The following is a 57,671-nucleotide window of genomic DNA, read 5'->3' as shown; positions in this document are numbered from 1 at the left end:
ACATCTCCTGATAGGCCACGGTAAAAGCCATGGATGTATCTTTCACCAGGGTCACGATCTCGTTGGTCACCGAGGGCAGGATCCGTTTGATCACCTGGGGCAGGATGATCCGCATGAAACACTGGAACTTTGTATAGCCCAGCACCTCCGCCGCCTCATACTGTCCCTGGCTCATGGACTCAATGCCGCCGCGGTAGATCTCGGCAAAATAGGCCGCGTAGTTCAGGGAAAAGGCAATCACCACCGGAATCAGTTTATTCCGGGAAACGCTAAGTCCGAACAGGTAGTAGGGTCCGTAGGTTACAGCCAGCAGCTGCAGCATCAGCGGAGTACCCCGCAGGATGGATATATATACTTTTGCAATAGAGGATATGATTTTGTTCTTGCTTATCCGCAGCAGCGACACAATCAGTCCCAGCGGAAGACTGAACAGGAGAGTCAGGAAAAAAATGTAACAGGTTTTTTCCAGGCCTTCTCCCATCTTGGTGATCATGGTTATCAGCGGCATGGTTGATCCCCTTCTCTGTCAGAAAATGAAAGTCCCCGGGAGCGCTGAACACTTCCGGGGAATAAATGCCTGATTTGCTTATTCAGCGTTCTTGAGGAAAATCAGGTTATCCACAATGTTGGGATACTCCGCGGCGATCTCCGCGTATTTTCCGCTGGCGACCAGTTCAGCCACGGCGTCTTCGATCTTCTTGCACAGTTCCGTGTCGTCCTTGCGGAAGCATATGCCGTATTCTTCGAAGCCCAGTTTCTCATCAAGAATCTTCAGTTCAGGATGCTCCGCCACGTACTTCTCTGCCACGGGGAAGTCCACGAACACCGCGTCCGCAGCATTGCCTTCCAGTTCCTTGAAGCACAGGTTGAAGCTGCTCAGGGTGGTCAGTGCGCTGAAGGTGGAAGACAGATCCGTCAGGTCTCCTTCCAGCAGATCCTGGCCGGAGGTGCCCAGCTGAACGGCAACCACCTTGCCCGCCAGATCCGCGGAAGTTTCAATTCCGCTGTCCGCGCGAACCACCAGAACCTGCCAGCTCTCATAGTAGGGAGCGGAAAGTACGTATCCGGCGTCGATCATGGACTGCTTAATAGTCATACCGGACCATACGCAGTCAACATCCTTCGCGTCCAGCATCTGCAGTTTGAAGTCCCAGTCCACCGGGACGGCTTCCCATTCAAGACCGGCCAGTTCGCAGGCAGCCTTGCATACAGCAACATCAAAGCCGGTGTAATCACCGTCATTTCCCATATAGCTGAAGGGATCATATTCAGGGTCGATACCCATTTTAAACGTTTCCGCGGAAGCCAGAGAAACACCGAGGGCCAGGCACAGGGTCAGCACCAGAGCAAGCAGTTTTTTCATGAGTGATATCCTCCTCAGATAATCAGATACGGATCCGCTTTTCGGATCACATCAGTACATTATCACTTTACCGAGCTAAAGTCAAGCTCTTTTTTTCGGTTTTCTTGCATAATTTCTCCTTTTCCCGTATACTTTCACAGGAACAACGGAAAGCGTTTCCGCCGTTTCTGCCGTTTCGATTTGGAGGCTGATCAATCATGGCTGAAATACTGGTCATCGGTGGCGGCGCAGCCGGCATGATGGCTGCTGTTTTTGCCGCCCGCGCAGGCGCAGAAGTGACCCTGCTGGAAAAGAACGAAAAACTCGGAAAGAAAGTCTATATTACAGGCAAAGGCCGCTGCAACCTGACCAACGACTGCGATCTGGACGAATTCCTCGCCCAGGTTCCCCGCAATCCGAGGTTCCTGTACAGCGCGCTGAGTTTTTTTTCGTCCCGGGATATGATGGCCCTGATGGAGGAAAACGGATGTCCTGTCACCGTTCAGCGCGGCCGTCGGGTCTTCCCCTCCTCCGAAAAAGCAAGCGATGTCACCAAAGCCCTCACAGGGCTCCTTCGGAAATGGAATGTCCGAATCCGCCTGAACTGTGATGTCCGCTGCCTGAAAACCGAAAACGGACTGATCACCGGCGCCGAGCTGACAGACGGAACCTTTCTTTCCGCGGACGCGGTCATCCTGGCCTGCGGCGGACTGAGCTACCCCTCCACCGGTTCCACCGGAGACGGTTTCCGTTTTGCCGAAGCCCTCGGACATACCGTCACTCCTCCTTCTCCTGTCCTTGTGGGACTGGAAACAGAGGAAACCTGGCCTCGTTCCCTGCAGGGGCTTAGCCTGAGGAATGTGACCCTGTCCCTGGTTTCCGGGAAAAAAACACTGTATTCGGAACTGGGCGAAATGCTCTTCACCCACTTCGGGATCTCCGGTCCCCTGGTCCTGGAGGCAAGCTGTCACCTGCCCCAGCCCGCCAAGGGAGGCCGGCTGTTCATTGACCTGAAACCCGGACTTACCCGGGAACAGCTGGACGCCCGTCTTCGCCGGGACTTCACAGAAGCCGGAAAAAAGCAGCTGAAAAGCGTCCTGCCCGGCCTGCTGCCCGCCAGCTTTGCCTCGATCTTTTCCGGGCTGTGCGGTATTTCCCCGGATCTGCCCTGCAACCAGATCACTGCCGCCCAGCGGGAGCAGCTGCTTGCGGCGCTCAAGGCCCTTCCCCTGACCATCAAAGCGCCGCGCCCCATCGATGAGGCGGTGGTTACCCGCGGCGGTGTCAGCGTGAAAGAGATTGAGCCCGGCACCATGCGCAGCAAACTGATCCCCAACCTGTATTTCGCCGGCGAAATGATCGACGTCGACGCCCATACCGGCGGGTATAATCTTCAGATTTCCTGGAGCACAGGGGCGTTAGCCGGACAAAGCGCGTCCGCATGTGATCACACTCTGTAATTATGAATTATGAATTGTGAATTATGAATTGAGGAAACTATGACCTACATCATCCTTGACCTGGAATGGAACCAGCCCATCTCCTACCAGAGCCGTACCTATCGTGAGGTGGGCGACAAACTGATTTTTGAAATGATCCAGATCGGTGCCGTAAAGCTCGACACGGACCTGAATCCCGCCGATTCCATTTCCATTCCCATCGCCCCGACCCACTACCTGCGTATCCATCCCAGAATCCGCCGGATGACCGGACTGGACTCGGAAACCCTGGCCGGAGCCCCGGCTTTCCGGGAAGCGCTAGAGCAGTTCGCCGCCTGGTGCGGGGACGATTATACCCTGCTCACCTGGGGAATTGATGACGTCAGCGTCCTGTACCAGAATATTCATTTCTTCCACTGTGAAGATATCCCCCTTCCCTCCCTGTGCGACATCCAGCAGCTTTTCAGCCAGGAGCACAAACTGAAGGACCGTGCCGGCCTGAAAGCCGCCATGGAAATGATGAACATCGAGCCGGATGAAAGCATGGCTTTCCACAACGCGCTGAACGATGCCTGGTATACCGCGCTGGTATTCCGCACCCTGCCGGATCCTTCCGCGGTACTGAATTATGCCCGCCAGCCGAAAGAACTGATCCACGGCCGCCGTTCCGCCCGTGAAAAGACCCCCGGTGAAGTCTTTGTCTCCGTCAGGGAAGCACTTGCGAGTGATTCCGCCATTCATCCCACCTGTCCCCGGTGCGGAAGGGTTCTGGCCCTGGATGGCGAATATATTAAACAGAGTGCCGACAAATATATCGCTGTTGCCAAATGCAAAAGCCACGGCCGGATCCTGATCCGCCTCCGTTTCCGTATTGATGATGACGGCAAGAAGATCATGACCCGCACCACCGCGCCGGCAACTCACGCCAACGTAGCTTATGTCCATACCAAGCAGCTGCAGATGCAGCAGCGCCTGGAGCATTACCTGGCGGAGCACGGTTCCCTTCCCGACCCGGATGAGGAACTGCTGAACGCGGAAGTTTCCAGTATGCCTTTTGATTAAATCTCCATCATTCATAACCCCAACCCTTTGCCCGGCTCATTTGGCACGATAATGGCGCAATAGTCCCCCAAGATTATTGACAGGAGGGTTACCATATGATTATCCGTTCAATGAACAACGAAAAAGAATTCCCGGAAGGCACCACTGTCAAGGCTTGCCTGGAAGCGCTTGGCGCGTTTCCCCGCGGCACCCTGGCAGCCCAGTCCGGCGGCGTGGTCTGCGAGCTCAATGACGTGCTTCGCCAGGACTGTACTCTGACTCCCCTGACGCTGGAAAACGAGGAAGGCCGCCGCATTTACGAGCGTTCCCTGCGCTTTGTGATGCTGCTGGCCCTTCGTCATCTTTATCCTTATCAGCGGGTTCGCATTGAGTATTCCGTGGGCTACGGCGTGTTTGTCCGCCTGCCCGGCATCGAGCTGCACCGCCAGGATATTGTCCGGATCGAGAACGAGATGCGCCGCATCGCGGAACTGGACCTGGTCTTTGAAAAGAAGCGCTGGACCCAGGAAGAAGCCATCCGGTATTTTGAGGAAGAGCAGATGCCGGACAAGGTCAACCTGCTGAAGCATCGTACCGTTCCCTATTTCAATATGTACTGCATCGACGGAATGTGGGAATATTTCTACGGCGCCATGACCGTATCCACCGGCTACGTGAAAGTCTTCACCATGTTTGAGCTCCGGGGCGGTTTCGTCCTGCAGCTTCCTGCCGGAGCGGACTTCGATCACGCCGCGCCTTATGTCTACCGCCCGAAACACCTGGAAATTTTCAATCAGAGTGCTGAATGGTGCGAGATCCTGGGCGTCACCAATGTTTCCGATCTTTCCGGAATGATCGAGCATAAAAAGCTGCGGAACTTCATCCGTGTGAACGAAGCGCTTCATGAAGCCGCCATTCATAAGATCGCCAAAAACATCCATGAGCAGAATAAACACATCGTGCTTGTGGCCGGTCCCTCTTCCAGCGGCAAGACCACCTTTTCCGGACGCCTCGGTGTGCACCTGCAGATGTACGGCCACGCCTGCCGCCGGATCTCCATGGATGACTTCTTTATCAACCGTGATGAGATGCCCCTGCAGGTAGACGGAACCAAGGACTATGATTCCATAGACGCCCTGGATCTGAAGCTGCTCTCCGACACCCTGACCGGGCTGCTGAACGGCGAGGAAGTCTTCATGCCCAACTTCGACTTCGCCTCCGGTACCAAGGATTACATGACGCCTCCCACCTCCCTTGCTCCCGGTGAGATCATCATCATGGAGGGAATCCACGGCCTGAATCCGCAGGTATGCGAGATGCTGCCCGCGGACGAGATCTACAAGATCTTCGCCAGTGCGCTGACCGTCCTGAACCTGGATGACCATAACCGGATCCGAACCACAGACGTCCGCCTGCTGCGCCGGATTGTCCGGGACAACCAGTTCCGCGGCTATCCGCCGGAAACCACGCTGGAGATGTGGCCCCGGGTTCGCAGTGCGGAAGAGAAATACATCTTCACCTATCAGGAGAACGCGGACAGCATGTTCAACACTGCCCTCCAGTATGAACTGCCCATCCTGAAGCTGTTCGCCTATAAACTGCTGATGGATGTGCCGTCCTCTTCCCCCAACTACCTGCTCTCCCGCCGCCTGATCAAGGTACTGAACTACCTGCCGGATGTGGACGAGGAGGTCCTGAATGAGATTCCGCCGCTGTCCCTGCTGCGGGAATTCATCGGCGGCTGCACGATGGAGGAAGTCTGATGACCGCATCATCAGACAACTCTAAACTATTAACTCTTAAATCTAAACTCATCACTTTCCCCCAAAGGAGACTTCCCCTTATGAAACGCTTTCTTTCCCTGCTCCTCGCCCTCCTGATCTGCCTGATTCCCCTCGCTGTTCCGGCCGAGGAAGCCGGCACCGTATCCGATGACTATGATCCTCTCTGGAAACTGGCAGAACCCTACGGCTTTAAGCTGGGCGGTGCTTTCGGTGCCCAGGACATGAACAACAAGACCTTCCTTTCCTTCCTGTCCCGGCATTTCAACTCCCTCACCTGCTGCAACGAAACCAAGGCTTACTCCCTGCTGGACCAGCGGAAATCCCAGAAGGCAGAGGACGGCATGCCCCGCATGAATTACTCCCAGGCGGATTATATGATCTCCTGGGCACAGAAGCAGGGCATCAGCATCCGGGGCCACGTGCTGGTCTGGGATGCCTACATGACCCAGTGGTTCTTCCATGAAGACTATGACGTGACCAAGCCCATTGCGGACCGGGAAACCATGCGTGCCCGCCTGGCCAGCTATATTGACCAGGTTATGACCCACTTTGAGGAAAAGTTCCCCGGCGTTATCTACTGCTGGGATGTGGTCAATGAAGCCATCGGCGATAACGGCGGCGAGTACAAGGCCTCCGATCCGTGCCATATCCGCACAAAGCGCAGCGGTGAAAGCAACTGCTTCCTGGACTATGTCGGACCGGATTACGTTGAATATGCCTTCCTCTGCGCCCGGAACACCCAGGAAAAGCTTGGCGCGGATATCAAGCTCTTCTATAACGACTATAACCTGTTCTTCCCGGACAAGCGCGGCGCTGCCTGTGCGCTGGTCAAGCGCATCCAGTCCTACGCCACCGACGAGGAGGGCAATCCCCGTTCTCTCATCGATGGTATCGGCATGCAGGGATATATGGGCGGCTACGGTACACAGAGCGGCTGCCTGGATCCTTCCATCATCACCAATGTGAAGAAATCCATCCAGACCTACGCGGCCCTCGGTGTGGACGTCCAGCTGACGGAAATGGCTGTCCGCAACTTTGACAAAACCAAAGTCGCGGAACATGATGCCTTCTATTCCAAGCTGTTCAGTGACGTCTTCATGAAGGCCAACACAGAAGAAAGCGCTCCGCTGACCGCTGTGTGTATCTGGGGCCTTGTGGATGCCTATGAGGGCATGAAGGGCAATTATGTCTATAACCTGAACAGCCCCTACGGCTGCCTCCTGACCACGAAGTACAAGATCAAAACCTGCTTCGACGCCATCTACCACACCCTCAAGGGAGACCAGTGAATTCATAATTCACAATTCATAATTCATAATGGATAATTGGATATATCCCGGCAGTAAACCATATATAATTCTGCATTCTGCATTGAAATAAAGAAGATCAGGCTTCTAAAAGCCTGATCTTCTTTATTTCTTCCTCTTCCGGTGTCATATACGCTGTTTTCTGGTGCGTATAGATCACCTTTCCGGGTGCAGCTCCGGAAGGTTTTTTGACGTATTTGCGCAGGGTATAGTCAACCGGCACCAGGGAACTCCGCTGTCCTTTGCTGTACCAGGCAGCCAGCAGGGCGGCCTGCTTCATTGTGGTCAGGGGGATTTCTCCCTCCCGGCAGATGATCACGTGACTTCCCGGCATATCCTTGGCGTGAAGCCAGGTCTCCTCCGGCTTTGCTCCCAGGGTGATCCGGTCATTCTGAGCCGCGTTCTTTCCCACAAGGATCTCAATTCCGTCATCAGACTGATAACGGTACGGCTTGCTGCCCGGCAGCTGGCGCTGCTGGCGGCGGTTGGCTGTTTTTTTCATGTAGCCCGTGCGTACAAGCTCCTGCCGGATTTCCTCCAGTTCGCTTTCCCCGACGCACTTGTCCACGTCCAGCAGCATGCCCTCGAGATAATCCATCTCCTCCAGGGTCTTATCCCGCTGCTGTGCGGCAACTTCCCGGGCCGAGCGGGCCTTCTGGTATTTTTTGAAATACTTCTGGGCGTTCTGGCTCGGCGTCAGTCTGATATCCATCGGCACGGTGATCGTTCCGCCGTCCGGATCGTTCCAGTCCGGCAGCACCGCTTCCGTCATACCCTTCTTCAGCTGGTACAGGTTGGCGTTGATCACCTCCCCCATCCGGCGGTATTCCTCCATCCGTTCCGCGGAGGAAAGCTCTTCCTCCTGGAGCGCCAGCTTCCGCTGGCAGCGGTCCATCTGCCCCTTCAGCATCCGAACCATGGAAGCGCTTTTCTGGTTCAGCCGGTCCCGGGCATCCCGGGTTCCGAAATACACTTCCAGCGCCTCGCTCAGGGTCTTGTACGGCCGCTGACTGTCCGTCCGTCTGGACAGATACGGGAAAGGAAAAACGTCTTCTGTTTCCCCGTTCTCCCCGAAAAGCACCCGCGGATCCGCCATTTGGGGAAGTCTTCCCAGAAAATCTGCCAGCCGTTCACAGGCATCCCGCAGGTTCCCCGGCCATTCCTCGCCGGGCTGCAGTACACGGCATGCCAGTTCCTCCGCCGCAGCGCGGCTGAGTCCGGTCACGGTATCCGCCAGGCTGCGGCTCAGTTTTCCTTCCGGAAGGCTGACCAGCCGGGCGTATAATTCGTCCGCTGTCACCGTCTGCGGATTCAGTTTGTCCTGGGCAGGCGGCGGCAGGTAGGTCATGCCGGGCTGGATCTGCCTCACACGGCTCATTTCCGGATTCACATGACGGGTTGCTTCCAGGATGCGGTCATTCTCATCCAGCAGAAGCAGGTTGGAATGCCGGCCCATGATCTCCAGCACAAGGCGGCGGAGCACATGATCCCCCAGTTCGTTGACCGCGTCCATGTCCACATGAACGATCCGATCCCCCTCCACCTGGCGGACACCTGTGATCCTGGCACCGGCGATCTGCTTGCGCATCAGCATGCACATAGCCGGCGGTTCAAGGGGGTTGGAATAGCTGTTCATGGTCAGGTGGCACCGGGCATTGTTCGGCGAGGCACATAAAAGAAGCCTGTGGTTCGCGCCTCCCGCGCGGATCACCAGCACAACCGTATCACGCTCCGGCTGGGTGATCTTGTCGATCCGTCCGTCCCGGAGGATATCATCCAGTTCCCTGGCGGCAAATCCTACCGTCAGTCCGTCCATCGGCATCGTTTTTTCTTTCCCTTCTCCGTCAGTCCCTGACCGCGTCTTCCGGGCGTCAGGTTATACGGATTATACCATGAACGCCGTGAAAAAGCATGAAAAAAAGAGGGCTGAGAGGGATTTCTCCCAACTCAGCCCTCAAGGAAGAGGCTGTTTAACGGATCTTGCCGTGCAGGATCGGGGACAGGGGCTTGTAGATCAGCCCGGCCACAATGCTCAGCACAACGCCCTTCAGCAGATTGAAGGGGCCGGTGATCAGGAGCAGCAGTTTCCATTCGCTGTCAACGAAGGCCACCTTGGCGAACCGGATGATGCCTTCCATATCCATATGATACGCGCCCATGTAGAAGGGGATCAGCACATACTTGTTCATCAGGATGCCGGCAATGATCATGCACACGGTGCCGACGGCCATACCGATGATCGCGTTCTTACGGGTCTTGTTCCGGTGATAGATCAGCGAAGCCGGAATCACCAGAGCCGCACCCATAATGAAGTCCGCCAGTTCGCCGACGCCGGCGCTGGAGGAATGCAGCAGGCCGATAGCGCTCTTGATGCCCAGGATGATCAGTCCGGGAACAGTTCCCATGGAGAAGGCGCCCAGCAGGACCGGAATGTTGGAAAGGTCCAGCTTATAGAAAGCCACCACAGGAATCTCAAGCAGGAACAGGATGGATGCCGCCGCCGCCAGAATGGCAATGCGGGTCATCACGCCGACAGAAAAACGGGTTTGTGTGGTACTGGTCATGGAAAAGCCCTCCTCAAATAAGCGCGCCCCTCAAAGCAACTTCTCGGTTTGCTTCAAGGGGCGGAGAGCTTTAAAAGCGCGCAGGCGCATATTTAACTCTGTTCCGTTCTTCTCTCATCCAGACTTTACTGTCGGCTCCGGAATCTGACCGGATCGGCTGAGCAGGGCTCAGTTCGCGGGCTTTACCGCCGGTAGGGAATTTCACCCATCCCCGAAGAAGCTTTAAGCGGTACGCAATGTACGGGTACATTATAGGGACTTCTGTCCTGTTCGTCAATCCCCTTCTGTGTCTTCCCTTGCATAAATCAGTTCAATGAACGCCTTGATCTGCTGATCCCAGAATCCCCACTCATGAATGGCATCCGGTTCCTCATAGCTCATCACGTCCCAGCCGTTCTTTCTCAGGTTCGGGACGAACGCCTTGTGCTGGTCGAAAAGGAAATCCTTTGTGCCGCAGCTGACATACAGCCAGGGCTTGTGTGCGGCCTTCGCGTTCTTTTCTGTCAGGTAAAACAGATCGTATTCCGTGCCTTTGATCTGCTTCTGGTCTCCGAACACGCGGTCAATCTCAGTTCCGATGTGCCGCTGGTAGAAGATCGTCTCCAGGTCCACCGCGCCGCTGAAGGAAGCCGCGCCGGCAAAGTGCTCCGGATAGGTCAGGGCCAGCCGCATGGCGCCGTAGCCGCCCATGCTCAGACCGGCCACATAGGTATCCTCCGGCTTGTTGCTCAGCCGGAAAAAGCGGTGCATGGTCCTGGGCAGCTCATCGCTCACATAATCCCAGTATTTCTCCCCGTAAGTCTCATTGCAGTAAAAGCTGTGATTGACTGCCGGCATGATAATAGCCAGGTTGTGATTCGCCGCGTACCGTTCCACAGAGGTTCTGCGCATCCAGATGGAATGATCGTCGCTGTATCCGTGGAGCAGGTAAAGCACCTTCGGCAGCCTTTCATCCCTGGACGCGCCCATTCCGATTCCCTGGTTTGCCTCGGGAAGGATCACATTGACGGTGGACGCGACGTTCAGTGCCGCGGAGAAAAACTGAACCTGTAAAAATGCCATGGGGATTCCCCTTTCCGTTTCGGATCTCTGTTCTTTCATTATACGTTGTTCCTGCCGTTCCCGGCAACACCTTTTCACGAAATCCCGACATTGACTTTTTGACCGGTTTCCTGTATCGTTTATAGGGTTAGACATCTCCCGTTCCGCCCTTGGCGGAAAGGGATTCCAATTATCTTCAACAGGAGGAATATCCGAAATGAAAAAGCCCGTTGTACTGGTCGTCATGGACGGTGTGGGTGAATCATCCGACGCGCTCGGAAACATGGTCATGCAGGCCACCACTCCCACGCTGGATAAACTGAAAGCCAATGATCCCTTCCGGATCATCAAAGCCCACGGAACGGCTGTCGGCCTTCCCTCAGATGATGATATGGGCAACAGTGAAGTCGGCCACAACGCGCTGGGCTGCGGCCAGATCTATTCCCAGGGTGCCAAGCTGGTCAACGAATCCATCGAAAGCGGAAACATCTACGCTTCCGAAACCTGGAAGACCCTGGTTGCCGGTGTGAAAGCTTCCGGCGGAGCCCTTCATTTTATTGGCCTGCTGAGCGACGGTAACGTCCACAGCAATATCGGACACCTGCTCGCCATGCTGAAGGAAGCCAAGGCTGAAGGCGTCAGCAAGGCCCGCGTTCACATCCTGCTGGACGGCCGTGACGTTCCCGCCACCTCCGCCCTGGAATATGTGGATCAGCTGGAAAACACCATCGCCGAGCTGAAGGATGCCTCCTATGACGTCCGCATCGCTTCCGGCGGCGGCCGTATGCAGATCACCATGGACCGCTACCAGGCCAACTGGAGCATGGTTGAAAAGGGATGGAACATCCACGTGCACGGTGAAGGCCGCGCCTTTGCCTCCGCGAAGGAAGCCATCGAAACCTTCCGCGCTGAACAGCCCGGTGTCATCGACCAGGATCTGCCCGGCTTCGTGATCGCTGAAAACGGAACCCCCGTCGGTGCCATGAAGGACGGCGACAGCGTCATCCTCTTCAACTTCCGCGGCGACCGCGCCCTGGAGCTCTCCATGGCCTTTGACGGCGATGCCTCCTTCGACAAGTTTGACCGCGGCGCAGTGCCGAACGTGCTCTACGCCGGCATGCTGGAGTATGACGGAGACCTGCACATTCCGCACAAGTACCTGGTGAATCCGCCCCAAATCCGCAACACACTGACCGAGCTGCTGGTGGAAAACGGCATCAACGAGTACGCCTGCTCCGAAACCCAGAAATACGGTCATGTGACCTACTTCTGGAACGGCAACCGCAGTGAAAAATTCAGCGAAGAGCTGGAAACCTGGCAGGAAGTTCCTTCCGATGTCCGCTCCTTTGATGAATGCCCCTGGATGAAGGGCACCGAGATCACCGACCTGGTGATTGAAGCGATCGAAAGCGGCAAATACGGCTTTATCCGCTGCAATTTCCCCAACGGAGATATGGTCGGCCACACCGGTAACCTGGAAGCCACGGAAATCGCCGTGGAGACCGTGGACCTCTGCCTGACCCGGATCCTCAAAGCCTGCGATGAGCACGGCTGCATCCTGGTGGTAACCGCTGACCACGGCAACAGTGACCAGATGCTCGAAAAGAACAAGAAGGGCGTTGTTTCCGTCCGTACCGCCCACAGTCTGCGTCCCGTTCCCTTCATCATCCATGATGCGGACGAACGGCATGAAATGGACACCGAAAGTCCTTTCGGCCTGGCCAACGTGGCTCCCACAGTGGTGGAGCTGCTGGGGCTGAAGCCTTATGACTGCTGGGAAAAGTCAATGCTGAAATGACATAAAAGGCAGCCGGGCTCATCGCCCGGCTGTCTGTCTGTCATCCCGAACCCTTGGACCTGTTCTGCATCATACACAATCTGTCACCGGGGAGGGAATCCATTGAACCTGTTCACATCCCCTGTTCCGCACAGGGAAAGATCCATCTTTGACCGCACCCTGCTGCGCACCGACAGTCCTGTCTATGTCATCGGTGCGGTGAATATGGATATGTCCGGCACGCCTGCCGGTCCGCTCCGTCCGGGAGATTCCAATCCCGGCCGGGTCATGCTTTCACCGGGCGGTGTCGGCCGTAACATTGCGGAAAACCTTCGCCTGCTGGGCAGGCCGGTTTCCCTGATCACCATTATGGGTGATGATCCTTATGCCAGCGTGATCCGCGAGCACTGCCTGAATGTCGGGATCGACCTGCAGTACAGTTTCATTGAACCCGCCGGCCGGACCTCTGTCTACCTGTGCGTCAATGAACAGAACGGAGACCTGAACGCGGCTGTTTCCGACATGGACATCTGTGACGAACTGACCCCCGCAAAACTGGAGCCTCTCCTGCCGGTTCTGAACCATGGGGCCATGGTTGTCGCAGACGCAAACCTGCCGGAGGAAACCCTTGCGTGGATCGCGAAAAACATTACCGTTCCCATAGCTGCGGATCCGGTTTCCGTTTCCAAAGCATCCAGGCTCAGGCCGCTGCTGTCCCGCCTGACCCTGCTCAAGCCCAACATTCCGGAAGCGGAACTGCTGACCGGCATGACCATCCAGGGTGACCTGAACCTGAGCCGTGCGGCGGATGCGCTGCACCGTCTGGGTGTACGCCGGGTTTATCTGTCTCTGGGAGACCGGGGCGTCTGGGCGGATGACATGCGGGATGGCGGAGCGCTTCTCCCCTGTATTCCGGGAGTCATTGTCAACACCACCGGCTGCGGAGATGCCTTTGTGGCCGCCGCCGCCGATGCCTACCTGACCGGCCTGAATACCATGGAAGGAGCAAGGCGCGCCCTGGCTGCCGCCGCCATCTGTGCCGAGGATTCTTCCGCGGTCAGCCCCCGTCTTTCCCCGGAAGCCATTGACCTGAAACTGAGTTTCCAGATGTGATCACATCAGACATTCCTTCCGCCCTGACACAGCGGAGGGACACGATAAAAAAGGAGTGTCATCATGAATAACCTGAGCAAATACCTTTCCGTCTCCCCTGAGGTGCAGGAAGCCCTGGCCGCCAACAAACCCGTTGTGGCCCTGGAATCCACCATCATCTCCCACGGCATGCCCTATCCCCAGAATGTGGAGACCGCGCTGAACGTGGAAAAGATCATCCGTGAAAACGGTGCTGTGCCCGCCACCATTGCCATTATCCAGGGAAAGATCACTGTCGGCTGCACGCCGGAACAGATCGAATACCTGGGCAAAAAGGGCCTGGCGGTGACCAAGGCCAGCCGCCGCGATCTGCCCGTACTGCTGATGCGCGGTGAGGACGGTGCCACCACCGTAACCACTACCATGATCGGCGCCGCACTGGCAGGCATCCGTGTCTTCGCCACCGGCGGCATCGGCGGTGTCCATCGCGGAGCCGAAACCACCATGGATATCTCTGCCGATCTGGAAGAACTGGCACAGACCCCTGTGATGGTCATCTGTGCCGGTGCCAAGAGCATCCTGGACCTGGGCCTGACTCTGGAATATCTTGAGACCCATGGTGTGCCGGTGATCGGCTACGGAACCGAAGAGCTTCCTGCCTTCTACACCCGCTCTTCCGGTTTCAAAGTGGATTACCGTCTCGACACGCCCAAAGAGATTGCGGAAGCTTTCCGGGTCAAGCTGGAATGCGGCCTGCAGGGCGGTATGCTGGTCACAAACCCGATTCCTGAAGAATATTCCATGGATCCTGACTACATCAACGCCAATATCAATGAAGCCATTGCCGAATGTGAACGTCTCGGCATCCATGGCAAGCAAACGACTCCCTACCTTCTGGACAAGATCCAGAAGCTGACCGGCGGTGATTCCCTGAAGGCGAACATCCAGCTGGTTTACAACAATGCAAGGCTCGGCGCGCAGGTCGCTGCTGCGCTGTGCAAATAAGCGTCAGAACAGAATAACAGCCCGCGGCTGAACGCCGCGGGCTGTTGCTTTACAGGGTTTATTTGACCGCTTCCGCGCCTTTCTCCATCGCCTGCCGGTTGATAGGCAGCAGATGTTCCTTCTTCGGTCCAAAGGTGGCTTTCAGGGCTTCCATGGCGGAATCGATGCTGATCACGCCGGTTTTGGCGATGATCGCACCGAGCATAACCATGTTGGCGGTACGGCTGTTCCCCAGTTGTTCCGCGATACCGTTGCAGTCCACGGGGATCGCGGTGATATCGTCCCGGTCCGGGGTGATATCGATCAGGGAGGAGTTATACAGCATGATGCCGCCCTTTTCCATAGCGGGAGTGAACTTGATCATGCTGGGCTTATTCATGATAACAGCGATCGGGATTTCCGTCACCAGCGGGGAACCGATGGGTTCATCGGAAATAACCACAGCGCAGTTGGCTTCGCCGCCGCGCATCTCCGGGCCGTAGGACGGCATCCAGGAGACGTTCATCCCTTCATGCATGGCAGCCTTGGCAAGCAGCTGGCCGATCAGCAGCACGCCCTGTCCGCCGAATCCGGCAATGAGGAATTGAGCTTCCATGGATCACTCAACCTCCTTTTTCACACCCAGCGGATACTGGGGAATCATGTTGCTTTCCACCCACTTAAGCGCTTCCTGGGGAGTCATGCCCCAGTTGGTGGGGCAGGCGGACAGCACTTCAACCAGCGAGAAGCCCTTGCCGGCAATCTGCATTTCGAAAGCCTTTTTGATGGCCTTCTTCGCTTCCATGATGTGCTTCACGTCGTGCACGGACACCCGGGAAATATAAGCCGGTCCGTCCAGGGTTGCCAGCATTTCGCTGACCCGGATGGGATAGCCGCACAGTTTGGGATCCCGGCCGTAGGGAGAGGTGGTGGTCACCTGTCCGGGCAGGGTCGTGGGAGCCATCTGGCCGCCGGTCATGCCGTAAATGGCGTTGTTCACAAAGATAACCGTGATGTTCTCACCGCGGGTCGCCGCATGGGTGATCTCCGCCGCGCCGATGGAGGCCAGGTCGCCGTCGCCCTGGTAGGTGAAAACGATATTGTTCGGATTCACCCGCTTGCAGCCGGTCGCCACCGCCGGAGCACGGCCGTGGGCAGCTTCCATCATGTCACAGTTGAAATAGTCATAGGCAAACACGGCGCAGCCAACCGGCGCGATACCGATGGTCTTTCCCTGGATGCCCAGTTCGTCAATGGCTTCCGCCACCAGGCGGTGAATAATGCCGTGTGTGCAGCCGGGGCAGTAATGCAGCGGCTTGTCTGTCAGCAGCTTTGTTTTTTCATATACAACAGCCATGCTCATTTGCCCCCTTTCGCAAGTTCTTCCACCTGGGTGATGATCTCCCGGACCGTCGGCACAATACCGCCGGTGCGGCCAAAGAAGTGTACGGGCTTTTTGCCGTCCACAGCCAGCTTCACGTCGTCCACCATCTGGCCCATGCTCATTTCCACGGTCAGGAAAGCCTTCGCGTGCTCAGCAGCCTTCGCGATGGGAGCCGCCGGGAAGGGCCACAGGGTGATGGGACGGATCAGGCCGGCCTTGATGCCTTCTTCGCGCAGCTTGCGCATGGCGCTGCGGGCAATACGGGCAGTGGTGCCGTAGGCTACGATCACATAGTCCGCGTCCTCGGTCATTTCTTCCTGCCAGCGGCATTCCTGCTCTTCCATCACAGCGTACTTGGCGTACAGCTTGTTCACATGCTTTTCCAGCACAGCGGGATCGATGTACAGGGAATTGATGATCGCCCGTTCGCGGCCGCAGTCGGGAGTCCAGCCGGTGGCTGCCCAGGTCTTTGCGGGCAGGTCGGTCCGTTCCTTGCGTTCCGGCATTTCCACAGGCTCCATCATCTGGCCGATCAGACCGTCACCCATGATCAGCACAGGGTTCCGGTACTTGTCAGCCAGGTCAAAAGCTTCCTGGGTCAGCTCTACCGCTTCCTGTACGGAAGAGGGTGCCAGCACCAGCATGCGGTAATCGCCGTGTCCGCCGCCGCGGGTGGACTGATAGTAGTCGCTCTGGGCAGGCTGGATGGATCCCAGTCCGGGGCCTCCGCGCACCATGTTCACGATAACGCAGGGCAGTTCCGCGCCGACGATATAGCTGATGCCTTCCTGCTTCAGGGAGATTCCCGGGCTGGAGGAGGATGTCATAACCCTCGCGCCGGCACCGGCAGCGCCGTATACCATATTGATGGCGGCAACTTCACTTTCCGCCTGCAGGAAACAGCCGCCTTCCATCTTGGGCAGCCGCTTGGACATGTATTCCGGGATCTGGTTCTGGGGGGTAATGGGATAGCCGAAGAAGAAGCGGCATCCTGCCTGGATCGCGGCTTCGGCGATGGCTTCATTCCCCTTCATGAGCATTTTTTCACCCATGGACTCGCTTCCTCCTTTATTTTTCTACCTTGATTACGGCATCCGGGCACATCCGTGCGCAGAACGCGCAGCCGATGCAGGCTCCCTGGTCCGTAATTCCGATGGGATGATAACCTTTGGTGTTGATCTCCTTGCTCAGGGCAAGCAGATGCTTGGGACAGACATCGGCGCAGAGGCCGCAGCCCTTGCAGGTCTCACGGTCGATGGTCAGTTTGGCCATGACTTCCGCCTCCTTAAAAATGATTAAGCCTATTATAGGTTTCTGACTGTTGAGAGTCAACGAAGGTACAGGAAAAATACCGAACAGCATTCCGAAACCGGAATGCTGAAAGAGAAACGTTTTCCGGTGGATTCTTCCATTAATTCTGAATTCTGAATTCTTAATTCTGAATTTGTTTCAGGAACTCTCCCAGCAGCTTCCCTGCCCTCCGGTTGTATTCCGCGTTCGGATGCCACCGGGCTCCCATATCTTCCGGGCCGTAGTCCGGGAGTACAAAGGAGCAGACATCCTTCATACCCTCAGCCTGCACCTGTTTCACAGCCTCTGCGGCCAGTTCCGGATGGCAGTCCGTGCCTGGCAGGATCCACACAATCTTCGCCCCGGGGTTGTATTTCCGCGCCTTCCGGATCATGTCCGCCGCGCCGCGTATGACCGTCTCCCGATCCTTCTCAAAGGACTGCTTCTCGTTCATTCCGTTGTTGTCGTTTGTCAGCAGGCGGATGCAGACAATATCCGGCTGCCAGGAACTGAAATCCCACAGTTTCCGGCATCCCCGCGCTTCCGCATCCGGCCCGTGCAGTACACCCACGGTGTATTCATAAGCCTCATACAGATTATTGGCTTCCGTGTGCTGCCAGTCCCAGCAGACACCCCAGCCGCTCTGGGAAAGGATGCTCCGCTCCGCGTTCAGTGCCTCGCAGGCATACCAGGAATAGTTCCCACGGGCGGTGAACCAGGGGGTCACCCATTCCATGTTGTCCCTGGCAGCCAGTGCGCCTTCCCCGCTGGTCAGGCTGTCGCCGATAAACTCGATTTTCAGATCCCGCTTCGGCAGTTCCGTCAGTTCCCCGTCAATCCTCAGGCTGTGAAGCAGCACCGTGGATGCGGGACTGTCCGGCATGCACTGGGTTTCTTTCATCAGGGTCACAGTCCGCTCCTGTTCCGCTTCCAGGCCCAGCAGCAGCGGGTACATGCGGATTCCCGGTTCCACAGGGAAACGGGTAACCGGTTGTCCGTCCGCCAGTACAATCATCCACATAATAGGTGCCGCAGCCGGCGCCTCAAGCTTTGCCCAGGCGTCCGTTCCCCTGAACCGGAACTCTATGCCGCTTCCGGTCCAGTCCATGGCTAAAGGATCCTGTGCGGGATCCATCCTGCCCATCAGGCGAATACCCGGCGTGGACGCTGTGATCTTCATGTTCACAAAACTCATAAGAAGCCCTCACTTTTCCAGATATGTAAAACAGCCCTGTTCTCTCTCTCGCGCGGCGGATTCATTATGCATTATCCATTGTTTATTGACTTACGCATAACTGTGAATTCCCGGCAGGAATGTATTCACACCGATATAGGTAAAGATGACGCAGATAAATCCAATCACGGCAAACCAGGCAGCTGTCTTCCCCTTCCAGCCCCTGCGCAGCCGCAGATGCAGGTACACCGCGTAAATGATCCAGGTTACCAGCGACCAGGTCTCCTTTGGATCCCAGGACCAGTAGCTGCCCCAGGCCTGTTCAGCCCAGATAGCACCAGTCAGGATGGTCAGGGACAGGAACAGCATGCCGAGGCATACGCTTCTGTAGCTGATCAGGTCCACCTTCTCAGGCTTCGGAATATGCTGCCCCCAGAAACTGTCTTCCTTCATTTTCCCGCGGAACAGGAATATCAGGGACAGGACAAACGCCACGCCAAATGCTCCGTAGCCAATAATCGCAGTGGATACATGAAAAGCCAGCCAACTGGAACGCAGGGAAGGCATCAGATCCCTTACCTCCCTGCTTTGCATGGCAGCATAACCGATCATCAGCAGGATCAGAGGAGAGGAAAAAGCACCCAGTACCGGAAAATGGTACTTCCGGATAAAGATCAGGCTCACCAGGCATAATGCCCAGGCAAAGCTGGTCGCAAACTCATACTGGTTTGTCATCGGCCAGCGTCCCGCGCCGATTCCCCTGAGAACAAGAGCCGCCGTATGAAGCACAAGCAATCCTGCCTGCAGGAAGAACGCTGCGGAAGCCAGTTTTTCCTTTTTCAGTGCCACAAAAACAAAATTCAGGATTGTCAGCACAAAGTATCCAATAACCACGATCGTAAACAGCGTGTTTTCTGCCTGCAGCATCAATCAATTCCTCCCCTGTCTGTGTCTTCAGTAATAAATCCCGCCGCGGAGGCTGCTTTGCTGAACTCTTCCCGGAACAGCGCCCCGCCTTTCCTGTTCGTTCCGTAAATATGCCAGCCTGTTTCCTCCCTGACCGCCCACACAGCGCGGGGCTGCATCCAGAAAGCCAAAATAAGTCCGGCCAGAGTGATCAGGCCTCCCAGCAGCACCAGGAAGGTAAACCGGTCCCGTTTGACTGCCAGAAGCGTATAATTCCGGGGATTATCAAAACGCACCGTATACTCATCGATAGTCACTTCTTCCCCGGGCATCAGGACATTCATGCCAAGAAGTTCTCCCCTGTAATAGATCCTGTACAGATATGCCGGATTGTTCAGTTCTTCTGAAGCGGTCATCGGGCTCATTCCCGCCATCTGAACATAATCCGGATAGAAGGCCTGGAGGTAAACCACCAGTTCCTGCTTGTCCTTCACCGGAATGTATTCACCGGCACACAGGGAATCCTCCTGAAGCACTTCACCGTTCTTCAGTACCGTCACATCAGCGCCCCAGCCAACTGAATTCTGGAAGAATTTATAACCGAAGAGACCGGCCGGAGCGTTCACGCTGGCGGATCCGCTTTCAACCGTATGTGCTTCCGGATCCGCGACAGTCAGCATCGCTGTATACTGCTGAACCGTTCCGTTTTCTGTCCGTTCTGTCCGGAAATCGTCCACCCGCACCGTGAGACCTGTGTTATCCAGCGGTTTTGTCTGTCCCGGAAGTGCGTATACCGTATAGTTTTCCGCGGTCATCTGACCCAGGGCAAATCCGAGGATCAGCAGCAGGATCCCCAGGTGGCAGATCCATGCGCCCCAGAATCCGGCCTTGTTCCCGGCAGAAAAGAGCAGTTCCCGGCCGGTACCGGTTTCCCTGTTCACCGGTTTTCTCATCCGCAGTGTGGTAAACACCTGGTGCGGATCTCCTGTTCCCTTCGCTTCGGCGTTCGCTTTGGCAGCTGTCATCTTTTCCGGATCTCCGAATGCCTTGATCCTCTTCAGCAGCGAAGGCAGCCGGATCAGGTTGCAGCACAGGAGATTCAGGCACAGAAAGGCGCTCAACCCGATAAACCACCAGCTGTGAAAAGCGTCATCCAGCCGCAGTCCCAGGATCCATCCGGCAATCCGTTCACCGTATTGTGCGGCATACTGTTCCCAGGTTGCTCCCTGCGGGATTGTCGAGCTCAGTGCGCACGCTCCGGCAAGCAAAACAAGCAGCGTGATCGCAAAAGGCATGGAAGAGAGAAACTTCCCGATTCTTTTCATTTTAAACGATCCCATATACAAGGGAGACCGCAGATGCATTCCGTCCGCGGTCTCCGTAATGATTCACCCATATCTGGATATCATTTCCCGTTTATTTTGTCAAGAATTTCTGTCATGGCCTCCTGAACTGAGCCGGCGGAGAATGTCAGCGTAGCGCCGGTAACGGCATCCGGAGCGGCGCTGCCGCTTTCCAGGATGGCTTTGGCCCATTCATCGCGGATCGTGTCCGTCAGCAGGTCTTTGCCCTCTTCTCCTTCGGAAGTGATCTTCACGTCGGTCAGGGTTCCGTTCTTCGCGTACGCGATGACCGTCACCTTGCTGAAGGCATTCTCCTTTTCAGCCCGGTAGCCTGCATAAAGCGGCGGTTTTTTCGGAGTCTCCTCTTCCGCCGCAGCAGGAGCAGATCCGGTTACATCGGATTTGCCGGCAGAAGCAAGCAGTCCCTTTGCTTCGTTGATTTTGGATTCCGAAGTATCCAGGCAGTTATATGCCAGTGCGGAATTATGAGCACCTTCCGAATTCTCCACATAGCAGAAATCGAAGAACCACTGGGCTTCCCGATGCAGTTTCCGCACCGCGTCCAGTTCTTCCTCGCTCATTGCGCCGGCAGTAACTGCCGCTGTCAGTTCATCCTTCAGTTCAGACAGCTTGTTTCCCACATCTGTTTCCCTGGCTGTCACTTTTTCCTGGATTCCCTTCACCAGTGCGGTCGTGTTGTCCGCACTTCCGTGACAGGAAGCGCATTTTGCCAGCAGGGTTTCGTTTTCCAGCGGACTGACCAGGTGGTGATCATGATACTGGGCGCCGCTTTCCGTTGTTTCAACCGGCATATGGCAGTCCGCGCAGCTCAGCATAGCCGCATGCTTGCCGTAAGCCCAGGTCTCCAGTTCCGGATGCTGCGCCTTGAGCATCTTTGTTCCGGTGCCAGGCTGTTCCCAGTCATAGAAGCCCAGCGCATCGTAGTATGCCAGGATCGCTTCGGGAGTCATCTCAGCCTTGCTGTGATACGGCATCATGGCTTCGCTGTCTTCCGGCGTGAAATAGTACTCAATATGGCACTGGCCGCAGGACAGGGAAGCCGCCTTGATCTCGCTGACGTTTTCACCCAACGCTTCATTCACGTACTGATGGGTCACAACCATCTTTCCGTCGTTCCCATCATCTGCTCCGTGGCAGGTATAGCAGCTGATGGCATTGGTCGTCTGCGCCATCATTTCATCAAAAGGCATGGAATAAACGCTCACACCCTGTTCTGCAATCAGCTTATGCATATCCGGCGTCTTGCAGGTCAGGCAGTTAGCCTTTGCATGCGGCCGCTGGGTTTTCTGCACGTCTTCCAGTGTATAGGCATGACCCCTGGCGCTGCCGTAATCCTTGGCAAAGCCGTATCCTTCATAAATATTGACCAGATAAGGATCCTGCTCCAGATAGTCAGTCACATAGCTGTTATCCTTTTCTTTTCCCATGGAGACAGCGATCGCTGACAGAATATCGTTTCCGTTTCCGGACGTCTTTTCCGCGGCAGGTTCTTCGGCCGCGGGCTCCTCCGAGGGAGCTGCAGCGGCTTCCCCGTTCATCCGGGCCAGGATCTCTTCCATAGCTTCCTGCACGGAACCGGCGGAGAATTTCAGTGTGGCGCCGGTAATGGCATCCGGTGCGGCGCTGCCGCTTTCCAGGATGGCCTTGGCCCATTCTTCGCGGATCGCGTCCGTCAGCAGGTCTTTGCCTTCTTCTCCTTCGGAAGTGATCTTCACATCGGTCAGGGTTCCGTTCTTCGCGGAAGCAGTGACTGTCACCTTGCTGAAGGTGTTTTCTTTTGTCACGCGGTAAACGCCGTAGGCCTGTCCGTCAGAAGCGGCTTCCTTATTTGTTTCAGCCTTCTCTGCGGGCGCTTCCGTCTCTTCCGCAGCGGGTTCCGCTGTTGCTTCCGGAGCAGGTTCCTCTGTTGCGGCGGCTTCTTCCTTCTGTTCACCGGCAGGCACAACGCTGTTGATCGCCTTCAGCACAGCGTTGGAGGTCACCGTTGCGCCGGCCAGGGCGTCAATCCCGTTTTCGCCGTAGGTGAAGGGGCCGCTCTTTCCGATAAACTGGTCAGTAAACGCCGTTTCGGAAGCCCGCTGACCCAGGCCCGCGGTTTCGTTCGGCGTGTCAATGGTCAGCGCCTGGATCCTGTTTTCTCCGTCGAGGGTCACATGCACTGTCACGTCTCCGCCGAAGCCCTGTTCAGCAGCAGTGATGGCATTGTCATCCGCGGCAGGCTCAGCGGCGGGTTCAGCCGCAGGTTCCTCCGTGGCTTCAGCCGCGGGTTCTTCCGCTTTTTCCGCGGCGGGCACAGCGCTGTTGATGGCCTTCAGCACAGCGTTGGAGGTCACTGTCGCGCCGGCCAGGGCGTCAATCCCGTCTTCACCATAGGTGAAAGGGCCGCTCTTGCCGATAAACTGCTCGGTAAACGCCGCTTCGGATGCCCGCTGGCCCAGGCCCGCGGTTTCGTTCGGCGTGTCAATGGTCAGCGCCTGGATTCTGTTTTCTCCGTCCAGGGTCACATGCACCGTCACGTCTCCGCCGAAGCCCTGTTCGGCGGCAGTGATGGCACTGTCATCCACGGCAGGTTCGGCAGCGGTTTCAGCCGCAGGTTCTTCCGTGGCTTCAGGCGCGGGTTCTTCCGCCGCGTCCTCGCCCGTGATCGCCTTGTTGATCGCCTTCAGGGCAGCAGTGGAGGTCACTGTCGCGCCGGACAGCGCTTCAATTCCGTTTTCACCGAAGGTGAAGGGGCCTTCCTTGCCGATAAACTGCTCGGTAAATTCCGCGTCAGATGCCCGTTTGCCCAGGCCTTCGGTTTCGTTCGGCGTATCAATGGTCAGTTCCTGGACCGTATTCCCGTTCAGCACAACATGAGCCGTCACGTCGCCGCCGAAGCCCTGCTCCGTCACTTCCGCTTCGGAAGCGCCGGCAGGCAGATTCTTTGCGGACGGATCATATTTCAGTGAACCGGTTCCGCTGAACACGCCGGTCATACCCAGGACAATTGCCCCCACCAGTACGGCGCAGACCGCGATCCGGATCCATTGTTTCTTAGCAAAATAGTCCATTTTCTTCCCTCCATCAATTCGGAGTGGTCATGATTACTTTGGCAGGGCACTTCTCAGCGCACTTGCCGCACAGGGTACACTTATCCGGATTGATCCGGGCCAGGGAGCCGTCAAACTCGATGGCTTCAAACTCGCACTGCTTTACGCACAGACCGCAGCCGATGCAGCCTGCGGTGCACATCTTCCGGACAACAGGTCCCTTGTCCTTGTTGGAACACTGCACCCGGATGATCCGGCTTTCCGGAACCAGGGAGATCAGACCCCTCGGGCAGGTCTTGGCGCACAGGCCGCAGCTGACGCAGCGGTTCCGGTTTACAACGGCAACACCGTTCTGAATCGTGATCGCCTGTTCCGGGCACACCTCGGCACAGGAGCCGAAACCCAGGCACCCGTAAGTGCACTCCGTGATATTCATGCCGGAAAGCACAGCGGTCCGGCAGTCCTTGATGCCCACATAGTTGCCCTGGTTCTTCGTCACGTTGCAGGTGCCTTTGCAGGCCACAAACGCGACTTTCCGTTCCATGGCACCGGCGGAAGTACCCATGATGTCACCGATCTCCTGGGCAACAGGAGCACCGCCCACGGGGCAGGCATTGACAGGAGCCTCGCCTTTGGCGATGGCAGCAGCCAGCGCGTCACAGCCGGCAAAGCCGCAGGCACCGCAGTTGTTGCCGGGCAGCTTTTCACGCACAGCCACTTCACGCTCATCCACTTCAACAGCGAACTTCTTGCCTGTGAATACAAGGCCCGCACCGACGCATACGCCGATAACCGCGATAACCAGGGTCGTGATCAGGATAATATTCATCTGTCCGCCCCTCCTCTCACAGTACCAGGCCGCCGAAGCCCATAAACGCGATGGACATCAGCGCCGCGGCGATCATGACAATAGGCGCGCCGCGCAGCGGACGGGGCAGATCCTTCTCGTTGATCCGGGAACGGATGCCCGCCAGCAGCACAATAGCGATGGTATAGCCCACCGCGGTGCCGAAGCCGCTCGTCACACACTGGATGAAATTGTAACCGTCCTGCACGTTGGTCAGGGCAACACCCAGCACCGCGCAGTTGGTGGTGATCAGGGGAAGATAGATACCCAGGGCCTTGTAGACCGCAGGGGACTTTTTCTTCAGGAACATTTCCACGATCTGCACCAGGGCAGCGATGACCAGGATGAAGATGATCGTCTTCATGAAGTCCATGCCCAGGGGCTTGAGAACGTAGTCATACAGCAGGCTTGCCACAGCGGAGGCGATGGTGATAACGAAGATCACAGCGCCGCCCAGGCTGATGGAGGCTTTCATCTGTTTGCTGACGCCCAGGAAAGAGCAGATGCCCAGGAACTGGTTCAGCACGACGTTGTGTACCAGCGCGCTGGTCACGATGATCATAATCAGGCTCGTGTTGTTCATGCGTCCGCGCCTCCCTTCTCTTCAGCTTTGGCTTCCGGTTCGGTATCCCGGGTTTCGCAGGCAGCGCTGCACAGGGAGCAGTTACCGTCGCAGCCGCTCTCAACCAGCTTGCGCTGGCGCGTCTTGATGCCGATGGCATTCATCACGGCGATGATCAGCGCAAAGACCAGGAAGGCTCCCGGAGGCTGGATGAAGATGGTCATTCCGAAGCCTTCCGGCAGCAGGCGGAGTCCGAAGACAGATCCGGCGCCCAGAAGCTCACGGATCATACCCGCCAGGGTCAGGGCAATCGTGAAGCCCAGGCCCATGCCGATACCGTCCATCACGGACAGCAGCGGAGTATGCTTGTTGGCATAGGCTTCCGCGCGGCCCAGGATGATGCAGTTCACAACGATCAGGGGGATATAAATGCCCAGCGCCTCATAAAGGCTGGGAAGGTAGGCTTCAATCAGCAGTTCCGTCACCGTCACCAGGCTGGCAACGATCACGATGTAGGCAGGAAGCCGGATCTGGTCCGGGATGACCTTGCGCAGGCAGCTGATCACAAAGTTGCTCAGCACCAGCACGGCAAGTGTGCTCAGGCCCATGCCGATACCGTTGGATGCCTGGGTGGAGACCGCCAGGGCGGGACACATGCCCAGCATCAGCACCAGTACCGGGTTTTCCTTAACCAGGCCGTTCCAGAGGCGTTCGATATACTTTTTCATCTTAGTTGCCTCCTTTCAGCACAGTCTCATAGAAGTTCAGACCGGCATTCAGGGCGTTGGTAACCGCGGTGGAGGTCACGGTGGCGCCGGTGATGGCGCTGATCTCATTCTCCCCCGCGGCGCCCTTGACCAGGGCCACGCTGCCGCTCTTGCCGGGGAACTGATCCTTGAAGGAATCCTCGTCCGCCCGCATACCCAGGCCGGCGGTTTCGTTCAGCTCCGTAAAGGAGATCTTGTTGACCTTGCCGTCCGGCGTCAGGCCGAGGGCCATGGTCACGTCGCCGCCGAAGCCCTTGGAGGAAACGCTCAGGGCGTAGCCCGTCACGTTGCCGTCAGCGTCTTTGCCGACAAAGGCCTCATTGATGCGGGTGGAGCCGTATTCCGTGCCCCAGTTTCCGCCGGCCAGTTCTTCCAGTTTCGCCTTTGCGGCTTCGGAAGTTTCGAACTTATCCGTTCCGGGACACACTTCATTATAGGAAGCGCGTTCCGCCATCGCTTTCTGTTCTTCGATGGTGTCTTTCGTCATGGAATACACGCCGCTGAGCGCCACGCCAGCCAGGGCAGCGATCAGGGTCAGGGCGATCACAGGCTTCGGGATCCGGAAGGGTTCCTTGCTGGTCTTCCGGGTCTTGCCGATCTTCCGGTAGGCGAAAGGCTTCTGGACGATATAGGTATCGATCAGCGGAGAACATACGTTTCCGATGATGATCGCGTAGCTGAAGGAGTCGGCTGTGTTGCCCTTCAGGCGGAACAGGCCTCCCAGCACGCCGATCAGGCATCCGTAGATGAACTGACCCAGGCGGCTGACGGGGCTGGTCACATAGTCCGTGGCCATGAAGAAGGCGCCCATCACAACACCGCCGCCGCACAGGTGCGCCAGCAGGTAGGCGGGATCAAATCCCTTGCCGCCGAACAGGCCCAGGAACACGGTGAAGCCGATCAGCACAGAGAAGCAGATCTGGCCGTGGATGATGTCCATGCTCCACAGCAGGAGACCGCCGGCAAGCAGCGCCAGGATGGAGCTGCCGATAACGCCGTCCGCGGTACCCAGGAACATCTTTGTGATGTCCACAACCTCACCGGCTTTCATGGCGCCTACCGGTGTCGCTGTCGCTACAGCGTCCACCACCGGCTTGATCGCCATCGCGTTGGCGAAGGAGATCAGCAGGAAGCACCGCGCGGCCAGCGCGGGGTTGATGAAGTTCTTGCCCAGTCCGCCGAAGCAGCCCTTGCAGACCACGATGGCGAACACGGAACCGATCACCGGGATATACAGGGGTGTCTGCGGTCCCAGGGACAGGGCAAGCAGCAGTCCCGTGACCACCGCGCTGCCGTCCCAGATCGTGCTCGGTTTTTTACATACTTTGCAGAAAAGCCATTCAGACGCCACCGCGGAAACGATTGCCAGCGCTACAATCCCGAAGGCATTCCAGCCGTAAACCAGGATACCGACGATTGTGGCAGGCAGCAGGCTCAGGGTGACCATCCGCATGATAAAGGGAGTTGTCCATTTATCCCTTGCGTGAGGAGCCGCGGAAAGATTCAGCATCGTATTCACTTCTTAGCGCCTCCTTCCCGTTTTCTCTTCTCAAGGATCTCGGCTTTGGCCTGCTTGAAGGTCGGCGTCAGCGGGCGCTTGGCCGGGCAGGCAAAGCTGCAGCTGCCGCACTGGATGCAGTCCATGCCGTACAGCTTCTTTTCATACCGTTCCAGGTCTCCGGCGATCGCCGCGTCCGCCATCAGCTGGGGCGTCAGGCCCATCGGGCAGACGGTGGTGCACCGGCCGCAGCGCAGGCAGCTGGTCATCACGGCTTCCGCCGCTTCCACCGGATCTTCGGCAAGCAGCGTCAGGCCGTTGTTCTGCTTCTGGATCGGGATGTTCAGGGAGCCGATGGCGATACCCATCATGGGTCCGCCGGAAAGCGCTTTCCGGATCTCCATGCCTTCCTTGACTCCGCCGGCCGCTTCCAGCAGCTCGGCATAGCTGGTGCCCACCCGGACGAAATAGTTACCGGGTTCGGCAACGGCTTCGCCGGTGATGGTGAAGCACTGGCTGAACAGCGGTTCTCCGTAAAGCACCGCCCGCTGGATCGCGTAGAGCGTACCAACGTTCTGCACCACGCAGCCAACGTCCGCAGGCAGCTTGCTGGTGGGGAAATCAACACCCGCCACAGCCTGGATCAGGCTGCGTTCACCGCCCTGGGGATATTTGGTGATCATGGTCTTAACGCTGATCCTGGGTTTGTCGGAAACCGCGATGCTCATGGCCGCGATCGCTTCGGGCTTGTTGTCCTCAATGCAGATCACGCCCTCCGCGTTCGGGAACAGACGGAGCACCAGCTCCAGTCCCTCCGCGATTTCATTGGAATGGATCCTCATCAGCTGGTCGTTACAGGTCAGGTACGGTTCGCACTCCGCACCGTTGGCAATAACATACTCGATCGCGTCAGGATCTTTGGGCTGAAGTTTCACCGCTGTCGGGAAGCCCGCGCCGCCAAGTCCGACAATACCTGCCGCCTGAACCCGCTGGATGATTTCACTGTTGGACAGCTTGGCCGCGTCAATCTTCTGCGTATAGTCCGCATAGGGCGTGAACTGGCCGTCATTGTCAATGATAATGCATTCGGCCATTCCGCCGCCAAGCACACGGCGCTTTTCGATTGCCTTAACCTTGCCCGAGCAGCTGGAATGAATCGGTGCTGAAACAAAGCCGTCCGCTTCGGCGAGCAATTGTCCCACCTTTACCTCATCATTCTTTTGTACCACCGGTTTCGCGGGTTTTCCAATGTGCATGGAAAGCGGGAAAACCATCTCTCCCTTCGGATCGAAGAGACGCAGACGGCTTTCCCGGCTCAGGTCCTTATGGCCTGCGGGATGTACGCCGCCGCGAAATGTGTTTTTCACTGCAGTGCCGACTCCTTTCGTCTTATACTTTCTCGCTCAGCCGGAACAGAGCAGGTACGGAATGCGTTCTTCCGCAGCCAGCTCTCCGGTCGAATCTCATGGAATTGTGTCCGGGATCTTCATCACCCCGGAATGCGCAATTTGCCAATTTTTATTTTATCAGACTCACTACTGATTGTAAAGAAGAAACCCCGTTCCGGAAGACGCTTTCAGGTTGACACTTTTCCTATTATTTCATAGAATATAATATCTGGGTTTATACATACCGGAGATACTGTAAAGCAAGGAGGGAGAAACGCCGTGAGCCATGGTTTGCACCGCTCTTTTCTCCTTCGTCTGATGCTTCTTTTCCTCTGTATTATGACCGTCATTCCCGCCTGTGTTTCCGCCGAGACAGCGCTTCGCGGATACACCCAGGAGGACGGATATGTCTACGTTTCCCTGGGGCAGTATCCCCAGACGGCAGACGGGCAGGTCCAGCCGGTCCTCTGGCGTGTGCTGGCCGCGGATGATGAGAAGTGCATCCTGCTGAGCGAATATATCCTCTTTGCCCGCTGCATGAACGCAAGCCTGACCGCCTACCGGGATGAGTTCAAAGGGGATTTCAGCCGCACAGACCTGTGCACCTACCTCAACACCGTTTTCCTCCAGGACACTTTCACCGAAGATGAAGCCGCCATGCTGCTTCCCCTGGAAGGTGTCGGGAAGGTCTTCCTGCCCAGTGTGGACGAGCTCAAAAACAAAAGCTACGGCCTGGGCGAAACGCTGGTGGGTTCGGAAAATGTCAAAAAGATCCTGGCCAATCCCGGCCTTCGTGCCTGGGGTACCGAATGGGCCATCCGGAACAACGGATATGACCCGGCCGAATATACGGACCTGAAAAAGAAATACGAAGGTTCTTCCAGAAAGGAAATGCCGCTGAAGGAACTGCGCCTGTTTGAATACAGCAACGGCAAAGGCAAACACAGCCCCTACTGGACCCGCGATGCTTCCGCGTCCGACGGCCGCCAGGCACGCTGCACCAAAGCCACCGGCGGCATCGGCCGCCTGGAGGTCGGCCGGGACAATCTCGGCGCAAGGCCGATGATTTACCTGGCCCAGGGTTCCTATACTGTCACCTCCGGCACCGGCTCCATGGATGACCCCTGTATCATTGTCAGAAAGGGCGAATAAAATGCTTCGTAAAACGCTTCCCTGTTTCCTGGTGCTGCTTCTGCTGCTGCTTGCCTTATCCGGCTGTGCCCTGGCGGAAACCGCGCCCGCGGCGGACACCACCGCTGAATTCAACGGGATGTCCTTCCCCCTGGATGCTGAGTACATCAGCCTTGGGGATACCGTCGTACAGGATTTTGACGCGTTCGAAGCCTTCCTGGACCGTTTTACCGGACTGAAGCAGGTTGATATGTGGGAAACCAAAATGCCTGCTGCCATGTGCGACCGCCTGGCTGCCCGCTACCCCGGCATGAAATGGGGCTGGACCATGGTACTGCAGGGCAAAGACCACCAGCACCTGATCCGCACCGACTATACATCCTGGTCCACACTGCATAACAACACCACTTCCCACCATAACAGCGAAGACTTCTCCATCCTCCGCTACTGCTGGAACCTGATGGCCCTGGACGTGGGCCACAACAGCGTCACAGATCTGGAGTTCCTCCGGGATCTTCCGAACCTCCGTGTGCTGATCGTTGCCTGCAACCAGGTTACGGACATTTCTCCCCTTGCGGACCTGAAAAACCTGGAATACGCGGAACTGTTCAAGAATAAGATCAAGGACCTGAGCCCCCTGTCCGGGCTGGATCATCTCCTGGACCTGAACATCTGCTTCAATTTTGTGGAGGATTATGATCCCCTGCAGAACCTGAAGAGCCTGAAGCGCCTCTGGATCTATTCCAGCCGCGTTCCGAACCAGTCCCCGCCGGACAACATCGTCCGTTTCCTGAAGGAATCCCTGCCCGATACGCAGGTGGACTCCACCCATTATTCCACCGCAGGAACCTGGAGGTTCCTTTACGGCAATACCCGCCATCCGCATTACGATGCCATTGTTCGGATGTTCGGAGAGGATCATCTCCATCCGCATTATGAATACATTCCTTTCGAGGACAGCTTCCCTCTGACGGAAGAAGCGCCTGCCGCCGCACCGGAAGCATCCGCTGAGGAACCGGCTGAAACGCCCGTTCCCGAACCGGAAGCGACCCCTGCTCCGGCTGATGAACCCACTCCCGTGCCGGCCGAACCCAGGACGGATTACCTGCTCCCCATTGACTTCACACCCGGTAAGGATCCTTCTCCCGAAGGCTATACCGAAAACGGCTACTCCGACTCCACCATCCAGGTGACAGTTGATTCCGGGCTCTTTGAAGACTGTGTTTACTGGGTCGCGGATATCCATATTAAGGACGCCTCCCAGCTGCGCACCATGTCCGCCACGGATAACGGTTCTTTTGAAAGAAATGCCCAGCGCCGTCCGGAAGCGCTCGCCGAGCGTTCCAAAGCCGTTGTCGCGCTGAACGGCGATTACTATGACAGCACAGAGCGGAAATCCCGCGGCTTTATCCTCCGGCAGGGCACCCTGTTCCGGAATAACCTGGATGAGCCCGGCCCCTGGGATGCCCGCTTCATGGATGTACTTCTCATCGACAGCAACGGTGATTTCCATATCGTCTACCAGCCCGTGAAAGACGCGGTTATCACCGTACCGGATAACGGAACCATCCTGAACTCCTTCTCCTTCGGTCCCGCCCTGGTTGACAACGGCGAACTGATTGAGGATTTCCAGGGAGCCGACCGCTGGATCAACATGGCCGCGGATGAATACCGTCAGCGGATCTGCATCTGCCAGGCCGGGCCGCTCCACTACAAAGTCATCTGCTGTGCCGGTCCCTACAAAGGCAACACCGGCATGACCATTGCCCAGTTTGCCCGCCTCGTCAAAACCCAGGATGTCCTCGTCGCCTATAACCTGGACGGCGGAGATTCCACCTGGCTCTATTTCAAGGGTGCCAAGGTCAATGACCTGGGAAGCACAGGCCGCAAGCTGATGGATATCATCTATTTCGCCTCGGCGGAATAACAGAAACGGACATGATGCCATGATGACAGACACTTTATACCCCATTCTGATCGCCGCGGGCTGTATGGCCGCGGTGATCCTGTTTGCCCGCGGCCTGAAGCGCAGGGATATTGCTCCTGTATACGCGCTTCCTTTCACAGCCGCAGGCCTCCTGCTGGCCTTTATCCTCGGCAAGGCCTTCTTCCTGCTTTTTAACAGCTATCAGCTGTCTTTTGCCGGCCTGTTCAGTTTCGCGCCCTCAGAGTTTTCCTTCACCGGCTGCCTTGTTGGCCTGGTGCTGGGGGTGGCACTGTCAGCCCTTGCCGCCAGACGTCCGGTACCTTCGGTACTGGACAGTTTTGCTTTACCCTGCTGTATCCTGGCCGCCTTTGTGCGGTTTGCGGAAGCCTTTGCCGGTGATCTGGGCCTGGCTGAAATGGCAACCTTTGGTCTGGATGAGATCTCCGACGGTTCCGCCCTGGCGTTTTTCCCGTTCGCCGTCCGGGATCAGTGGGGACAGTGGCTGCTGGCCCTTTCCACCCTGGAAACAATCGGTGCGGTGATCGCCGCGATCCTCGTGATCCGCCATGACACCGCCGGAAAGCGCGTCCTTTCTGTGCCCCGCAAAGGCACCCTCATTGAGCCCGCCCTTTTCATGCTCTGCGCCTTTGGCCTTTTCTTTGAAACCGCCAAGATCTCCGGCGTTGTATTCTACTATGTGCATATTGAACAGCTGCTCAGCGCCCTGGTGATGCTCGGCCTGCTGATCCGCCTTTGCTCCCGGCTTTCCCGCGCGGGCAGGCGGCTTCCCTGGCTTCCGGCCGGTCTTTTTCTCCTGTGTGTCGCGCTGAACGGTTTCAGCCAGTACTTCCTGGATAAAGCCTGGCGTTTTTCCGGTCTTTTCTCCGAAACGGTTTTCAGCTGGCTGAGCAGCCACCTGGAGCAGGTCTGCTATGGCGTCATGCTGCTGACCGCTGTCTGCATGCTGGTTCTGTACCATCTTTCTTTCCGGAAAGACCGGGCGGATACCGATCCCAAAGCGAAAGCTGGTGAATCCGATGAAGCTTAAACGGATCACCGCGGCATTTCTTGCTTTTATCCTGACGCTGGCTGCCCTGCCGGTCCTGGGAGAGAATACCGTCGATTCCCGTTTTTCCATGTCTCCCCTTTCCTTCCTGCGCGCCGGCCAGGCGAAAAAGAAGAGCGGGGATACACCTGTATACGCTTCCCCGGCCAAAGGCGCGGCTGAACTGGTCCGCGTTCCTTCCGGAGACAGCCTGGAGGTCATCGATGAGAACGGGAAATACTATCGGGTCCGCCTGCCCGAAAACGGCGGCTTCGGTTATGTTCCCAAAAGCCAGCTGACCGTTGATTCCCGTGTCGCGGAACCCGCGCTCCGGGACGCCCTGTGCGATGATCTTTCGCTGACGGAGCCGGCTCCCTTCCGCAAAGAGGAATACCTGACCCTGTCAGGTACGATCCGCACCGAAGAACCGGTGGATGCCCTGATCCTGTATGTTTGGGACGAAACGCTCCGCAAGGTCGAGCGAACCTATGTCAAACAGCTGGAAAAGCCCGCCTCTGAGCTGGCTGCGGGGATCCTGGACCGGGCCGTTCCCCTCAACAAGATTTCCGGCGGCCGCAAGCAGATTGTCGTGGAAGGCTGCGGCGAAAAAGATACCTTTGTCCTGTTCCGCTCCCCCGCGTATATCAGCAGGGAGCTGGAGGAGCCTAAACACATCACCGGCCGCTGCGGCGGAGTTCCCGGTATCCTGAAAGACGGCAAGGTCAGTACCGCCTGGGTCCCCACCGCAAAGAAAGGCGCACTGGAAATCACGCTTCCCGAGGATGGGCACGCGTCCCTGATCACCCTGGAGTGGAAAGTTCCCTCTGTCTCCCTGAACATCACCCAACTGGATGAAAACGGCGGCGTCATCAGCGAGGAGCTGAAGGAAGAACGCTTCTATATGCGTTCGGTTTCCCTGTCTGACAAAACAAGAAAAGTGATCCTCAGGCCCGGTGACGATGACACCTGTGCCCTGTCTGAACTCCGGGTTTACGCGGAAGGCTTCCCGGGCCACGCCGTCCAGCAGTGGGACCCCATGCCCGAAAAGATCGATATCCTGCTGGTTTCCACCCACCAGGATGACGAGTTCCTGTTCTTCGGCGGTTCCATTCCCTATTATTCCTGGCGGGATGATGTGACCATCGGTGTGCTGTATATGGCAAACTGCGGCAGGCTCCGCTACCGCGAAGCCCTCAACGGCCTGTGGTGTGCCGGGCTGAAATACCATCCGTTATTCCTGGGCCTGGAAGACTACCTGACCTACAATTTCCAGGAAGCAGCCGCCCGTTGGCGGAGCGACGAACCGGAAAAGCTGCTGACCCGCGTCATCCGGCAGTACCGTCCCGAGGTGATCCTGACCCAGGATTTCAACGGCGAATACGGTCATGCCCAGCACGAGGTAACAGCCCAGCTGGTCGCGGACTGCCTGAAGCTGGCGGAGCAGGAGGATTTCGATCCGGAATCCGTTGAATCATTCGGTACCTGGTCCGTGAAAAAGCTTTATATCCACCTGTATGACCAAAATACCATCCGCATGGACTGGGAACAGCCGCTGGAGGATCCGGTCATTACACCCATGTTCCTTGCCAAGGAAGGCTTTGACAAGAGCAAAAGCCAGCAGGCCTACTTCAGCATGGAACGCCACGGCAACCTTTACGACAATCACCTGTTCGGCCTCTATTACACCTCCGTCGGTCCCGATGTACAGAAAAACGACTTTATGGAAAACATTCCCCGGTAAGAGTTGTAAATTCTTTGCCATAGCAGTGACAACAGTCCCGGTTCATGATACAATGCCAAAAAATGGATGTTTTCAGCTGAATCTGTAAGGAGTGAACATTTTCTTGAGACTTTCCTTCCGCCGCCTGTGCGTGCTTCTTATACTGCTTCTTCTGGTGCTGGCGGGCTCCGCTGCCGCGGAGAATAAAACCTTCTCTTCCGTCAGCGAAGCGCTCAGGTATATCAAAAACAACCAGCCGGCTGAACTGACCATTGAGAATGTCAAGTTCAAGCCCACGGACCTGCTTAAGATCCGTGACGCCATGCTGGAAGGATCCGTCTTCCATTTCACCTCCACCTGGGGAAAGGTCCAGTTCTCCGATGAATCCACGGAGATCGACCTCACCGTCAGGAGCACAGGGGTTCCGGACGCGGAATTCCAGGGCTTCATTGACCTGTGCCCGAACCTGAAGCTGATCGACAATTCCAACCACACCGGACCTTCCTACAAGTTTATGATCCCGCTCATTGAAAAGTATCCGGATATCACCTTTGAGTGGAAGGTCTGGCTGGGCAAAAACCATTATTGTTCCACAAAGGCAACCGCCTTCTCCACATTCAACGAGCCTTTTGACCCGGATGCCCTGACATCCAAACAGCTGTATGAGCGGATCAGGTACTGCTCCCGCCTGAAGGCGCTGGACCTCGGCCACAACGAACTCAAGGACCTTGAGTTCCTCCAGTTTCTTCCGGACCTGGAATTCCTGATCGTCGGAGATAACCAGATCCACGACCTGACGCCGATCTCACAGTGCAAACACCTGAAATACGCGGAACTGTTCTCCAATTATTTCACCGACCTGACCCCCCTGGCCGCCTGTACGGAGCTGCTGGACCTGAACATCTGCTACTGCCCTGTACACGACTTTTCCCCGATCGACGGGCTTGAAAACCTGGAAAGGTTCTGGGCCACCATGATCCGCGGACTTCCCGAAGAAGAGCAGCAGCGTTTCATGGAAGTCCACCCGAACACTGAAGTTGATTTTAAAGGATCCCATGCCACCACCAACGGCTGGCGGAAGCATCCCCGGTATAAGCATTACATCTGGTGCCTGCGCAACAGCACCTGGATCCCCTTCGATCAGCCCCTCCCCGGCGAGGCCGAATAAGCATACCAATCGTTATCTACCCCGGAACGGAAAAGACAGAAAGCAGGTATTCCCGTGAATAACATCATTGGCCGAAGCTTTCCGCCAAATACCGTTGAACCCGGATCAGGCAGACGGTATCGGATCGCTTTTTTCACCGTGGACTGGAACTATGAACTCGTGGAGAATACGCTTCACGGGCTTCTTCAGTACACGGTTGACCATCCCAATGTACAGATCTGCGTTTTTGACTGTTTCGGTAAAGACCAGGGGAATGATAAGGACAGGAGCGAATACTCCGTTTTCCAGCTTCCGGATCTGTCCCGTTTTGACGGTCTGCTGATCCAAAGCAACCAGATCGTCCTTCGGGATGCCTGGGAAAAGGTTGAAGCCAAAATCCTGGAAACCGGCATTCCTGCCGTTTCCATAGGCTGCGAACTGAAGGGCTGTTCCCTGGTTTATTTTGACAATATCCGCGCGCAGTATGATATGGCAGAGCATATCGTCCTTGAGCACGGCGCCCGCCATATTGTTTACCTGACCGGCAATATGAACAACAGCACAGAAGGTCGTGACAGGCTGGCCGGCTTCCAGGCAGCCTGCCGGGATAACGGCATTCCGGATGAAAACATAGAGGTCATCCACTGCACCTGGCGAACCACCGATGGTGTTGACGTTGCGCGCCGCTGGATCAGCGAGGGTCGTCCCCTGCCGGATGCCTTCGTCTGCGCAAATGATGAAATGGCCCTCGGTCTCATGGAAACGCTGCAGGAAAACGGGATCCGCGTACCGCGGGACGTGCTGGTCTGCGGGTTTGACAATCTCTCCAGCGCCGAGCTGTCCAGTCCGCGGCTTTCCACCGTTCACACCGACCACAGCAAACTGGATTATTACGCCGCGGATGTGCTGCTGAATATCATTCGCGGAGAGGAAAAGCGCAGCAAGATTCCCTTCGGCTATGATCTGATCTGTTCCGAATCCTGCGGCTGCCATAACGCGCCGCGCCGCGGTGTCATCCGTGATCTTTATTTCCAGCAGACCCGGTTCCTCCGGTCCTTTTATGTCCAGCAGGACAAGATGGCTGAAGACCTGTTCGAGGCTGCGGATCTGCCGGACCTGATGCGCATTTTCAGCAGGAGCCACGCCATATTCGGCTGTGACAATGTTTACCTGTGCATCAATGAGTATTATTATGACAACTATGACAAGAGCATGTGGCCGAATTACGCGGAATGCTTTGACACCACCATGGTCCTTGTCAACGATAACGGAAACGGCCGGGAGGAAGTACTCCGCTTCCCCACCTCTGACCTCCTGCCGGAGAGCATGATGAAAACCGAACCGTTCCTGATCTTTTACCCGCTCCACTACAACACCTATTCCATCGGCTATATCGTCCTGAACGGCATCTGTGCCGCCGCCAAGCATAACCTGCACGAGAGCATCCTGAACTTCCTGGAGATCGCCATTGAAAACGTCCGGAAAAAGAGCCTGCTCCACAACCTGAATGACACCCTGGATGACCTGTATGTTCATGACGCGCTGACCGGTCTGTATAACCGTTTCGGCCTGTCACGCTGCGGACAGCAGCGCTATGATGACCTGCTCGCCTCTGAGGGCTCTGTTCAGGTTCTTTTCATCGACATGGACGATATGAAGTATATCAATGACCATTTCGGCCATGAGTCCGGTGATGCGTCGCTGAAGGTTTCCGCCCGCATTCTACAGCGGATCTGTTCCGAAAACGCCTTTATCATGCGCTATGGCGGTGATGAATTCATCATCATCGACTCCGGAAAAAACCGGTCTCTCGGTGCGGAGATCATCGCAGCCGCCGATGAGTATAACCGCGCTTCCGGAATGCCCTTCGGCCTGAGTCTCTCTGTCGGTGCTGTCCGTACAGACGCATCGGAACGTCTCCCCCTGGATGACTGCATCAAGGCGGCGGATTCCCTGATGTATCAGAACAAGCAAAAGAAAAAAGCTGCCGCTGAAGGGCAGCCTCTGTGGATAAACCGGAACCTTCCGAAATCTTAACGCTTAATCCTTCCGGATGGATGTATCTCCCTGTTCACAGTGGTAGTAGACTTTGTTGGGCTCCAGCTTAACCCCGTCTTTCGCGAAAAGTTCATCGATCGTGAGAAGCATATAGCCTTCCTCCTCCAGGTACCGGGCAATCTGCCGGGTGGATTCGGCTGTGTTGTTTTTAATGTCGTGGCACAGGATGATATCACCGTCACGCAGCTTGTTTTTCACTTTTCTCATCACCGCCGCGGTGCTGATCCCGCGCCAGTCATAAGTATCAAGGCTCCACTGTATATAAGCCCAGCCGACCTTTACTTCGATCATTCGCGGATAACGTCCGCCCGGCACCCGGTCATAGCGGACCGGAATACCGATGGATTTGATCATGGCGGTATTGACCTTCTGCGGCATGGCCCGGAGGGCTGACCCGGATGATTTGGTTACGTTGCCGTGGTGCCAGTTATGGGCGCCTATGGCATTCCCGTTGTCATGCTCGCGCTGTACCAGCCACCGGTTCTCCTTGATCCGGTTGCCGACCACAAAGAAGGTTCCCCGGGCGCCTGTTTCCATCAGTGCGTCCAGGACACCGGGGGTATTCTTGGCACTGGGTCCGTCATCAAAGGTCAGCGCGCACGTTCTGTAATAAGACAGGTTATCCGTTTCTGTTTTTCCCTCTTCCGTCATCCTGTCCCGGATATCCGGATAGAAGAACGTCACATCCATCAGTGTATACTGATCGGGATACAGCGTCTGGGCTGGATAATGCAGCACAAGGGACATACCATGAAGGGTGAAATCCGCCTGCTCAAGGGCCTCCCGTGTGCACAGCTTGTTCAGTGCTTCCGCATCCGGCTCCACATCGGGCCAGTAATCTGTCAGAGCCTGGCGCACAGTTTCACCGAGCATGTTCCAGGTTTCGTCATCGTCTTCAAAGATATCTGTCAGCAGGATCCTGTCCCCGGTTTCCATATTATAGGTCCGGGTCGTAAACTGCTGGGCCGTCAGCTTCTGGTGGTAGGTTGTCCTGGCCTGCACCAGAAAGCTCAGCCAGGTCAGTCCTGTCCGGCTGTAGCGGATCTCCACATCCAGCCGGCTGTTTTTTTTGCCGTTGTTTCCCGCTTTGGGCAGATCCGGGCTCAGTTCGTCAGCCCAGGCCTGCGCAATCCCGTTGATCTCTTCCGTAACCGCGGGATGGGCGGTTTCCACATGCCACAGTTTCACCTGTGACTTATTCTTCTGTGTGGTCACACTGGCTTTATTGGTCACCCGGTGGCAGTCCCGCAGGGATTCCGCGCCTGAAACAGGCATATTCATAAAGCAGATCAGCAGGATCAGCAGCAGGATTCCTGCTTTTTTCAGTCTTGTCATTCCCCGCGCCTCCTTTCCGGCATGATGCATAATTATAATAAAATCAATCTTTACGTGCAAGCGTTAACATGGCAAAAATAGCATCATAAAAAACCAGATTCTCACTTCTCATTCTAAAAATATGGTGTATAATGACTATGTTCGTATTTTCCTGATCGCAGAGGGAGGATCGTCATGACAGATTTTGTCAGTACGTGGAACAAGGACTCATTTCTGACTTATCCGGTTGGTCCTCTTGGGCTCATCGCCATGCCCGGAACCGAGGAGATGGGCGTAAAAGTCAACAGCTGGCTGAAAAAGTGGCAGGATCATACCGAGGAATCGATGCCCGGAGACATGAGCACCACCCCCGGTGCGGAAAGGCAGGACTTCCTGATCGAGGTCACCTGTCCCCGTTTCGGCAACGGTGAATGCAAGGGTATGATCAAAGAGAGTATCCGTGGTTACGATATGTATATCCTTTGTGACCCGGGTGCCTACAACATTGAATACGAGATGTTCGGGCAGCGTGTTCCCATGAGCCCGGACGAGCATTTCGCCAATCTGAAGCGGATTATCGCCGCGATGGGCGGCAAGGCCAAGCGGGTTACGGTGATCATGCCTATGCTGTATGAAGGCCGGCAGCATCGCCGCTCCGCCCGTGAAAGCCTGGACTGCGCCATGGCGCTGCAGGAACTGGAAAACATGGGCGTCAGCAACATCATCACCTTTGATGCCCACGATCCCCGGGTTCAGAACGCGATCCCGACCACCGGTTTCGAAAGCATCATGCCCAGCTACCAGATCTTCAAGGCTCTGCTGAAGAAAGATAAAACCCTCCGGATCGACAAGGATCACATGATGATCGTCTCCCCGGACGAAGGTGCTATCGACCGCAACATCTTCTATGCTTCCGTCCTGGGACTGGACATGGGCCTGTTCTATAAGCGGCGTGACTACACCCGCATCGTGAACGGCCGCAACCCCATCGTTGCCCATGAATACCTGGGTGACAGTGTGGAAGGCAAAGACGTTTTCGTCGCGGACGATATGATCTCCAGCGGTGAAAGCATCATTGACCTGGCCAAAGAGCTGAAAAAGCGCAAGGCCAACCGCATCTTTGCCGGTGCCACCTTTGCCCTGTTCACCAACGGCATTGATGCTTTTGAAGAAGCATACCGCAACGGCTTCATCGACCGGGTGATCTCCACAAACCTCACCTACCGCAAGCCGGAGCTTGCCCAGACCGAATGGTTTGTCGAAGCCGACCTGAGCAAGTATATCTCCTTCATCATCGCCACCCTGAACCATGACCGCAGCCTCAGCAAGCTCCTGAATCCCTATGACCGGATTCACGCGCTGATCAAGCGTTACAACAACGAGCAGATGGCTGCCGGTATGCGTTTCATCTGATTCTGAATATACAGCGAAGCCCCCGGGATTCGATTCCCGGGGGCTTCGCTTATTCAGTCATGCTTTTACTTCGGATTCATCGGGCAGTTTCTTCCGGGCCGCATGTTCTGCTACGGTAAGCTCCAGCAGTATCCAGGCCATAAACCCATAGATCACAACCGGCGGCAGGTCTGCGCCGTTAAATGAGATCTTGCCGTCCAGCATATATTCTGCCAGGACCGTCAGGCCGCAGACAACCAGTCCCCACAGTGCAGCTCCCCAGTTTCTCTTTCCGGCTTTCCTTCCCGCGAAGGCATACCAGATCAGGATCCCTTCAGCGATCAGGTAGCACAGCAGCTGCTCATAGCGCACAAACAGCCAGCGGATGCTTTGGGCCCGCATGCTTTCAAGAATAATCTGCGCAATGCACAGATAGAAAACAGTCCGCAGGAAGCACAGCCTGTCTTTGCGGTTTCTGAATGCGAAAAGGGCGATCCTCAGGTAAACCATTCCTTCCAGCATAAAGACCGCCAGGTAGTATTCAGGAAAATCCGGATTCCATACTTCCGATACCGCAAACGGGAACGGCAGACCCTGCTCCAGGTAATCACCGGTGCCCAGGGCGCCGAGCCAGTACTCCGCAAACCGGAAAAGCGCCGCCAGCAGAGCACCGGGCGCTGCGAACGCGTTCAGTGCCTTGCCCGTTTTCACCTTCATGATCCGTGCGGCAAGAGCTGCTGCCAGGCATACACCCGCGGCGCCGCCGTAATAGGACAGCTCATTCTGGTTCAGGGAAAACAGGTAAGTGAAAAAACCTGTTTTCAGGATATAGGAAAAACGGAACAGGAAATACAGCAGTTTGGCGCCTGCCAGGCCCAGCACAGTGCCCAGCAGCAGCACCAGTCCGCTGAACGCCGCCGCCTTTCCTGCCGGAAGCTTCAGTGCTTTCATAGCTGAAAGCATAAACAGCAGGCAGCATAATATAGAACTGCAGGCAATAAACAGGAGATAAGCAGGAATATTAACGTTCATACCGCACCTCACTTAATTCTCAAAGCAGGCGCTGGCAAAATAGACAATATCAGACAGTTTCCGGATGTTCTGATTGGTTTCGACGTTCACATTGTTGACCTTCTTGCCCAGGAATACAAGCTGGGTGGAGCCGCCGCCGTCCAGGATATAGGCGTTGGGACAATCAGGGGCAATGCTGAGGATCAGCTGTTTGAACTGTGCCATGGTCGCGCCGTCCCTGGTTGCCACTGCCATATAATGGAGCGGTCCAAGCTGCATCAGGCAGAGGCGGTCGCAGCGTCCGTCTGCGTCGGCAAACTGAGGGGAATGGGCGTCATCCATCAGGTAGTCGTCTTCCATGACTTCACCGTCCCGGATGATGGCCGGTCCGAACTGAAGCGCGTTGATCACTCTTTTTCCGTTGATCTGCGTTTTGTCCATTGTTTCCAGTTCCGGTCCGCCCGGCAGGATATGGAAATCCCCGGCTTCATCGATCAGCAGCATATCCAGGCGCTTATCCACCGTATCACGGAAAACCTGACCCTGGCGCAGGACATACTTGAAGGATTCATTGCCGTGGAAATCGCCGCAGTAATCGCCGTTCATGGCAAAAACAGCATTCACACGCTGCGCGATGGTGGAGGCACTCAGCCTGCGTTCCGTGATAAAGGTGGTCGGATCCGCGGAAGCGGTGCGGATCTGGGAAGGATCCTTGATCACAATATCAACGGTATAGTATTCCCGGTTGATCAGGTCGCTGTGGGTCCGGAGGCTTCTTTCCACCCGGATGGAGGGATCTTCATACACCAGCAGGTCGGGAGAATACTCCGCCGTATAAGGCGCGCCGCCGGTCAGGTCGATCGGCAGCGGACGGACCTGTCCGTCCGCCCAGGCGGAAACAGTAAGCAGCATGATAGCCGCTGTGATGAACAGAATAGATTTTTTACGAAAGCGCATACAGATACTCCTTTTACGACAGACTGAAACGTCCATACACGTTTACATATTTTACCGGATTTTCCGTTGATTTTCAACGCTTCCGGACGAAATTTTACATTCATTACGGATTTGTCAAAAGAAGAGATTAGTCAATATGTTCAAACATATCATTGCCTTTGGTGTCCGGTCCCACAGTAGACCTGTACAGGCCGAACAGGGATGAATCGTAGGTAATGCTCTGGCGTTCCATACGGAAGTATCCGTACTGGGAATGATGCATCTCAAAAGCTTCCACCGCGATCTCCCAGGGCGTGAACCCGCCGAGTTCCTCCAGGGGGATATGCCAGTCCATATGCACCTGGTTTTTTTCGTACAGGTGAACGTACAGTTTTTTCACGTCCCACGTGCCATACTGCGCTGCGGATTCCGGGTCATAGGAAGGATCAGATGCCAGTTCCGTTCCGCGGCATACCTGGGAAGAAGTCAGGCGGTGCTGGGTATGGCCGTATTCACCATTCAGGTCCTGCACCACGATCACATCGGGCTTGCAGCGGCGTATTTCCCTTACAATTGCCGTCTGGGAGTCCGGCCACAGGTTTGTTGCCACGTCAAAGCTGGAAACATCAGCGTCTTTATATCCCAGGAAAACCGGATGGATTCTCATTCCGGAGATCCATATTCCGTCCAGCGCTTCCCGGTAGCGGGCCCGTCCGCAGTTGGCCATATAGACGATTCCCAGTTTCTTTCCCAGATGACTGTACCAGGGGACCAGGCCTGAGAAGAACAGGATTTCATCATCCTGGTGGGTGGAAAAAAGCAGCATATCCAGCTTGTCCGGCATGGGCTGCCACTGCTGAACCACTTCCCGGGGGTAATCTTTTCCGTAAACCCTTACGGAAGACATACGCAGCCGGGTGCCGTACGGATGGATCACCACGGTACAGGCGTTCTCCGGCAGTTCAACCGCATCCACATAAAAGCCGGTTTCCAGCGTCCGGTTCAGCAGGATCTTCCCTGCCTTGTCAAACACCCTGATCTCTGTTTTTTCCGGAGGCTTGTACCATTCCACCTGTAAAAGAGCGGCAGGAGTATCCTCCGGCAGTGTGATGGTCAGTTCTTTCCTTTTTTCGGTGGGGCTCCAGCAGGTTTCCGGGTTGGAATCCAGCAGCCTCTGGTCATTCGGCAGGAAAGTACACAGGCTGTTCAGGTTTGCGGGATCTTCCGCCTTCCCGGCCACAAAAAACGGCAGGCGCGCCAGTACGATCCCGCTGCCGGAGGAAAAGCCCTGGATGCAGAGCATTTTTCTTCCCGCGTTCAGCCCCTTGGTCGGCATAACCCGCTGCCAGTCTGCTGTGTCCGCTGCTGAAACCGGTTTCTCCGGTGTATACAGCCAGGTGCGTTCCAGTTTTCCCTGCCATTCATCCCACAGGAAGAAGGCAAAGTAATCCACCGGAGCAGAAAGCTCCTGGACCCCGTTCAGCAGGATATAATCCTCATCCTTTGGGCGGACCATTGTATTGGCCATCCGCAGCGTGGAGGAAGAAACCGCTCCGCTCACAGGGACATGGCCGTCAGGAATGCCGGCGAGGTTCATTTTTGACTTTGAAACATAACCGGTCTTATCTCCGTATTGGATCTTCCAGCTCTTTTTCCCCGAGCCGAGCAGGACAAGCCCGGAATCCGCCTCGATACGCTCCGCGGGTTTGCCGGAAAGATCAGCCGACTGATAGACTCCTGCGCTTTTCACTCCCGAAGCCGGACGCAGTTCCAGGCGGAAGGAAAGATCACAGAATGTCATCTCCGGAACCGTTTCCTCCGCAGATGCAGTTATGCACAGAATACACAGAATGGCCGCAGCCAGGATCAGCATCGCTTTCTTCATCTCAAAACCACCGTTGTCATTGCTGAAAATCCTGCTGATTATATCACGATCGGATGGAAAGCTCAACGAGAGACGTCCTGCGCCGTCTTTTCTTTCCCGCAAAAAAAGAGCTCCGGATGATTCCGGAGCTCTGGGTTTATCTGTGTTTACTGGGCAATGCTGTCCACCATGGCCAGCTTCACCGTCAGATCCACATATTCACCGTCGTAGGAGATCCTGCCGTCGCCGTATACCTGGTCGGGACGGAAGACCTTCACAGCTACTTCATCGCCTTCCTTCAGCTTTGCGATGATTTCCACCTCTTCGGTGACGCTGGTGATCACTTGGCCGTTGACTTCCACCATGATGTCGCCCACCTGCAGGCCTGCCGCCTCCGCGGGGCTGTCCTTTTCCACTTCTTCAATATACACGCCCCTGGGCAGCTGGCCCCTGGTGTCCTTCACTGTGCTGACGGTCACGCCCATTCTCGGCTTGCCCTTCAGGTCATTGCCGGTGTTTTCATTATTTTCAGTATCCGCCGGTTCGGCTGCAGCGCCTTCTCCGTTCAGTGCGGCTTCAATAATGTCTTTCGCCTCATTGATCGGGATGCACATACCGATGCTTTCAACAGCAGCGTTGGAGCTGTACCGGGTGCCGCTGTACTTCAGCGTCGGGATGCCGACCAGCTGGCCGGCCGTGTTGAACATGCCGCCGCCGCTGTTGCCGCTGTTGATGGCAGCGTCAGTCTGGATCATGCTGTTTACGATCTGGCTGTTCCTTCCGTACTTGTCAATCGTGCTGCTCTCGCTGGCGATCTCCCGGTTCAGTCCGGAAACAATACCCGCGGTTGCCGTGCCGGTAAACCCGATGGGGTTGCCGATACACACAACCCAGTCACCGATCACCAGGTCATCGCTGTTGCCCAGTTCCACCGGTTCAAGCGGCAGGCCGGGCACCTGCAGAACGGCCACGTCCTTGTCCGCGTCGCTGGCAACCACTGTTGCGTCATAAAGGTTCTTTTCATCCTCGTCCAGAGAGATCTTCAGGCTGTGTGCGCCTTCCACAACGTGATAGTTGGTCAGTACATATTCCTTGGCGATCACTACGCCGGATCCGCTGCCGTATTTCACTTCCTGGGAAGAATCAGGCTGGGTATATCCGTAGCTGCCATAACCGTTCCCGTAGCCGCCGAAGTAGCTCCAGGGGAAATATCCGCCGAAGTTGTCATAGCCGCCGTAGTTGTTGTTCACAATCTGGTAATTGTTCACGCCGACAACGCTGTCCCGCACCTTGGCGATTGCCTCGGTAAAGGGAGACGTCAGAACCACTTTTTCTTCCGCGTTCGCGGCAGGCTGCGCGGCGCCGATCACGGTGCCCGCAAATACACAAACAAGCGCCAGGGCGATAATGCCCATCACTTTATGATTCAGGATCTTTCTCATCTCAAAAACCTCCTTTCCGGTTTTCGCGATCAGTATATTCCCCTTTTTTGTCCGGAATATGAACGCAATATGAACTCTCAAAAAAAGACAGTGTCTTTTTTAATACAGAATGCTGAATGAAATGGTCTGACTCCAAAGTTGCTTTGTGTTTTGATTTTTTAACAGTATTCAGCTTGTGATAAATTCTCATAAAGCGGAAAAGACTCTATCATTCTGCATTCTGCATCCTTAATTCTGCATTGAAAAAGGTCTTGGTTCATCCAAGACCTTTTTCCGCCAGACCAATATTATACATAAACTCGCCCGCCCAGTAGATGGTTCCGGCTATATGCTCTTCCTGTCTTCCTTCGAAATAGAACCGCACCCGCTTCATACCGGTGTTCTTGCAAAGCGTATTCACCATGCTGTAGCACAGCAGCATTTCGTTGTCCGCGCCGTTCTCCAGGATCGCTTCCCGGAAATTCTCGCTCAGGTTCACAAGCAGCGTATCGCCTTCAGCGGAGATCCCAAGGATATCGTCCTCCCGGATCCCTTCGGGCAGAGTAGCGGTGACGCCGTTTTCCCGCTCTGTTGCATCCGGTCCTTCCATCACCACGCACAGCTGAGCCCGGGGGCTGTCGGCAGCCCTGCGTGTAATGGGCTGTTCACACTCGCACAGGATACCGTTCCGGGCAAAATAAACGGTGATGCTTCCCTTCAGAAAGGGTTCAACCACATCACGGGAGAACAGGCCTCCCAGCGCCGTAACCGCGCTGAAATGTTCCGTTTCCTTCAGTTCTGTAACCAGCTGATTCTGGTTTCCGACGCGGAAGGATACATACCGGATATTCGGCACAAAAGTGGTCAGCATATAGATCATGGCAGCTTCGTAACAGGCCGGGTCTGTCTTTCCTTCCCTCAGCCGTTCCTCTGCGTCCTCCCGCAGGCTCAGCACAAGCTGCTGTGTTCCGTCCTCCCTGTCGATCACAAGGGGATCGCGAAGCAGCAGGCTCTTCAGTTCCGGGATGTTCTGCCCTTCCGGCATGCTCTTCAGGACGGTGCTCACCGTATCAATCAGCCCCGTCACAAGCTGTGCCTGGGTCTGGCCCGCAAAGGATACTTCCCGTATGGTGCATCCAACGCCCCGGCCGTCCGGAAGCGGATAATACAGCGTTGCAGGGGTTTTCAGCGGGATCTTTGCCGCGTCCATTCCCGTAGGGGTACGCTTGGCCTCCATCTGTTCCCAGGCCGTCTGGATATTGAATCCCTGGATATTTTTGTCCGGTTGTCCCACAAATGTTCCCAGGGGCATATTGCCGGTCATTTCATGGCTCAGCCCGGCGATCAGGAAGTTCACATAGCTTATTTCATCCAGCTCGCACAGCGTGGCGGTAATCGCAAGGTAATCCTTATAAACCTTTTCCTTCCGAAGCTGATCAAGGATAGAAGCGGACAGGTTCACGGTACACACGCCGCCGCTGATCTCCACCGGATGGGTCCCGTACAGTCCGACCGGTTTATTGCCGCCAATTTTCAGCGCTTCCGTGTCGCCCTTGAAAGCGAACAGGTTCAGCAGCAGATGTTCCACCGTATCCAGCAGGTTCTCTCCGTCCACCTCTGTCGTGCGGGAAACCAGGTAAAGGCCGTCTGTTCTCGGGAAAAACATCCTGTATTCCCTGTTTATGCCGAGGCTCTCATCCCCGTCCGGTGCATGGTACCGGTCTTCCGCCGGCGGCAGTGTCGGCGCGGGTGCATGCTTTTCCTCCATGCTGCTGTCTGTACAGCCCGTCAGCAGGAAAAGGAGGCAGAAAGCCGTCAGCAGGCTGATCACTCTTCTTTTCACGGCGTTTCTCCTTCCTGCGGGAACGTCACCACAAACTCCGAACCCTTTCCGGGTTCGCTGTGAACGGAAATGCTTCCGCCGTGCATTTTCACCATCTGTTTCACAATGCTCAGGCCAAGTCCCGTACCGCCGGTATCCCTGCCCCGTGCTTTGTCCACCCTGTAGAAACGTTCAAAAATATGTTCCTGGTCTTCCTTCGGAATACCCACGCCGTTATCCTTCACACGCCAGACAATGTCGCCGTCTTCCTCCCGCAGGGATACGGAGATGGTTCCCTCTTCCGGCGTGTACTTGATGGCGTTATCCATCAGATTGTAGATGATCTGGTTCAGTTTGCTCCTGTCCCCGTACAGGTACAGGCCGCCCTCCACGTCCTCGGAAATCACCTGGTGATTCTGTTCCGCGGCAGGCGTAAGCATCCTGATCGTTTCCAGCGTCAGCTCACTCATGTCCACGCAGTCCCGTTTCATATCTTCCTTGTTGTCCAGCCGTGTCAGCACCAGCAGATCCGTAACAATTCCCGTCAGCCGGTCGATCTCATGATTCATATCCTTCATGAAATCCACCCGGACCTCTTCCGGCATATCCGGCTGATAGATCATGGATTCAAGCAGGATCTTCATGGTCGCCAGCGGCGTCTTCAGTTCGTGGCTTGCATTGGAAACAAACTGGTTCCTTGATTTATCCAGACTTTCAAGCTGAGCAGCCATCGTGTTATAGTTTTCCGCCAGTTCCCGCAGCTCCCCGCTGCCCCGTACAGGCACACGGACGCTCAGGTCGCCTTTTCCCATCTTCCTCATGGTCCGGCTGACCGCCGTGATCGGATTCGTCAGAATCCGGCTCAGGATCAGCGCCACAACCAGGGCTGCCACCGCGATCATGGCAAATATGCTGAGAAGCTGCACACGGACAGACTTCAGGGAATCCATCAGCTTCTGGACGCGGCCCACATACAGGGCTACGCCTATTCTTCCCTGGTACCCCTCTATTTCACGGGCACTGTAGGCTACATACTCAGCGCCGCGTTCTCCGCTCATTGCTTCCACAATGGCTTTTCCGGGAGAATGGATGTTATAGGCTTCCTTTTCCCCTGCCAGGACCCGGAGCACCTCATCCACCTGCACCCGCTGTCCGCACAGGGTCTGGAAGGTGTCATACTGGATCTTGCCGTCATTATCGATCAGCATCAGCCGGCCGTCCATGGTGGCAGCGTGGTCCTCCAGCAGTTCGTTCAGCTCATTGGCGGAAACAGACTGAAAATAATAGGCCGCGTCTATCGCCAGCTTCTCTGTTTTGAGGCTGTCATCCCGCTTCCTCTGATCAAACAGATATTGACTGACCAGCCCGGTCAGGCTGGTCGCCGCAACAAAAAAAGAAATGCCTACAATGAGAAAAAAGGCCAGCAGGATTTTCCACCTGATGCTGGCCATAAAAGCGAGTTTAGTCCTGATCCGTGAAATAGTAACCAACTCCCCATTTGGTAAAGATGAATTCAGGCTTTGATGTGTCCCGTTCAATCTTTTCCCTCAGACGGCGGATATGGACGTCCACCGTACGGGCATCGCCGGCATAGTCATATTTCCAGACCGTTTCGAGCATCTGCTCTCTGCTGAACACAGTGCCGCGATTGGTTACGAACATCTGGAGCAGGTCAAATTCCTTGGCTGTCAGCTTGATGTCTTTTCCGCCAAGGGTAACGCTCCGCTTGATCAGGTTCACTTCCATATCGTGGACCCGGATCACCCGGTGTTCCTGCTGCTGGACGCTGCCGGAAACACGGCGGAGGATCGTCTTGATCCGCGCTTTGACTTCAAGAATATTGAAGGGTTTGGTCATATAATCATCCGCGCCGTATTCAAGCCCGAGGATCTTATCCATATCCTCACCCTTGGCGGTCAGCATGATGATCGGAACATCACTGCGTTCACGGATCCGCTGGCAGACAGCAATACCGTCCAGTTTCGGCAGCATCACATCCAGAAGGATAAGGTCAAAAGACCCTGCTTCAAACTTGGACAGGGCTTCCTCGCCATCCATGGCGCTGTCTGTTTCGTAGCCTTCCTGCTCCAGCGTATATTTCAGGCCTTTCAGGATCAGAGGCTCGTCATCCACAAGGAGGATCCTTTTACCCACTGAAAACACCCTTTCGTAACCAATACTGGGTAAATTGTATAATAATTATTAGAAAAAAGCAAGGGTTTGTTACAAAGCATTGTAAAAACTGTAACGAAAAAAGGAAACCGCCTCATGGCGGTTTCCTTTGGTTACATTGTAAAATTATTCGTATTTCACACTGCAGTCTGTGTTCTTGTTCATCTTTCCGCCGTGGGAAGACTGGAGGTAAGGCATCAGGATGATCAGTGTCCGGCCTTTCTGCAGCTTGATTTCATTACCGTCTTCACCGTAGAAAACAGTCCGGCTGTTGTCATCGGTCCGTTCCCAGACGCCCTGGTAGTGTTTGCCGGCCATGAAGTAATCGGCGTTTCCTTTGCCCACCAGTTCCGGATCAGGCCGGGTGCTTTCGATCCAGTTCATGCGGATGCTCTGGACGATCACGTTGTTGAAGGTGATGATCTCGTTTTCATCACGGCTTTCCGCAACGATCTTCTTCACGGATTCGCCCTGGCTGTTCTTGACCTTCTTGATCACCGGGTTCACCAGCACGGTGTCCTTGTAGGGAAGGTCTTCATGATTTTTAACGTAGTTGTAACGGATGTAGGCATTGAGCTCGGAATCGTATTCCATACGGTTGTCCGTCTCATACTTATTGCCGTGGGACACATAGATGATGTTCGCGGTATCGCCGCCGTCCGGCACATCATCCGTAAACAGCCAGGTGTGATTGGCAGGAACATTGTCCTTCGGAACGATGTTCTTCACAATGTCCGCCAGCATGAAGATCTCGCTGTTCGCGCTTTCAATGCCGCTGAGGCGCCATACATAGTCTTCCCAGCACTTGGGATAGTCGCCGACGTACACTACGCCCGGATCGCTCGGAGTGGCGCCCTGCGGGTTCTTAACACCCAGCCTGCGCCATTCACCGGGAACGTCCGCGGAGGAATACCCGGAGGTGCAGAACGCGCATCCCCATTCCTGCCGGAGGCGGCAGTGGGTCAGGCGTGTGCTGCGGACAAAGCCGACATAGTCCGGAATCGTATCAGAGAAGACCATGGTCATACGGCTTTCACCGCCGCCGCGCTTCTGAACGGCTTCATAGACCACGTCGGAATAGGATCCGTTGACCGGAGCAACAATATACAGCTTGCCGTTCTTGGAAACTCCGATGCCGTTGCCGGAGTTGGAGATCTGCACCATGATCGGCTGGTATTGGCCGGTCACGGCCACACCCAGGAACCCGTCGGGTGCATCGATCTCATCCAGGGCCCGGCCGGTAGTGGGGCTGTAACCTTCACCGATGACTTCGTCAGCGCTTTGGTTCAGGCCGGCACGGTTGATATTGATATTGCGTTCGGTAACTCCGTCAATTTCAGTCGGATCTGCCAGCGCCGCTGACACTCCCGCAAGCATAGAAAGGGCAAGAATCAGACTCAGGATCTTTTTCATTCAGATATCCCTCCTGTATGTGTACATACTGTAAAAACCTCAGATATGTTATCACACAACGGGAAAAATGTCAAACTTTTGTAACATTTGGAAAAGACATTTCTTATTCTTCCGTCTCAATGGAATCCTTTGCCGCGACAATGACCTTCCGCTGGTAGCAGGAGAAGATGCTGTCAACCTCATCCCTGTCCGGAGCCTTGAACAGCATGCTGACTGCGGGAACGATCACCAGGCCTGCCAGCATACAGAATGCGCCGGCATTGATGGGAGAAGCCAGGAAGCCCAGGTTCAGGCTCAGCACCTTCAGGTTCACCAGCATGTCAATGATCATAAAGACAGAGGAGAACAGCATGGCAGCCCAGCAGCCCTGCTTTGTGGTGCGCTTCCAGTACAGTCCGTAGAGGAAGGGGGCCAGGAAAGCACCGGCCATCGCGCCCCAGCTGACGCCCATAGCCTGGGCGATAAAGGCTACACTTGAATTTGCCTGAACAATTGCCAGCGCCGCGGAGATCACAATAAACACCACGATCAGCACCCGCATAACCAGCAGCTGCTTTTTCTCGTCCATTTCCTTAACAACGCGGCCCTTGAGCAGATCCAGGGTCACTGTGGAGGAGGAAGTCAGCACCAGGGAGGACAGGGTGGACATGGAGGCGGAAAGCACCAGGATGATTACGACCGCGATCAGGAAGGGAGACAGGGTTTTCAGCATGGTCGGAATGACGTTGTCAAAACCGCCCGCGGGAGTTCCGCCTTCCGCCGCACCGAGTTCTGCGGCAAACAGCCGGCCAAATCCGCCCAGGAAATAGCATCCGCCCGCAACCACCATCGCGAACACGGTGGAGATAATGGTTCCTTTATGGATATGTGCTTCACTCTTGATCGCATAGAACTTGCCGACCATCTGGGGAAGGCCCCAGGTACCCAGGGATGTCAGGATGACCACACCAAACAGGCTCAGCGGATCAGGCCCGAAGAAGGAATTGAAGATGCCCGGAACGGATCCGTTTGCGATGCCCGCGTCCTGTGCGGCAGCCAGCCCCTGCAGAGAAGCCATGAAGCCGCCCTTGCTTCCGAGTACCGCGGCAATCACCGCGACGATACCCACCAGCATGATCAGGCCCTGGATAAAGTCATTCACCGCGGTGGCCATATAGCCGCCGACGATCACATAAATGGCAGTCAGCACCGCCATAACGATCACGCAGACAGAATAATCCACGTTGAAAGCCATATTGAACAGGCGGCTCAGGCCGTTATACAGGGAAGCTGTATAAGGGATCATAAAGATGAAAATAATAATGGAAGCCGCGATCTTCAGGGAAGGCGCCGAGAAGCGCTTGCTGAAGAAGTCCGGCATAGTTGCACTGGAAAGGTGCTGGGTCATGATCCGGGTACGCCGGCCAAGGATAACCCACGCCATCAGGGAACCGATGAGTGCGTTGCCGATACCGACCCATGTGGCAGCAATACCGAATTTCCAGCCAAACTGTCCGGCATAGCCGACAAAAATAACAGCAGAGAAATAGGATGTACCGTAAGCAAAGGCTGTCAGCCAGGGACCAACGCTCCGTCCGCCGAGCACGAAACCGTTCACATCGGTGGAGTGCTTCCTGCAGTAGAAGCCCACATAGACCATGACGCCAAAGAAGACCAGAAGCATACCGAGTTTGAGTGCCAGATCGCCGAATGCCATAAGTTTTCCTTCTTTCCGGGGTACCGTTTCATGAAAAAAGCCCCTGTGTCCGTCTGGACACAGAGGGCGAATAATCATCGCGGTACCACCTCTTATTTTGCCGTTCCGTCGGAAACGGCCTCCGGATACTTTCATATCCTTTGCGCTGTATCGGGCGCCCCCGGCTCTCCTACTACCCTGTCGGGATTCAGATAACAGCTCCGGAGAGTATTTCGGTTCAACAGCTCCGGCTGCCTCACACCGCCCGGCAGCTCTCTGTACGGAATACCTGTTTACTTACTGGATCTCCTTCATCGCAACGCCATGGTATTACGGAAGCCGGGCTCCGTCAAGGGGAGAGTTCCTGAAAGAACAAGAAACAAACAATCTGCTTCATTATATAACCTTCACAAGCAGCAGTCTTCCCTCCCGCACGTAAACCTGCGCGGTTCTGCCCGGCAAAACCTCATTGCTGATCCCGTACTGGTATTCGCTGGTGATCTCCCCGTCCGTAAGCGGGTATTTGGCGTTTCGGATGCTGATGCCCTTTGCGGTTCCGCTGATATTCAGCAGGGAGAAATACGAACAGCTGTCCTCCACTTCCGCGGGCACACGGGAGACAACGCTCATCTCCGAATAATCATCCAGGATCCGTGCGGGAATATCCAGGGAGTCCAGGTACAGCAGCAGGGAGATATTCCCGAAAGTGTGGTCAAACCGTTCTCCCGTCACTCCAACCAGGAGAAACTCCCTGTATCCGCGCCGGACGGCTTCCTTCACGGCGTAAACCGTATCCGTATCATCCTTTTCCCGTGGCAGCACGATCGTTTCAATATCAGTTTCCGGTTTTTCATGGGAGTCAAAGTCACCTACGATCAGGTTTGGTTCCCTTCCGATCTCCGGTATGTGTTTCAGGCCGCCGTCACAGTACACCAGCCAGTCATCCTTCCGCAGGCTTTCGCGGATCCGCTGGTACCGGCGGATTTCAGCTCCTCCGATGATCACACATCTCTGCACCGGCTGCACCTTCCTTTCCTGTCACAGAGACAGGGTAATCCCCTGCCCTGAAACCGTCAAGTCTTCTTTTCGGCAATCTCCTGTGCGAATCATGTTCCTGTACCGTATTCCTGTTGACAAACAAGGGGCGGGTGATATAATGACGCTGTTCCGACGCGAACATTGACGCTGGGGGGGCCGGTATCCGGCTGAGAAGGCATACGCCTGACCCTTGGAACCTGTGTAGGTAATCCTACCGTAGGGAAGCGGCCGTCATCAAACCAAACCGCTTCCCGCATGTCATCGCGCATGTGGGATTTTTGTTTGCTCGCACACCGGAAACTAACAGAATTCGGAGGGTTTGATTATGTTTTCCTGGATGTTCACCTCTGCCCTGGCTGAAGAAGCTGCCGAAACCGCCGCTTCCGAACCCACCTGGCTGCAGAAAGCCTTTGAAAAATTCGCTGAAACGCCCCTGACCGTCTGGATCGCCCTGGCTGTCCTGGTCGCACTGGGTGCCATTCTCCTGACCATCTCCAAAACTTCCCGCAAATGGGACGCGAGGATGCTGTCCTTCGGAGCACTTTCCGTTGCGTTGTCCTTTGTGCTCAGCTGCATCCGGCTGTACAGGATGCCCCAGGGCGGTTCCGTAACTCCTGCCAGCATGCTGCCGATCATGCTTTTCTCCGCCGCGTACGGGGTAGGCCCTGGCCTGCTGACCGGTCTGGTCTACGGCGTGCTGCAGTATCTCCAGGGCGGATGGTTCCTGAATGTCTGGCAGTTCGCGCTGGATTACCTGCTGGCCTTCGCTGCCCTTGGTCTGGCCGGTCTGTCCCGGAAGATGCCTGAAAAGTGGGGGCTCTATGCCGCCATGGTCATTGCCGCCCTCGGCCGCGCCCTTTCCGCCACGCTGGCTGGTATCATGTTCTGGGAAACCGCCCCGGTAGCAAGCCTGGTATATAACGGAACTTACCTGATCCCCGAAATTGTGATCTGCATCATCCTGGCTTTCATTATTGCAAAGCCTGTTATGAGGATCATGAAATCCGCTTCAAGGTAATCATCATTATATACATTTTGCAGAACGGCTTACATAAAGCCGTTCTTTTTTGGCCGTTTTTTGTCTCATTTTTGCAAAATGTTACATTTTGACCGGATAAGTAGTTGACATCGGTTACATAATACTGTATGATATGAAAAAACAGTAAACGTTTTCACGGCCAGAAAGGAGATTTTTAATCATGGTCAGGCTGAAGGACATAGCTGAGGTTTGCGGTGTTTCGGTTGCAACGGTTTCCCGTGCTCTGAATGGATTAACAAGCGACAGTAAGGAGAGAACTGCTTTTATCGTCCAGACCGCAAAGGATATGGGCTATTATCCCAATGCGGCCGCCCGGACGCTGAAAACAAGCAGGTCCAACAATCTGGGAATCATCTATGAAGATCGTATGAACCACGAATACTTCAGCGCCCTCTTTGACGAACTGCGCCGTGAAGCGGAAAGGCACAGCTATGACCTGACTTTCCTGGGCCGGGGCAATTACACCGATAAAAACTACTATGAGCATGCCCGCCAGCGGAGCCTGGACGGCGTGATCGTGGTGCAGGCCGACTTTGAATCCGCCGGCATCATCCGGCTGGCCACCAGCAGCATCCCCACCGTCATCGTGGATCATGCCTATGACGGATGCGACTGCGTCGCCAGTGACAACCGCACAAGTATGGAACAGATTGTTCGCCATGTCTATGACCGCGGACACCGCCGGATCGCCTTTATCCAGGGTGAAAAAGGTGCAGTCAGCCGTGAGCGTCTTGCAGGATTTTATAAGATCTGTGCAGAACTTGGATTACGTGTTCCTGTGGAATATGTCCAGGAAGGGCACTTCCACAACGCCGCAGACTGTGCGGAATGCATCATGAAACTCCTCCAGCTCAAGGATAAGCCCACCTGCGTCCTCTGCCCCGATGACTACAGCTGTCTCGGAGCGCTGTGGCAGCTGAAGGCCCAGGGCATCAATGTGCCGGAGGATATCAGCCTGGTTGGCTATGACGGAATCCTCGTCAGCCAGATGATTTCTCCCTGCCTCACCACCTACCGGCAGGATACGGCGCGTATCGCACAGGAAGTGTTCAATCTGATGATCGACTCGATCGAATTCCCGGAAAGCCATGTGCCGAAGCTGGTCACGGTTTCCGGCAAACTCGTAGAGGGAGAAACTGTTGGATGAAACTGACAATCCGGCAAGTGCCGCTTTTCCTGTTACTGCTGATTCTTCTCTTTTCTGTTCTTCCCGCCCCTGTGGTTGGTGAGGACGCTCCACCTGAAGAAATTGTTGATGAAGTGCTGCTGGACTCCGACCCTGAGGAAACCGACGGGGAGGAGACCGGCAGCACTGCCCGTGATGCCCTGATTGATGACATCATTGACCTGGGAGAATCCCTGTATAAAAAAGCCAACGGGAAATCCCAGCGGGCCCATTACAAAAGCGATATCTATATCTGCAAAAACTTCACGGTCTACCTGTTCCGCCAGAACCGGGACAAGTACCGCATGGCGGAGTATCCGGACGTTCCCCTTGTGATTCCGGACAACCTGCCCTCCTCTGAGTGCAAGCCCTATTACTACGGCTTCCTGTGGAAGGATATTCCTGCTGAGAAAGGCAATCCGTTTTACGAAGCCGCTCAGTTCCGCTATGACAAGAGTCTCAGCAAGGAGGACAACATGGAACTGGCCCTTGCCTTCATGCGGGAAGTAAAGCGCGGTGATTATTTCCAGATGTCCGCGGATTATGAGTATGGCAAAGGCGCCCACAGCGCCATTATGATTTCCGATTACGATCCGGAAACAAACACCGTCCACTGGATGGATTCCAACATGCGCGGCGGAAAGAAAAACGGCATCCGTTACGGTCTGGTTCAGTTTGACGAAGTGAAGGAGATCGACTGGTGGGCTAAAGCCTTCTGCCACAAAAAACGCGGCGCCACCATCTACCGGCTCCGGGATGATATCATCTTCGCCGGCAGCAACGAATAAAAAACAACATCAAAAACCCGCATCCGGACATGTCCGGATGCGGGTTTTCCTTTGCAGGCTTTATTCCTTTGCTGCCGCTTTTGTTTTCACGTTGCGGCGGTCTGTCGTCCTGACCACAATCTTCTGAATGCAGATGAACAGCAGGAGCAGCAGGCCTGTTGCGATTTTGCCCCACCAGGAAAGGAGGTTTCCGTTGAAGGTGATCAGTGCCGGAATAAGGGATTTCAGCATCACGCCGAACAGCGTACCGATCATATAACCTACACCGCCGGTCAGCAGTGTACCGCCGATGACCGCGCAGGTGATCACGTCCAGTTCAGCGCCCTGCAGGGACAGATTCCATCCGCTCTTGACATACAGGGCATAGGTGATGCCGGCGAGCACAGAGCACAGTCCATTGAAGCCGTAAACCAGCACCTTGGTGCGTCCCACGGGAAGTCCCATCAGTTTGGCACTCTGTTCGTTGCCGCCGATCGCGTAGATGTTCCGGCCGAAGCGCGTACGCTGCAGGAGGTAAATACCGATCAGCAGGATGACGAAGAACAGGAGCACGTTGAAGTTGATATAGGAAATAGGCTTGACCTTGACCCACTCGCCGTCTTTCAGGTGCATGATGTTGATCTTCCAGCTGGCCAGTGAATCAAACATGGGATGACTGATTTCAATGGATTCGCGGCTGATCAGGGAGCAGACACCCCTGGCAAGGAACATACCGGTCAGGGTGGTAATGAAAGGCGGAACGTTCAGGTAATGGATCACCCATCCCATCAGTACACCCAGGCCGACGCCGATAAACAGTGCGAAGGCGATGCAGATCAGCGGATGAATTCCCATCACTGTGGTACCGTAAGCAATGATCATGCCTGTCAGGGACGCCACTGCGCCGACAGACAGGTCAATACCGCCTGTGATCAGTACCATGGTCATACCGACAGCGGATATGCCGTAGTAGGCATTGTCCACAAACAAGGTGGTAAATGTACGAAGCGTAGTAAAACCGACTTTTCCGTACA

47 protein-coding genes, 2 riboswitches and 1 other annotated feature (2 of these 50 cut by a window edge) are annotated in these 57,671 nt (G+C 55.7%); of the genes, 17 read left to right on the top strand and 30 right to left on the bottom strand.

Going from position 1 to position 57,671, the window contains the following annotated elements; translation table 11 throughout:
* Positions 1 to 508, bottom strand: partial view of an amino acid ABC transporter permease gene (locus tag JYE50_RS00500; RefSeq protein WP_084095935.1) — the 5' portion only. The gene continues 140 nt to the left of window position 1, outside the view; only the first 508 of its 648 coding nucleotides appear in the window; the start codon lies at positions 506 to 508; its stop codon lies beyond the left edge, outside the window.
* Positions 509 to 586: 78 nt separating this feature from the next.
* A complete protein-coding gene (locus tag JYE50_RS00495; protein ID WP_084095934.1) occupies positions 587 to 1,363 on the bottom strand; it encodes a transporter substrate-binding domain-containing protein in 777 nt (258 codons plus the stop codon).
* 197 nt (positions 1,364 to 1,560) lie between these two features.
* Here JYE50_RS00495 and JYE50_RS00490 point away from each other — a divergent pair, with 197 nt between their 5' ends.
* The 4 genes from JYE50_RS00490 (at position 1,561) to JYE50_RS00475 (ending at position 6,895) form a co-directional block, all read left to right on the top strand.
* Positions 1,561 to 2,802, top strand: coding sequence for a BaiN/RdsA family NAD(P)/FAD-dependent oxidoreductase (locus JYE50_RS00490; RefSeq protein WP_084095933.1), 1,242 nt, complete (start codon positions 1,561 to 1,563; stop codon positions 2,800 to 2,802).
* Between the two features lie 39 nt (positions 2,803 to 2,841).
* Positions 2,842 to 3,843, top strand: a complete 1,002-nt coding sequence (locus JYE50_RS00485) for a 3'-5' exonuclease (RefSeq protein WP_084095932.1) — start codon at positions 2,842 to 2,844, stop codon at positions 3,841 to 3,843.
* Between the two features lie 95 nt (positions 3,844 to 3,938).
* Positions 3,939 to 5,585: a nucleoside kinase gene (locus JYE50_RS00480; RefSeq protein WP_084095931.1), complete on the top strand. Its 1,647-nt coding sequence runs from the start codon at positions 3,939 to 3,941 to the stop codon at positions 5,583 to 5,585.
* Between the two features lie 80 nt (positions 5,586 to 5,665).
* Positions 5,666 to 6,895 (top strand): endo-1,4-beta-xylanase, encoded by a 1,230-nt coding sequence (locus JYE50_RS00475; protein ID WP_179138335.1) that lies wholly within the window; start codon positions 5,666 to 5,668, stop codon positions 6,893 to 6,895.
* Positions 6,896 to 6,992: 97 nt separating this feature from the next.
* Here the strand turns inward: JYE50_RS00475 and JYE50_RS00470 are convergent, their stop codons facing one another.
* From JYE50_RS00470 to JYE50_RS00460, 3 genes are all read right to left on the bottom strand, one after another.
* Positions 6,993 to 8,735 (bottom strand): Rqc2 family fibronectin-binding protein, encoded by a 1,743-nt coding sequence (locus JYE50_RS00470; protein WP_084095929.1) that lies wholly within the window; start codon positions 8,733 to 8,735, stop codon positions 6,993 to 6,995.
* 148 nt (positions 8,736 to 8,883) lie between these two features.
* On the bottom strand, positions 8,884 to 9,477 hold the full coding sequence (locus JYE50_RS00465; protein ID WP_084095928.1) for an ECF transporter S component: 594 nt from the start codon (positions 9,475 to 9,477) through the stop codon (positions 8,884 to 8,886).
* 102 nt (positions 9,478 to 9,579) lie between these two features.
* A riboswitch (FMN riboswitch) is annotated at positions 9,580 to 9,700 on the bottom strand.
* 50 nt (positions 9,701 to 9,750) lie between these two features.
* Entirely contained in the window at positions 9,751 to 10,578 is an 828-nt protein-coding gene (locus tag JYE50_RS00460) for an alpha/beta hydrolase (protein WP_179138334.1), read from the bottom strand.
* Positions 10,579 to 10,735: 157 nt separating this feature from the next.
* Between JYE50_RS00460 and gpmI the strand changes: the two genes are divergently transcribed.
* The 3 genes from gpmI (at position 10,736) to JYE50_RS00445 (ending at position 14,392) form a co-directional block, all read left to right on the top strand.
* Complete coding sequence (gene gpmI / locus JYE50_RS00455) at positions 10,736 to 12,316, top strand: 2,3-bisphosphoglycerate-independent phosphoglycerate mutase (protein WP_084095927.1); 1,581 nt, start codon at positions 10,736 to 10,738, stop codon at positions 12,314 to 12,316.
* A 102-nt stretch (positions 12,317 to 12,418) separates the two neighbouring features.
* Positions 12,419 to 13,408, top strand: coding sequence for a carbohydrate kinase family protein (locus JYE50_RS00450; protein WP_084095926.1), 990 nt, complete (start codon positions 12,419 to 12,421; stop codon positions 13,406 to 13,408).
* A 63-nt stretch (positions 13,409 to 13,471) separates the two neighbouring features.
* Positions 13,472 to 14,392, top strand: coding sequence for a pseudouridine-5'-phosphate glycosidase (locus tag JYE50_RS00445; protein WP_084095925.1), 921 nt, complete (start codon positions 13,472 to 13,474; stop codon positions 14,390 to 14,392).
* Positions 14,393 to 14,450: 58 nt separating this feature from the next.
* On the opposite strand, the gene JYE50_RS00440 is transcribed toward JYE50_RS00445, so the two are convergent.
* The 13 genes from JYE50_RS00440 to rsxC all read right to left on the bottom strand — a co-directional run bounded on the left by JYE50_RS00440 (position 14,451) and on the right by rsxC (position 28,559).
* Complete coding sequence (locus tag JYE50_RS00440) at positions 14,451 to 14,987, bottom strand: 2-oxoacid:ferredoxin oxidoreductase subunit gamma family protein (RefSeq protein ID WP_084095924.1); 537 nt, start codon at positions 14,985 to 14,987, stop codon at positions 14,451 to 14,453.
* Between the two features lie 3 nt (positions 14,988 to 14,990).
* A complete protein-coding gene (locus tag JYE50_RS00435) occupies positions 14,991 to 15,728 on the bottom strand; it encodes a thiamine pyrophosphate-dependent enzyme (protein ID WP_084095923.1) in 738 nt (245 codons plus the stop codon).
* A gap of 2 nt (positions 15,729 to 15,730) precedes the next feature.
* Positions 15,731 to 16,807 carry a 3-methyl-2-oxobutanoate dehydrogenase subunit VorB gene (locus JYE50_RS00430; protein ID WP_084095922.1) on the bottom strand — a complete coding sequence of 359 codons (1,077 nt, stop codon included), beginning with the start codon at positions 16,805 to 16,807 and terminating at the stop codon, positions 15,731 to 15,733.
* Between the two features lie 16 nt (positions 16,808 to 16,823).
* Positions 16,824 to 17,027, bottom strand: coding sequence for a 4Fe-4S dicluster domain-containing protein (locus JYE50_RS00425; RefSeq protein WP_084095921.1), 204 nt, complete (start codon positions 17,025 to 17,027; stop codon positions 16,824 to 16,826).
* Between the two features lie 160 nt (positions 17,028 to 17,187).
* Entirely contained in the window at positions 17,188 to 18,240 is a 1,053-nt protein-coding gene (locus JYE50_RS00420; RefSeq protein WP_084095920.1) for an SGNH/GDSL hydrolase family protein, read from the bottom strand.
* Positions 18,241 to 18,330: 90 nt separating this feature from the next.
* Entirely contained in the window at positions 18,331 to 19,146 is an 816-nt protein-coding gene (gene ccsB, locus JYE50_RS00415) for a c-type cytochrome biogenesis protein CcsB (protein WP_084095919.1), read from the bottom strand.
* Positions 19,146 to 20,450: a cytochrome c biogenesis ResB family protein gene (locus JYE50_RS00410; protein WP_179138333.1), complete on the bottom strand. Its 1,305-nt coding sequence runs from the start codon at positions 20,448 to 20,450 to the stop codon at positions 19,146 to 19,148. Before JYE50_RS00410 ends, ccsB begins: the two co-directional genes overlap by 1 nt.
* 80 nt (positions 20,451 to 20,530) lie before the next feature.
* Positions 20,531 to 23,539 (bottom strand): ammonia-forming cytochrome c nitrite reductase subunit c552, encoded by a 3,009-nt coding sequence (locus JYE50_RS00405; protein WP_084095917.1) that lies wholly within the window; start codon positions 23,537 to 23,539, stop codon positions 20,531 to 20,533.
* 13 nt (positions 23,540 to 23,552) lie between these two features.
* Positions 23,553 to 24,347 carry an RnfABCDGE type electron transport complex subunit B gene (locus JYE50_RS00400; protein WP_084095916.1) on the bottom strand — a complete coding sequence of 265 codons (795 nt, stop codon included), beginning with the start codon at positions 24,345 to 24,347 and terminating at the stop codon, positions 23,553 to 23,555.
* A 16-nt stretch (positions 24,348 to 24,363) separates the two neighbouring features.
* Positions 24,364 to 24,948, bottom strand: coding sequence for an electron transport complex protein RnfA (locus JYE50_RS00395; protein ID WP_084095915.1), 585 nt, complete (start codon positions 24,946 to 24,948; stop codon positions 24,364 to 24,366).
* Positions 24,945 to 25,655: an electron transport complex subunit RsxE gene (rsxE, locus tag JYE50_RS00390; RefSeq protein ID WP_084095914.1), complete on the bottom strand. Its 711-nt coding sequence runs from the start codon at positions 25,653 to 25,655 to the stop codon at positions 24,945 to 24,947. The genes JYE50_RS00395 and rsxE overlap by 4 nt, the downstream gene beginning before the upstream one ends.
* Position 25,656: 1 nt before the next feature.
* Positions 25,657 to 27,204, bottom strand: a complete 1,548-nt coding sequence (locus tag JYE50_RS00385; RefSeq protein WP_283399211.1) for an RnfABCDGE type electron transport complex subunit D — start codon at positions 27,202 to 27,204, stop codon at positions 25,657 to 25,659.
* 5 nt (positions 27,205 to 27,209) lie between these two features.
* Complete coding sequence (gene rsxC, locus JYE50_RS00380; protein WP_084095912.1) at positions 27,210 to 28,559, bottom strand: electron transport complex subunit RsxC; 1,350 nt, start codon at positions 28,557 to 28,559, stop codon at positions 27,210 to 27,212.
* A gap of 300 nt (positions 28,560 to 28,859) precedes the next feature.
* On the opposite strand from rsxC, the gene JYE50_RS00375 reads away from it, so the two are divergent.
* From JYE50_RS00375 to JYE50_RS00350, 6 genes are all read left to right on the top strand, one after another.
* On the top strand, positions 28,860 to 29,732 hold the full coding sequence (locus JYE50_RS00375; RefSeq protein ID WP_143763613.1) for a DUF6273 domain-containing protein: 873 nt from the start codon (positions 28,860 to 28,862) through the stop codon (positions 29,730 to 29,732).
* A gap of 1 nt (position 29,733) precedes the next feature.
* Positions 29,734 to 31,638 carry a phosphodiester glycosidase family protein gene (locus JYE50_RS00370; protein WP_084095910.1) on the top strand — a complete coding sequence of 635 codons (1,905 nt, stop codon included), beginning with the start codon at positions 29,734 to 29,736 and terminating at the stop codon, positions 31,636 to 31,638.
* Positions 31,639 to 31,657: 19 nt separating this feature from the next.
* Positions 31,658 to 32,686 (top strand): hypothetical protein, encoded by a 1,029-nt coding sequence (locus JYE50_RS00365; protein WP_143763611.1) that lies wholly within the window; start codon positions 31,658 to 31,660, stop codon positions 32,684 to 32,686.
* Entirely contained in the window at positions 32,676 to 34,424 is a 1,749-nt protein-coding gene (locus JYE50_RS00360; protein ID WP_084095908.1) for a PIG-L family deacetylase, read from the top strand. Before JYE50_RS00365 ends, JYE50_RS00360 begins: the two co-directional genes overlap by 11 nt.
* A gap of 103 nt (positions 34,425 to 34,527) precedes the next feature.
* Positions 34,528 to 35,571 carry a leucine-rich repeat domain-containing protein gene (locus JYE50_RS00355; RefSeq protein ID WP_084095907.1) on the top strand — a complete coding sequence of 348 codons (1,044 nt, stop codon included), beginning with the start codon at positions 34,528 to 34,530 and terminating at the stop codon, positions 35,569 to 35,571.
* A 54-nt stretch (positions 35,572 to 35,625) separates the two neighbouring features.
* Positions 35,626 to 37,587, top strand: a complete 1,962-nt coding sequence (locus tag JYE50_RS00350; protein WP_084095906.1) for a GGDEF domain-containing protein — start codon at positions 35,626 to 35,628, stop codon at positions 37,585 to 37,587.
* Positions 37,588 to 37,590: 3 nt separating this feature from the next.
* Here the strand turns inward: JYE50_RS00350 and JYE50_RS00345 are convergent, their stop codons facing one another.
* Positions 37,591 to 38,943: a polysaccharide deacetylase family protein gene (locus JYE50_RS00345; protein ID WP_179138332.1), complete on the bottom strand. Its 1,353-nt coding sequence runs from the start codon at positions 38,941 to 38,943 to the stop codon at positions 37,591 to 37,593.
* 174 nt (positions 38,944 to 39,117) lie between these two features.
* Between JYE50_RS00345 and JYE50_RS00340 the strand changes: the two genes are divergently transcribed.
* Positions 39,118 to 40,335: a ribose-phosphate pyrophosphokinase gene (locus JYE50_RS00340; RefSeq protein ID WP_084095904.1), complete on the top strand. Its 1,218-nt coding sequence runs from the start codon at positions 39,118 to 39,120 to the stop codon at positions 40,333 to 40,335.
* A gap of 57 nt (positions 40,336 to 40,392) precedes the next feature.
* Here JYE50_RS00340 and JYE50_RS00335 read toward each other — a convergent pair whose 3' ends face one another.
* The 10 genes from JYE50_RS00335 to JYE50_RS00290 all read right to left on the bottom strand — a co-directional run bounded on the left by JYE50_RS00335 (position 40,393) and on the right by JYE50_RS00290 (position 53,645).
* Positions 40,393 to 41,346 (bottom strand): prolipoprotein diacylglyceryl transferase family protein, encoded by a 954-nt coding sequence (locus JYE50_RS00335; RefSeq protein ID WP_084095903.1) that lies wholly within the window; start codon positions 41,344 to 41,346, stop codon positions 40,393 to 40,395.
* A 12-nt stretch (positions 41,347 to 41,358) separates the two neighbouring features.
* Positions 41,359 to 42,282 carry a phosphodiester glycosidase family protein gene (locus JYE50_RS00330; protein ID WP_179138331.1) on the bottom strand — a complete coding sequence of 308 codons (924 nt, stop codon included), beginning with the start codon at positions 42,280 to 42,282 and terminating at the stop codon, positions 41,359 to 41,361.
* Between the two features lie 127 nt (positions 42,283 to 42,409).
* Positions 42,410 to 44,146: a PIG-L deacetylase family protein gene (locus JYE50_RS00325; protein WP_084095901.1), complete on the bottom strand. Its 1,737-nt coding sequence runs from the start codon at positions 44,144 to 44,146 to the stop codon at positions 42,410 to 42,412.
* A gap of 146 nt (positions 44,147 to 44,292) precedes the next feature.
* Positions 44,293 to 45,567 carry a S1C family serine protease gene (locus JYE50_RS00320; protein WP_084095900.1) on the bottom strand — a complete coding sequence of 425 codons (1,275 nt, stop codon included), beginning with the start codon at positions 45,565 to 45,567 and terminating at the stop codon, positions 44,293 to 44,295.
* A 256-nt stretch (positions 45,568 to 45,823) separates the two neighbouring features.
* Positions 45,824 to 47,389 (bottom strand): GerMN domain-containing protein, encoded by a 1,566-nt coding sequence (locus JYE50_RS00315; protein WP_084095899.1) that lies wholly within the window; start codon positions 47,387 to 47,389, stop codon positions 45,824 to 45,826.
* Positions 47,386 to 48,819 (bottom strand): sensor histidine kinase, encoded by a 1,434-nt coding sequence (locus JYE50_RS00310; RefSeq protein ID WP_084095898.1) that lies wholly within the window; start codon positions 48,817 to 48,819, stop codon positions 47,386 to 47,388. Before JYE50_RS00310 ends, JYE50_RS00315 begins: the two co-directional genes overlap by 4 nt.
* 10 nt (positions 48,820 to 48,829) lie before the next feature.
* On the bottom strand, positions 48,830 to 49,522 hold the full coding sequence (locus JYE50_RS00305) for a response regulator transcription factor (RefSeq protein WP_084095897.1): 693 nt from the start codon (positions 49,520 to 49,522) through the stop codon (positions 48,830 to 48,832).
* A gap of 144 nt (positions 49,523 to 49,666) precedes the next feature.
* Positions 49,667 to 50,953: a DUF3048 C-terminal domain-containing protein gene (locus JYE50_RS00300; protein WP_084095896.1), complete on the bottom strand. Its 1,287-nt coding sequence runs from the start codon at positions 50,951 to 50,953 to the stop codon at positions 49,667 to 49,669.
* Positions 50,954 to 51,056: 103 nt separating this feature from the next.
* Entirely contained in the window at positions 51,057 to 52,649 is a 1,593-nt protein-coding gene (locus JYE50_RS00295) for a sodium:solute symporter family protein (RefSeq protein ID WP_283399206.1), read from the bottom strand.
* A gap of 59 nt (positions 52,650 to 52,708) precedes the next feature.
* Positions 52,709 to 52,952, bottom strand: a binding site (T-box leader).
* Between the two features lie 72 nt (positions 52,953 to 53,024).
* Positions 53,025 to 53,645 (bottom strand): thiamine diphosphokinase, encoded by a 621-nt coding sequence (locus JYE50_RS00290; RefSeq protein ID WP_084095895.1) that lies wholly within the window; start codon positions 53,643 to 53,645, stop codon positions 53,025 to 53,027.
* A gap of 160 nt (positions 53,646 to 53,805) precedes the next feature.
* Positions 53,806 to 53,906: riboswitch (TPP riboswitch) on the top strand.
* Between the two features lie 85 nt (positions 53,907 to 53,991).
* Between JYE50_RS00290 and JYE50_RS00285 the strand changes: the two genes are divergently transcribed.
* The 3 genes from JYE50_RS00285 (at position 53,992) to JYE50_RS00275 (ending at position 56,658) form a co-directional block, all read left to right on the top strand.
* Positions 53,992 to 54,684, top strand: a complete 693-nt coding sequence (locus tag JYE50_RS00285; protein ID WP_084095894.1) for an energy-coupled thiamine transporter ThiT — start codon at positions 53,992 to 53,994, stop codon at positions 54,682 to 54,684.
* A gap of 181 nt (positions 54,685 to 54,865) precedes the next feature.
* The gene (locus JYE50_RS00280; protein ID WP_084095893.1) at positions 54,866 to 55,852 is read left to right on the top strand and encodes a LacI family DNA-binding transcriptional regulator; all 987 of its coding nucleotides are present in this window, start codon (positions 54,866 to 54,868) and stop codon (positions 55,850 to 55,852) included.
* Positions 55,849 to 56,658, top strand: coding sequence for a hypothetical protein (locus JYE50_RS00275; RefSeq protein ID WP_084095892.1), 810 nt, complete (start codon positions 55,849 to 55,851; stop codon positions 56,656 to 56,658). Before JYE50_RS00280 ends, JYE50_RS00275 begins: the two co-directional genes overlap by 4 nt.
* A 60-nt stretch (positions 56,659 to 56,718) precedes the next feature.
* Here the strand turns inward: JYE50_RS00275 and JYE50_RS00270 are convergent, their stop codons facing one another.
* A protein-coding gene (locus JYE50_RS00270) for an ABC transporter permease subunit (protein WP_283399205.1) crosses the window boundary here: on the bottom strand, positions 56,719 to 57,671 show its 3' portion. It continues 121 nt past the right edge of the window; the window shows 953 of its 1,074 coding nt (coding positions 122-1,074); its start codon lies beyond the right edge, outside the window; its stop codon occupies positions 56,719 to 56,721.

The organism is Aristaeella lactis (assembly GCF_018118585.1).
In the GTDB taxonomy this organism is placed as follows: Bacteria; Bacillota; Clostridia; order Christensenellales; family Aristaeellaceae; genus Aristaeella; species Aristaeella lactis.
This window is presented reverse-complemented; position numbering and strand designations above follow the sequence as displayed.

Bases quoted from the DNA above. Each gene is read 5' to 3' on its own strand.
- JYE50_RS00495 (WP_084095934.1), bottom strand. From the start codon at position 1,363: ATGAAAAAACTGCTTGCTCTGGTGCTGACCCTGTGCCTGGCCCTCGGT.
- JYE50_RS00340 (WP_084095904.1), top strand. From the start codon at position 39,118: ATGACAGATTTTGTCAGTACGTGGAACAAGGACTCATTTCTGACTTAT.
- JYE50_RS00295 (WP_283399206.1), bottom strand. From the start codon at position 52,649: ATGGCATTCGGCGATCTGGCACTCAAACTCGGTATGCTTCTGGTCTTC.
- JYE50_RS00475 (WP_179138335.1), top strand. From the start codon at position 5,666: ATGAAACGCTTTCTTTCCCTGCTCCTCGCCCTCCTGATCTGCCTGATT.
- JYE50_RS00480 (WP_084095931.1), top strand. From the start codon at position 3,939: ATGATTATCCGTTCAATGAACAACGAAAAAGAATTCCCGGAAGGCACC.
- JYE50_RS00325 (WP_084095901.1), bottom strand. From the start codon at position 44,146: ATGAAGAAAGCGATGCTGATCCTGGCTGCGGCCATTCTGTGTATTCTG.
- JYE50_RS00440 (WP_084095924.1), bottom strand. From the start codon at position 14,987: ATGGAAGCTCAATTCCTCATTGCCGGATTCGGCGGACAGGGCGTGCTG.
- gpmI (WP_084095927.1), top strand. From the start codon at position 10,736: ATGAAAAAGCCCGTTGTACTGGTCGTCATGGACGGTGTGGGTGAATCA.
- JYE50_RS00465 (WP_084095928.1), bottom strand. From the start codon at position 9,477: ATGACCAGTACCACACAAACCCGTTTTTCTGTCGGCGTGATGACCCGC.
- JYE50_RS00300 (WP_084095896.1), bottom strand. From the start codon at position 50,953: ATGAAAAAGATCCTGAGTCTGATTCTTGCCCTTTCTATGCTTGCGGGA.
- JYE50_RS00320 (WP_084095900.1), bottom strand. From the start codon at position 45,567: ATGAGAAAGATCCTGAATCATAAAGTGATGGGCATTATCGCCCTGGCG.
- JYE50_RS00405 (WP_084095917.1), bottom strand. From the start codon at position 23,539: ATGGACTATTTTGCTAAGAAACAATGGATCCGGATCGCGGTCTGCGCC.
- JYE50_RS00280 (WP_084095893.1), top strand. From the start codon at position 54,866: ATGGTCAGGCTGAAGGACATAGCTGAGGTTTGCGGTGTTTCGGTTGCA.
- JYE50_RS00435 (WP_084095923.1), bottom strand. From the start codon at position 15,728: ATGGCTGTTGTATATGAAAAAACAAAGCTGCTGACAGACAAGCCGCTG.
- JYE50_RS00395 (WP_084095915.1), bottom strand. From the start codon at position 24,948: ATGAACAACACGAGCCTGATTATGATCATCGTGACCAGCGCGCTGGTA.
- JYE50_RS00430 (WP_084095922.1), bottom strand. From the start codon at position 16,807: ATGGGTGAAAAAATGCTCATGAAGGGGAATGAAGCCATCGCCGAAGCC.
- JYE50_RS00285 (WP_084095894.1), top strand. From the start codon at position 53,992: ATGTTTTCCTGGATGTTCACCTCTGCCCTGGCTGAAGAAGCTGCCGAA.
- JYE50_RS00490 (WP_084095933.1), top strand. From the start codon at position 1,561: ATGGCTGAAATACTGGTCATCGGTGGCGGCGCAGCCGGCATGATGGCT.
- JYE50_RS00360 (WP_084095908.1), top strand. From the start codon at position 32,676: ATGAAGCTTAAACGGATCACCGCGGCATTTCTTGCTTTTATCCTGACG.
- JYE50_RS00330 (WP_179138331.1), bottom strand. From the start codon at position 42,282: ATGCGCTTTCGTAAAAAATCTATTCTGTTCATCACAGCGGCTATCATG.
- JYE50_RS00335 (WP_084095903.1), bottom strand. From the start codon at position 41,346: ATGAACGTTAATATTCCTGCTTATCTCCTGTTTATTGCCTGCAGTTCT.
- JYE50_RS00310 (WP_084095898.1), bottom strand. From the start codon at position 48,819: ATGGCCAGCATCAGGTGGAAAATCCTGCTGGCCTTTTTTCTCATTGTA.
- JYE50_RS00345 (WP_179138332.1), bottom strand. From the start codon at position 38,943: ATGACAAGACTGAAAAAAGCAGGAATCCTGCTGCTGATCCTGCTGATC.
- JYE50_RS00420 (WP_084095920.1), bottom strand. From the start codon at position 18,240: ATGAGTTTTGTGAACATGAAGATCACAGCGTCCACGCCGGGTATTCGC.
- JYE50_RS00370 (WP_084095910.1), top strand. From the start codon at position 29,734: ATGCTTCGTAAAACGCTTCCCTGTTTCCTGGTGCTGCTTCTGCTGCTG.
- JYE50_RS00485 (WP_084095932.1), top strand. From the start codon at position 2,842: ATGACCTACATCATCCTTGACCTGGAATGGAACCAGCCCATCTCCTAC.
- JYE50_RS00460 (WP_179138334.1), bottom strand. From the start codon at position 10,578: ATGAAAGAACAGAGATCCGAAACGGAAAGGGGAATCCCCATGGCATTT.
- JYE50_RS00445 (WP_084095925.1), top strand. From the start codon at position 13,472: ATGAATAACCTGAGCAAATACCTTTCCGTCTCCCCTGAGGTGCAGGAA.
- JYE50_RS00400 (WP_084095916.1), bottom strand. From the start codon at position 24,347: ATGAATATTATCCTGATCACGACCCTGGTTATCGCGGTTATCGGCGTA.
- JYE50_RS00425 (WP_084095921.1), bottom strand. From the start codon at position 17,027: ATGGCCAAACTGACCATCGACCGTGAGACCTGCAAGGGCTGCGGCCTC.
- ccsB (WP_084095919.1), bottom strand. From the start codon at position 19,146: ATGCTGCAGGCAGAAAACACGCTGTTTACGATCGTGGTTATTGGATAC.
- JYE50_RS00275 (WP_084095892.1), top strand. From the start codon at position 55,849: ATGAAACTGACAATCCGGCAAGTGCCGCTTTTCCTGTTACTGCTGATT.
- rsxE (WP_084095914.1), bottom strand. From the start codon at position 25,655: ATGAAAAAGTATATCGAACGCCTCTGGAACGGCCTGGTTAAGGAAAAC.
- JYE50_RS00410 (WP_179138333.1), bottom strand. From the start codon at position 20,450: ATGAAAAGAATCGGGAAGTTTCTCTCTTCCATGCCTTTTGCGATCACG.
- JYE50_RS00385 (WP_283399211.1), bottom strand. From the start codon at position 27,204: ATGCTGAATCTTTCCGCGGCTCCTCACGCAAGGGATAAATGGACAACT.
- JYE50_RS00470 (WP_084095929.1), bottom strand. From the start codon at position 8,735: ATGCCGATGGACGGACTGACGGTAGGATTTGCCGCCAGGGAACTGGAT.
- JYE50_RS00365 (WP_143763611.1), top strand. From the start codon at position 31,658: ATGATGACAGACACTTTATACCCCATTCTGATCGCCGCGGGCTGTATG.